Below are 47,330 nucleotides of genomic sequence, written 5' to 3' on the forward strand. Positions count from 1 at the left end.
CTCGCCCCGCAGCTCAATTCGGGCAGCTGGCTCGCCGCACACCGGGCTTAAGCACCGGCAAATAATCCATGTTGCCATTTTGTTCCGGGACGCTATCATGCGTCCCGGTTTCGTTTTGCGCCGACTAAGCTGTGGACGGGTGCCGGGCCGGCACGAGTTCCGGGGGCAGAGGTGGTAGAAGCGGGCCATTGGTGTTCAGCCACGGGAACAAATGCGCATGCTCAACGCGCTGTCAGTCCGAAATATCGTCCTTATCGATCAACTTGACCTGGCGCTCGACGCGGGGATGACGGTGCTCACCGGTGAAACAGGCGCCGGCAAGTCAATCCTGCTCGACGCCTTGACCCTGGCCCTGGGCGGTCGGGGCGACGCCTCGCTGGTGCGGCAGGGGCAGGAGAGCGGGCAGGTGGTGGCGGTGCTGGAACTGTCGGCCGACCATCCGGCGCGGGCGCTGCTGCGCGAGAACGCCATTCCGGACGATGAAGACGTGATCCTGCGCCGGGTGCAGTTCGCCGACGGGCGCACACGGGCCTTCATCAATGATCAGCCGGTCTCTGCCTCACTGCTCCAGAAAGTGGGCAGCCAGGTGGTGGAGATCCACGGGCAGCATGACGACCGCGCTCTGGTGGACGTGGCGACGCACCGGGCGGCGCTCGACGCCTTTGGCGAGCTTGGGGGCGAGGCCAGTGCGGTGCGCGACTGCTGGGCGGCGCTGGTAGAGGCGCAGCAGGCGGTGGAGGAGCAGCGGGCGCTGGTCGCCGAAGCGCTGGCGGCGGAGGACTATGCCCGCCATACGGTGGAGGAACTGAGCAAGCTCAAGCCCGTTTCCGGTGAGGAAGCGGAGCTGGCCGAGCGGCGCCAGCAATTGCAGCAGGCTGAAAAGGCCGCCGCTGATGTGGTCGAGATCGACGAGCTTCTCAACGGGCCGAACGCGCCGACCCCCGCGTTGGCCTCGCTGATGCGCCGGCTGATGCGCAAGATCGACGGCGGGGCGGAGCTGTTCCAGCCCATTGTTGACGCGCTGGACGGTTCATTGGCTGCGCTCGACCGCACCACCGATGCGCTTGACGAGCTGAAGCGCGAAATGGCCTTCGATCCGGGCGAGTTGGAAGCGGTGGAGGAGCGACTGTTCGCCTTGCGGGCCGCAGCGCGCAAGCACCAGACCGATTGTGACGGGTTGATCGCCATACTCGCCAAATATGAAGGTGATCTGGATACGCTGCAGAGCGGGGAGAGCCGGCTCAAGGCATTGGAGGCCGAAGAGGCAACGGCTCGCGCCCGTTACAGGGAGGCTGCTGACATTCTCAGTGCGGGACGCAAGCAGGCCGCCAAGGCGCTGAGCGCTGCGGTGGAGGCAGAACTGCCGGACCTCAAGCTTGGGGCGGCCCGGTTTATCGTCGATCACCAGGTCGATGCCGATCGCGTTTCGGCCACCGGTTATGATCAGATCGCCTTCCACGTGCAGACCAATCCGGGGACGGCGGCCGGCCCGCTGCTCAAGGTGGCCTCGGGCGGCGAATTGAGCCGGTTCCTGCTGGCGCTCAAGGTGGTGCTGGCCGATCGCGGATCGGCGCCGGTGCTGATCTTCGACGAAATCGACACCGGCGTGGGTGGGGCGGTGGCCGATGCCATTGGGCGCCGGCTGGCGCGGCTGGCCAGCAATGTGCAGGTGCTCACCGTTACCCATGCGCCGCAGGTGGCTGCGGGCGCCAATCGGCACCTGCTGATCGAAAAGCAGATGGTGGAGGAGGGCGCCTTCATGCGCACTCATGTTCGGCCATTGGACAAGGCGGCGCGGCAGGAGGAAGTGGCGCGCATGCTGGCCGGGGCCGAAATCACCAAGGAAGCGCGCGCTGCTGCCAAGAAATTGCTTGGGGCGGTGGGATAAGACCGGCCCGGCCGAAGCCAAATTGACCTCATCCCGCGCTTGTCGAAGGGCGCAGTCGCGGCCACAGTGTTGCTGCCTCGTGGTTGGACAGACACACCATGAGGTTCACGATGATATTCGAGTATCCCCATGTCCGAATTGCCCCAAAAAGACGTTGTCGACCTTTCCGAAGACGAGGCCCGCGCCGAACTGGAGCGGCTGGCTGCGGCGATTGCGGCGGCGGATGTTGCCTATCATCAGCAGGACAGGCCAGAAATTTCGGATGCGGCGTATGACGCCCTGAAGCGGCGGAATGATGCAATCGAACAGGCCTTTCCCGAACTGGTGCGCATCGACAGCCCATCGGGCCGGGTCGGTGCTGCGCCGGCAGAGGGCTTTGCCAAGGTGCGCCATGGCGTGCCCATGCTCAGCCTCGCCAATGCCTTTGAAGATGACGACGTCACCGATTTTGTGGCGCGGGCGCGAAAGTTCTTCATGCAGGATATTCTGCGCGATCCCGATTTCGCGCTGGCCTTCACCGCCGAACCCAAGATCGACGGCCTGTCGGCCTCGTTGCGCTACGAGGATGGTGTCTTTGTGCGCGGAGCGACACGCGGCGATGGCACCGAAGGCGAGGATATTACCGAGAACCTCAAGACCATTGGCGACATTCCGCACCGGCTCAAGGGCTCGGGTTGGCCGGCGGTGATCGAGATCCGCGGCGAGGTCTATATGACTCATGCCGAATTCAGGCGATTGAAGGAGCATTCGGCCAAGTACGGCGGGCAGGATTATGTCAATCCGCGCAACACTGCCGCCGGTTCGCTGCGCCAGAAGGACCCGAGGATCACGGCCAGCCGCAATCTCAATTTCTTCGCCTATGCCTGGGGCATAGCCGAGGATGCGGACGGCAATTCGACCCCGCCGGCGGAGACGCAGACCGAGGTGGTTCAGAAGTTCAAGGAATGGGGCTTTGTCACCAATCCGCTGATGATCAAGACGCAGTCGGCAGAGGAATTGCTGGCGCACTACCGCCAGATCGAGGCGCAGCGCGCGACGCTGGGCTATGACATCGACGGCGTTGTCTACAAGCTCGACCGGCTGGACCTGCAGCAACGTTGGGGCTTTGTGGCGCGGGCGCCGCGCTGGGCCATTGCGCACAAGTTCCCGGCCGAACAGGCGACGACAATCCTGACCGGCATCGACATTCAGGTGGGCCGCACGGGTGCCCTGACGCCAGTGGCGCGCCTGCAGCCGGTGACGGTGGGTGGCGTGGTGGTCGAGAACGCGACGCTGCACAATGAGGATTACATCAAGGGCATCGGCAATAATGGCGAGCCGATCCGCAATGGTGTCGACCTGCGGGTGGGCGACACGGTGATCGTGCAGCGCGCCGGAGACGTCATCCCGCAGATCGTGGATGTGGTGCTCGACAAGCGGCCCGAGGATGCACAGCCCTTTGTTTTTCCGCATATCTGCCCGGCGTGTGGCTCGGAGGCGGTGCGCGAGCTCAACGAAAAAACCGGCAAGCTCGACAGCGTGCGGCGCTGCACCGGGGAAATGATCTGTCCGGCGCAGGCCGTGGAGAACCTCAAGCATTTCGTGGCGCGCGATGCGCTCGATATCGACGGGCTCGGCGACAAGCAGGTTGCCCAGTTCTATGCCGAAGGGCGCATTGCCCGTCCCGCCGATATCTTCACCCTCAAGGCGCGCGACGAGCGGGCCATCAAGAAATTGAAGGATGCCGATGGCTTCGGGCCGGTGTCGGTCAAGAAGCTGTTCGATGCCATCGATGCGCGGCGCGAGCCGGAACTGGATCGGTTCATCTACGCCCTGGGCATCCGCCATGTGGGCGAGACCACGGCGGCCGTGCTGGCCAAGGAGTTCGGCACCATCGAAAACTTCCGGGACACGGCCATTGCTGCGGCGCATCACGAGGATGGGCATTCGGTGTTTCCCGAAATCGGTGGCATCGGCGAGACGGTGCGCTCCTCTGTCATGGCGTTTTTTGCCAATGAGCGTAACGTGCAGGCGCTGGACGACCTGCTGGCCGAGGTGAAACCGCAGCCCTATGTCGTGACGATCTCCGCGGACAGCGTGGTTGCCGGCAAGACTGTGGTGTTTACCGGTAGCCTGGAACGCATGACCCGGACGGAGGCCAAGGCCATGGCCGAGCGGCTGGGGGCGAAGGTCGCCGGTTCTGTGTCGGGCGCGACCGACATATTGGTGGCTGGACCGGGCGCGGGTTCGAAGCTGAAGAAGGCTGAGGAACTGGGCGTCGAAGTGATCAGCGAGGACGAATGGTTCGAGCGAGTCAGCAAGTAAATTGAGGCGAGAGGGTGCGATGCGCAGATTGATCGGTGCGGCTCTGGCCGTGATGATGGTGCCGGGGGCCGCATTGGCCAGTCCGGCTGGCGAGCAATTGGCGCAGCACCTTTATGCGGGCACTGCCGATCATGGCTATTACGAGGAAGAGTGCGCCAAGTTCCACATGGATGCTTGCTTCGGTCAAGGGCTCATCGATCTGATCGGTGCGGTCGAAGGACTGTCGCAAGCGCTCTACCGCCACGGCGCGGTGACGCCGCGCATGCCGGCCGCTGCCATCCTCTTGGGGATCGACTCGGATCTGCCGGCGGGTCCTGCTAATCCTGACCCGGAAGCGCTCGACTACGACCAGTTGCGGAGCATCCTGAACGATTTTGTTGTCCGACTGGACGCTGCCAAATGGGCCTTCGAGACGGCTGGATCAGGTGGTGATTTCACTGTCTCCATCGATCCGCTGCGCGTACGCCTCGACATCGATGGCGATGGCACGGTGGGCGAGGGCGAGACCCTAGGCAGTCTGCTCGGCGACGTGATGGCACCGCCACAAACCAAGACCAAAGGCGACAAGAGCCTTGTGCCCGACATGACGATCGGGTTCGACCAGGCCGACGCCTTCTGGTTCGCAGGGTATACGCAGGTAGCGGCGGCGCCGTTCGATTTCATGCTGGCGCATGACTTTTCCGAGCTGTTCCAAGCCATCGGGCATCGGCTGTTCCCCAAGGCGGGATTGCCCATGCAGGACTATTCCCGCGGCGGCACGCTGATGATGGACCCGGAAACCGATACCTTCATTGCCGATCTGATCGCGGCCCTGCACACCAGCCGCTTTCCCGTTACTGACCGCGAGCGTTTCGCCGGGGTGCTGGCGCGCCTGCAGTCGGTGACTGCATTCTCCCGCCAGAACTGGGAGGCCATTCTGGCCGAAACAGACGACAATCGCGAGCTGGTGCCTTCGCCGCGCCAGACGTCACTTGTGCCGGACCAACCGGTGACGCAAGAGATAGTCGATGCCTGGATGGCCACGCTGGACACGGTAGACGAGATTCTCACCGGCGAATTGCTGATCCCGCATTGGCGGTTCCGGCAGGGGTTTGATCTCAAGCTCTTTTTCGAGACAGCTGAGGAAACCGACTTTGTCATGCTGCTGGCAGGGCAGGGGGCGCTGCCGTTCCTGAGCCGGGGCCCAGTTGCCGATGCCGACAGCTTCGCCGCCGGCAATCGGGTGTTCGGGGACAATTGGCCCAATTTCGCGCTATGGTTCAATTGAGCCGATAGCTCAGATCGGAGCGGTCGCGTCCTTGAGCCAGCTCTTGGCCGCGCCACCCACCAGGGGACCGATCTCGGACCAGACGCGGGCGTGATAGGAGTTCAGCCAGTCGCGTTCGGCGGGCGTCATGAGAGACATGTCGATCAGGCGGGTATCGATGGGTGCCAGGGTCAGGGTTTCAAACTCGAGAAAACCCGGATGGTCGCTGGCGTCGCGCACCGTGATCAGGTTTTCGATGCGGATGCCGTATTCGCCGGCCTTGTAGTAGCCGGGTTCATTGGAGAGGATATTGCCCGCCTCAAGCGGCGTGGTATAGCGCGAGGAAATGCCCACCGGCCCTTCATGGACACCGAGAAAGGCGCCGACGCCGTGGCCCGTGCCATGATTGTAGGTGACCCCGGCCTGCCAGAGGAACTGGCGGGCCAGAACGTCGATCTGGGCGCCACTGGTGCCCGCGGGAAAGCGTGCCAATGAAATGGCGATCATGCCCTTGAGCACCCGGGTGTAGCGGTCTTTCTGCTCGGCGGTGGCGGGGCCGGTCGACAGGGTACGGGTGATGTCGGTGGTACCCGAGAGATATTGCGCGCCGCTGTCGACCAGCATGAGCTCGCCGGCGCGCAGGCGGCGATCGGTTTTCTTCGTCACGCGATAGTGGACAATGGCACCGTTCGGACCAGCGCCCGAGATGGTGTCGAAGCTGGCATCGACACAGCTGTCTTCCTCCCGGCGGAAGCTTTCCAGTGCGGTGACAATGCCGATTTCGGTCAGTTCGCCCTTGGGGGCCTCGGCATCGAACCAGGCGAGGAATTTCGCCAGCGCGACACCGTCGAGCTTATGGGCTTCGCGCATGCCGGCCAGCTCGGCCTCGTTCTTGCGCGATTTGGGGCCCAGCACCGGGTCGCGCTTTTCGATCACCTTCGCGCCGCTGCCGCGCAAGGTTTCAGCCACGGCAGCTGGGGCGGTCTGCGGATCGACGATGACGGATTTGCCGGCGCTGCCCAGCTTCTCCAGGGCCTTGGCGAAGGTGCTTGCCTTGGCAATTCGCGCCACGCCTTCCAGCGACTTGCTGAGGTCCGGCGTGATCTTGGCGGCATCGAGATAGAGCGTGGGCAGGCCGGCCTTGGGCACAATGGCGAAGCCGAGCACGAAGGGCGTGTTAGGCACGTCGCGGCCACGCATATTGAGCAGCCAGCAGATGGATTCGGGCAGGGTCAGCGCCACAGCGTCGGCCTTTTCGGCGGCGAGCACCTGCCGCAGATAGGCGATCTTGTCGCTCGCCGTCTTGCCGGCGCGGTTGTGGCCGAGAAACTCGATGGGGCTGACGGGTGGTGCCGGGCGGTCGATCCAGATGGCATCGACCAGATTGGCATGCGGAACAACCTCGGCGTGACCGGCCAGCTTCTCGCTGATGTCGCGCACTTCGCCGGGGGTATGCAGCCAAGGGTCATAGGCCAGCCGGCCGCCCTTGGGCACATAGGACTTGATCTCGGGGCTGACACCGCCCTGGGTCACCTCATGCACCGTCACCTTGCTGGTGTCGGTCTGGGCGGGCGCCTGCAGCGTATAACGGCTGTCGACAAAAAGAGCGGCTTTCTTCGGGCCGATGACGGCCATGCCAGCGGAGCCGGTGAAGCCGGTAACATAGGCCAGGCGTGCCTCGCTGGCTGGAACCGACTCGCCCCGATGGGCGTCGGCGCGGGGAATGAGCACGACGTCGATGCCCGCTTTTTGCATGGCTGCTCTCAGCGCAGCGATGCGGGGAGCCACCTGAGAAGGGTCGGATTTTTCTTCAAAGCTTTGAAATACAGCGGGTTCGAATGATTGATTGGTCATTATTGGTCCTAGTGACGGCCCAAGGAGGAATGCATCCTTGGCATGGCTGTCCTGATGTCTTGTCTCTGGTTTTGCGGTGGGCAAAGCCTATCTTGTGGGCAAGAGAACAGGAGCCCATGAAATGAGCAAGCAGAACAATCTCTTCCAGCGTGCCGTCAACGCCATCGTCGAAGGCCGTACCCGCCAGGCCGAGCGTTTCATCGCCCGTTTCGAGCGTGAGCACGACCTGGGCCGCAAGGTAAACGGCCGTTAAGCCTGCCTTGCGAATTCGGCATGGCTGACTTGCCGGCAGAGCCCTTATCAGGGCGGTGCGAACAGCCTATCTGGACGATGTCGGGCGGCAACAGATCGCCCGTCGCATGGAGTGACGAAATGACTGAGAGCAAGAACGGTTTCCGCAACGCATTGGGTGGTCTTATCGACGCTCGTGGTCGCGAAGCCTCCCGCCAGGTCAGCTATCGCATGCAGCACCAGTTGATCGGCGCGGTAACCAAGCGCCCGTAAGGCTGCTGATTCCAAATAGCTGACGATCAATGCCGAGTCCCCGGAGCCTGCTTCGGGGATTTTTGTTTTTGGGGCACGCTCGACGTTGCCGCGATTTCTCCCCCCAATGGGGAGAAGGATCAGTTCTTCTCCAGCACCAGCGTGGTCCAGTCCTTGCGCTTCAAATGATCCTTGAGTGCAAAGTCGGCCGCTTTGTAGGCGGCGATGACGCCATCGGCCTGGGTGTTGAGAATGCCTGAGAGGATGGCCGTGCCGCCCGGCTGGGTGATCTGGCCGACGCCCGGCGCCAGCTCGACCAGCGGACCGGCGAGGATATTGGCCACCACCAGATCATAGGGCGCGCGGGCAGTGATCTCCTCGTGGTCGAGGCCGGTGGCTTCGATGGCGTTGATCTGGTCGCCAACACCATTCTCGACAGCGTTGTCGACAGTGGTGCTGACCGCAATCGGGTCGATATCGGTGGCCAGGATCACCGCTTCGAGGCGCTTGGCCAGCGCGATGGCGAGAACGCCCGTGCCGGTGCCGATGTCGATCATGCGGGTGGGCGTGCGGTCTACCAGCAGGGCTTCGATGGCTTCCAGACACCCCGTGGTGGTTTCGTGGTGGCCCGTGCCGAAGGCCTGGGCGGCGTCGATCTTCATCGGCGTCAGGCCATCGGGGATGGGGCCGGTCTCGTGACTGCCATAGACGTAGAAGCCGCCGGCGATGACCGGGGCCAGGCCTTCGAGCGACTTGGCGACCCAATTGACCTCCGGATCGATCGGCTCGACCGAGAAGATGACATCGCCGCCCAGTATCTCACGTGCGAGCGCGGAGAAGGCGGCAATGTCCGGCGGGCTGTCGCAGGTGGCTTCAAAGATCCACTCACCAGTGTTCTCGTTCTCGTGCGCCGAGGCGGTCAGGGCCAGGTCGTCGCGCTCGGAGACGGCATCGACCAAAGCATAGGCCTGCTCCTTGGTCAGGGAGACGGAAAGCTGATCGACGGACATGGAAAAAGCCTTGCGCTGATAGGGTGGCTTTCCTTGCGTCAGGGGCAGGGCTGAAGTCAAGGATGGGGCTTGACGGGTTTGCCTATGACGTTCATCATTTGTTCCGAACTGAGGGGCGCAGAATGTATGGACTGATCGGGCGGATGTTGGCCGTGGAGGGGCGGCGCGAGGAATTACTGGCGGTGTTGCTGGAGGGGAACGCGGCCATGCCGGGTTGCCGCTCCTATGTGATCGCGTGCGATCCGGGCAGCGGCGATGGCATCTGGATCAGCGAAGTCTGGGATAGCCGGGAGCAGCACCAGGCCTCGCTGCACCTGCCGCATGTGCAGGCGACGATTGCCAAGGCAAAGCCGATGATCGCGGGTTTTGCGGAGCGCTTTGAAACCGAGCCAAAGGGTGGGATCGGAGTTTAGGCGTTCGGGGCAAATGGCTCCCCGGGGCATAAAGCCGTCCCCGAACTTGATCCGAGGACCGGTCGCAACGCGGGCCGGGCCGACAATGGCCCTCGGGTCAGGCCCGAGGGTGGGGCGGTTTTCTGGTCAGGCTTCTAGAGCTTCACCGCAGTGCCCGAAACCGAGACCATCAGCATCGAGCCACCCTGACCGACCACTTCATAGTCGATATCGACGCCGACCACGGCATCGGCGCCCATGCGGCGGGCCTCTTCTTCCAGTTCGCGGAAGGCCTCGTGGCGGGCGTCGCGCAGGGCACCCTCATAGGCGCCGGCGCGACCGCCGACGATGTCGCGGATGCCGGCGAACAGGTCCTTAAAGATATTGGCGCCCACGATCACCTCGCCGGTGGCAATGCCGAGATAGTCCCGGATGGGGCGGCCTTCGAGATTGGGGGTGGTGGAGATGATCATGGGTTTGGCTCCTATGCGAAGAACACAAATAGGCCGGTTCAGCTGACTGTGAAAGGGCAGGCGTTCGACGAAGCAGCCAATGTCTCACGCCATCGTTCGCGAGAAGCAAGCGTTATGCTTGCGCTGCAGACGCCTCGAAACCCAAGTCCTGCGCCAAGACTTGGAATTTGGCATACCCCCCTGCAACCTCGGGGAAAGCCACGGCAGAAGGGTCATCCTCAAATGTCAGCGCGGGAACGCGTGCCTCAGTCCGGGTGCCCCTACCACATGCCACCACGTGCATAAACGGACTGACGCCCGGCACCGGATTTTCCTTGACTTGATCGCTCAATGACTGGGCAAGAACTGACGCTATTGATCCTCCCCAATTGGAGAAATTAACAATAAAATTTGGAGTGTTGAAGTATTGCTCCGCCCAGCTTCGATAGATTTCATGTTGTTGGCCACTTCCAATCTGCATCGAACCGAACCGAGGCAGAATGCGCGGTTTGAATGTCGGCGAGCTCATTCTGATTAGGGTCGTGAACGGAAATGGGCCGTTGTTTCGGGGAGCCACGGCGGCGATTAGGATCGAACAGCGAGCAGCGCGTTCTCTCTCATCAAAACCAGAAAAAATCTGTGCAGCGTCGCGTGACCAGCGCTTGGCCACTGCTTCGGGTTTCCAGATGACTTCGGGCTGGTTGTCCGACCGAAGTTTCATCGCCAAATCTGTCAAAAGATGAAACCCAATTCGCACAGATCCGGAAAAGCCGGCGACCATGTCCCGTCCAACCCAGTGCACTTTGCGAACCAAATCGGCCTCGCGCTTATCGCCGAATGTCACTCGTGTATCGCCAATGATGAACGCTTGGCCGACCGGAGTGACCCCTCCGACTATCCAGGTCATCTCACCCCTTCTTGATAAAGCTTTCCAGCACCTTCTTGGTCCCGGCCTTTTCGAAGTCGATGGTCAGCTTGTTGCCTTCGATCTGGATGACTTCGCCATAGCCGAATTTGAGGTGGAACACGCGTTCCCCCAGAGCATAGCCGCTCGACTGGCCGCCGAGGTCGACGGAGCGGGCGACGAGGTCGCCCTCGATGGTCAGTGGACCACCGCCCTTGCGGCTGGCCTGGTTGGCGCGGGCGCGCTGCCAGCCGGGGGTTTCATAGACGCTTTCGAAGGGGTCGGCCTTGTTGAAGCGGCTGGAGGCACCGCCGCCATAGCCATAGCCGCCATAGGCCGAGCCACGATCGGTGACTTCCACCGCGTCGGGCGGTAGTTCGTCGATAAAGCGGGAGGGAATGGCCGATTGCCAGAGCCCGTGGATGCGCCGGTTCTGCGCGGCCGAGATGCGCACGCGCTTGCGGCCGCGGGTAATGCCGACATAGCCCAGGCGCCGCTCTTCCTCGAGCCCCGCGCGGCCAGACTCGTCCATCGAGCGCTGGCTGGGGAAGGTGCCGTCTTCCCAGCCGGGCAGGAAGACGGTGTCGAATTCGAGCCCCTTGGCAGAGTGCAGGGTCATGATGGTGACGGCATCGCTGGAATCGGCGCTGTCGCGATCCATGACCAGCGAGATGTGTTCGAGGAAACCGCCCAGGGACTCGAATTCCTCCATGGAGCGGCTGAGTTCCTTGAGGTTTTCCTTGCGGCCCTGGCTCTCGACCGACTTGTCGGCGCTCAGCATGTCCATATAGCCGCTTTCCTCGAGGATCTGCTCGACGAGCTGATAGGGCGGCAGGGTCTCGGCGCGATAGGCCCAGTCATCGAACTGGCCGACAAGAGAGCGCAGCGTCGTGCGCTGCTTGGGCTTCAAATCCTCGGTCTCCACCATCATGCGCACGGCCTGAAGCAGCGGCACCTGCATGTGCCGCGCGGTCTCCATCAGCATCTTGACGGTGGTGTCGCCCAGTCCGCGCTTGGGGACGTTGACGATGCGCTCGAAGGCGAGATCGTCCGCCGGCTGAGCGACCAGGCGCAGATAGGCCAGCGCGTCGCGGATTTCCTTGCGTTCGTAAAAGCGCGGGCCGCCGACGACGCGATAATTGAGCCCGAGCGTGATGAAGCGTTCTTCGAATTCGCGCATCTGGAAGGAAGCGCGCACAAGGATGGCCATGGAATTGAGCGCCTCGCCCTGGCGCTGATATTGCTCGATTTCCTCGCCGATGGTGCGGGCCTCTTCCTCGCTGTCGTAGACCTGCGTGAACGAGATCGGCTCGCCACCCTCGGCAATGTCGGTGAAGAGCGTCTTGCCCAGGCGCCCTTCATTATAGGCGATCAGGGTCGAGGCGGCCTTGAGGATATTGGCGGTGGAGCGGTAATTGCGCTCGAGCTTGATGACCTTGGCCCCGGGAAAATCGGTCTCGAAGCGCAGGATATTGTCCACCTCGGCGCCGCGCCAGCCATAGATGGATTGATCGTCGTCGCCCACCACGCAGATATTGGCTTCCGAGGCGGGCTTGCCTTGGGCCAGCAGACGCAGCCAGAGATATTGGGCGGTGTTGCTGTCCTGATATTCGTCGACGAGGATGTATTTGAAGCGGCGATGATATTCCGCCAGCACTTCCGGGTTCTCTCGGAACAGGCGAATGCATTCGAGCAGCAGGTCGCCGAAATCGGCGGCGTTGAGAGTCTTCAGGCGCGCCTGATAATCGTAATAGAGCTTGCCACCCTTGCCGTTGGCGAAATAGCCGCTGTCCGACGCGGGCACGTCCTTGGGCAGCAGGCCGCGGTTCTTCCAGGCGTCGAGCATGCCGGCGAACTGGCGGGCGGGCCAGCGCTTCTCATCGATGTCTTCAGCCGCCAGCAATTGCTTGATCAGGCGGATCTGGTCGTCGGTATCGAGAATGGTGAATTGTGGCTTGAGGTCCACCAGTTCGGCATGGCGCCGCAGGATGCGCGCCGAGATAGAGTGAAAGGTGCCGAGCCAAGGCATGCCCTCAAGCGCGTTGCCGACGAGATAGGCAATGCGGTCCTTCATCTCGCGGGCGGCCTTGTTGGTGAAGGTCACCGACAGAATTTCTGACGGCCAGGCCTTCTTCTCGCGCAGGATATGCGCGATGCGCGTGGTCAGCACCCGTGTCTTGCCGGTGCCAGCACCCGCTAGAACCAGCAATGGTCCTTCGGTTGAAAGCACGGCGTCGCGCTGCTCCGGATTAAGCCCGGACAGATAGTCCGGCCCTGCATTCTGCCGGAGCTGACTGGTGATCGGGCCGCCCTGGGGGCGGGGCAGGGGTGCGGTGTCGGGCATGCGCGCTTCTTTTTCCGAGGTCCGCGCTTTCCGGGGCAGATGCGCAGCCAGCCTTGACGAATCTCATTTTGTTCTTGCCCGCCAATATAGGGAGGACGGCCGGGTCTGTATAGAAGTCCGGCCTGTCACGGCATCGTCATGCTAGCGTCATCGGTCTGTTTTCCACCGCGCCTAAGCGGGGTCCGCATCATTCTGGGGGACCCGCATCATGATTGCCCAAAAGCGTCTCGCTGCCCTGAGCGCAGCCCTGCTTCTTTCCACGGCCGGCGTGCAGGCCGCCGATTATTTCAACCGCATTGCCAGCTTTCCGGTGGCGCTCAACACGCCCGAAGCCGACGAAACCTCGTCGGAAATCATCACCGTCTCTGAAGACGGCATGACCCTTATCTATTCCGACAGCCCGGCAGGTGGCGTCGGCTTCATCGACATCACCGACCCGAAAATGCCGAAGGCCGCCGGTTTCGTGGCGCTGGATGGCGAGCCGACCACTGTGGTGGTCGATGGTGGCAAGGTGTTTGTCGGCGTCAACACCTCCGAGAGCTATACCGAACCCTCGGGCAATCTCTCGACCATTGATCTCGCCACTCAGGCCGTTGAAGCCTCGTGCGATCTGGGCGGCCAGCCCGACTCCGTGGCCCGCAATGGAGACGGTTCGCTGATCGCCGTTGCCATCGAGAATGAGCGCGACGAAGATTTCAATGACGGCGAAATCCCGCAGATGCCGGCCGGTGCGCTGGCGCTGGTCAATGTCGTGGATGGCGCTGTTGCCTGCGACACGCTCAAGATTGTCGACCTGACCGGCCTGGCAGACGTGGCCGGAGATGATCCGGAACCGGAATATGTGTCGATCAACGGCCTCAATGAGGTTGTCGTTTCCCTCCAGGAAAACAACCACTTCGTGATCGTTGATGGCAATTCGGGTGAAGTGACCGCCAATTTCTCGGCTGGTTCGGTGAACCTCGAAAACATCGACGCCCAAGACAATGGCTCGCTCGACTTCACGGACATGCAGGCCGAACGCCTGCGCGAGCCCGATGCGGTCAAGTGGATCGACGATGAGCGCTTCGTGGTCGCCAATGAAGGCGACTATAATGGTGGCTCGCGCAGCTTCTCGATCTTCAACAAGGCCGGCGACATGCTGTTCGACAGCGGCGCCTCGCTCGACCACCTGGCGGCCCAGCTTGGGCACTATCCGGACAAGCGTTCCGACGCCAAGGGCGTGGAGCCGGAAGGCGTGGATGTCGCCAAGTTCGGTGACGACACCTATCTGCTGATCGGCCTCGAACGCGCTTCGCTGGTCGCCATCTACAAGGACACCGGCGCCGAGCCGGAATTCGTCCAGGCCATTCCGTCGGGCGTTGGCCCGGAAGGCGCCGTGGCGATCCCGGAACGCAACCTGCTGATCACGGCCAATGAGACCGATCTGGGTGCTGATGGCCTGGCCCGCAGCCATGTGATGATCTTCGAACTGGCCGAGGGCGAAGCGCCCGTTTATCCGCATATCATTTCGGATCTCGATGCCAATGGCCGTCCGCTGGGCTGGGTTGCCCTGTCGGGCCTGGTCGCTGACGCGGACGTGCCGGGCATGCTTTATGGTGTGTCCGACAGCTTCCTGGGCAATCAGCCCTCGATCTACACCATCGATGCCACTGCCCATCCCGCCCGCATCACCGCCAAGACCGTGGTGACCCGCAATGGCCACCCAGCCCAGAAGCTGGACCTGGAAGGCATTGCGCTGGACGGTGAAGGCGGCTTCTGGCTAGCTTCGGAAGGCCGCACCGACCGGCTGATCCCGCATGCACTTTACCGCGTTGATGCGGACGGCGAGATTGCCAAAGAAGTGCCATTCCCGGCCGAACTGCTGGCCGAGGAAATCCGCTTTGGTTCGGAAGGCATCACCATGATCGGTGAAGGTGACGACGCCACGCTCTGGATCGCCATCCAGCGCGAATGGAAGAACGACGCCAAGGGCACCGTGAAGCTGGTCTCCTACAATATCGCCAGCGGCGAATGGGGTGCGGTCAACTATCCGCTCGAAGCCCCGGCCGAAGGTGCCTGGGTCGGCCTTTCCGAAATCACCGCCCATGGCGACCTCGTCTATGTCGTGGAACGTGATAACCAGATTGGCGAGAAGGCCCAGCTCAAGGCGCTCTACAGCGTGCCGGTCAGCGAACTGGTGCCGGGCGAACTGGGCGGCGAATTGCCGACCGTGACCAAGACTTTGGTGCGCGATTTCATCCCCGACCTGACGTCGACCGGCGGCTATGTGCTGGACAAGGTCGAAGGCTTTGCCATCGACGCCAGCGGTGAGGGCTTTGTGGTGACCGATAATGACGGGGTCGACGACAGTTCGGGTGAAACCATGTTCTGGTCCATCGGTTCTCTTTAAGGTCTAGCCACTCGAGCATAGCTCTCATGGCCTTCTCACTAAATTCGCTCCGCCGGAGCGAATTTGCCGATGGCACGCTTTGAAGTCCCTTGACCTTGCGGACGGCCGGGCAAATGCCCGGCCGTTTTCGTATGCTCAAAAAGGGGTCAGGCGACTTGCTTGTGCGCGGCAAGTGCCTACACTCACGCCTGTTTCAGCCGGGGCAGAACAGGCACAGTGCTCAATCGCATCTATATCGTGGTCGGCATCTTCGCCATCGTGGTGCTGGCCGGCGCCTTCATTCTGCCGCGCTTCATCCAGTGGGGCGATTATCGCGACCGCATGGAGGTGCTGGCGAGCGGCGTGCTGGGGGCCGACGTATCGATCCGCGGCGATATTGCCTTTTCGCTCTTACCCAGCCCGCGCCTGGCCTTTTCCGATGTCGTGGTGGGCGATTCCGAAGCACCCGCAGCCACGGTTGGCGCGGTCGAGGCCGAATTCGTCCTGATGGATTTTCTCAGGGACATCTACAATGTCACCGCGCTCACCCTGGAAGCGCCTGTCGTCTACCTGACGGTGGATGAGAACGGCCTGTTCGGCAGCGGCGTCGAACTGAGCGGCGCCGGCAATGGTGTGGCGCTGGGGCATGCGCGCATCACCAATGGCAGCATCCGTCTGGAAGACTTGCGCTCGGCCGAAACATTTGTGGCCGAGCGGATCGATGGGGATCTGCGGCTTTCGAGCTTTGCCGGCCCGTTCCAGTTTCAGGGCCGGGCAGACTACGGCGATACCCGGTACGATGTGCGGTTCAATTCAGGCACGGCGGATACAGATGGAAATGCCCGGGTGTCGAGTTTCGTCGGCGAAACGCTGGGGGACTTTTCGGTAGCTCTCGATGGTGTTCTCACGACCGGCATGGCGCCGCGCTTTGAGGGAACGATGGCCTATCGGCAGGCGCCACCTGAGGCCGAGCGGGCCGACGATATTCGCGGCGACCTGCTGCTGGAAAGCGCGGTGACGGCGTCCACCGACCGCGTGGTGCTCTCCGGTTATACCCTGCATCCGGATGAAAACCGGGCCGGCATGCGCCTGACCGGAGCGGCCAGTATTCAACTGGGCGATCGGCGCAGCTTTGATGCCGTGGTTTCAGGTGGCGTGTTTTCGCTGCCACCGCGCGACGCCACCGAGGTGGCGAACGAATTGCCATATGAGTTCGTGCGGCTCCTGTCCGAGCTGCCGGCGCCGCCCATCCCACCCATGCCTGGGCGGCTGGGCGTGGATCTGGCGGAAGTGGGCCTGAGGGGTTTCGCCTTGCGCGAATTGCGGGTGGACGCGACCAGTGATGGGGCGAACTGGACGATCGAGCAGGCCGTCGGGCGCCTGCCCGGGGAAACCGAAATGCGGCTTTCAGGCGTCGCAACCAATGATGATGGCGTATTGGGCTTTCAGGGGGATGTCAGCGTCCAGGCCGCACGCCTGGAAGCGCTGTCGCAGCTGTGGAAGCGACCCAGCGAAGACAGTCCATTGTTCAACACGCCGGGAGGCATCGAGGGGCGCCTGATGCTGGCCGGTGACGCCTTCGGTTTGAGCCATGGGCGACTGGCGTTGGACGGCGAAGCACATGGGCTCGAGATCCGCCTGGGGTTCGGCGCTGAGCCGCGACTTGATGCCGTGCTGGAGCTGGGTGATCTGGATGCCGGTGAGACTGCGGCTTTGCTGGCATTGCTGCCTGACGTGACGGGCGAGCCCAGTTTCGGCATCAGTTTTCCCGATGGCAGCCTTTCGGTCTCGGCCGACAGCGTGGATGTACTCGGACTGGCGGCCGATGCGTTGGTTGCTGAAGCGCAATGGACGCCTGAAACGGTGCAGTTCTCACGCCTTTCCACAGGTGATTGGGACGGGGTGTCCCTGAGCGCCGCGTTGCAGTTTTCCGGCAATCTCAGCGATCCGCAGGTGACCGGTTCGGGGCAATTGGGCATTGGCGCTACGGATTCAGCGGGGCTGGCCGCCCTTTACGACATGGCGGGGGTTCCGTTCGGCTGGCAGGAAGCGCTCGCCGATACCTGGCCAGCCGATCTGCAATTCTTGCTTGTGGATGCGGAGCAGGGGCCCGGACAGGTCTTGACCCTGGGCGGACAGCTGGCAGGCGCGGCGTTGGATTTGCGAGCGGAGATGGCCGGTGGACTGCCGGCATTGTCGCGGGAGGAGCTGCGCCTGGTGGCGTCGCTTGAAGCAGAGGATGGCGACGCGACCCTGGCGCGGTTCGGTCTGATCGAGACGCCGATCTTTGCTGCCAATGACAGCCTGCTTGCCAGTCTGTTCTTCGAAGGCAGTGGGCCCGACGGTTTTGATGGTCGAATGGGGTTGAGCCAGGGTGGTCAGTCCATGAGCTATTCCGGCCGGATCAAGGTGGCGCAAAGCGGCGAAGTGAGCGGGTCGGGTACATTGGAGGTAATCCTCGACGACGCCAGTGGCCTGGCGGCCTTGATCGGAGCCCGCGGGGCCAGCCTGCCGGGGATCGAGGCGACCGGAGCACTCACTTTCGAGGGGGTCAGAAACCTCACTCTGGAAAACGTGGCTGGCACTGTGGGGGCGGATGGCTTTGACGGTTACCTTCAGATGCAAAGGCTCGGGCAATTGCCCAGTTTCAGTGGACAGCTGTCGACGGACACAATGGAGCTTCGCGGTCTGGCTGCTGCGCTGCTCGGCACCGATGCGCTTATTGGAAGTGGTGCGGGCGTGTGGCCTGAAGGGCCGCTGGCAGCCAATGATCAGCCCAGGCCGTCGCGTGGCGAGATTGCCGTTTCGTCTGGCAGCCTGGCCCATGAAGGCCGGACGCTCCTGGGCGAGACCAGGTTCAGTTACAGCTGGAGCCCGGAATCGGTCGCCATCGCCCGGATGATTGGCGAAGTTGGTGGCGGCACGTTGCGGCTCTCGCTAGAACAGTGCTGTGCCGGATCGCTCGCAGCGCGGACTCTGTCAGGTCAGGTCACCATTGATGGTGTCGAGCTGGAAAGCATTGCGCCCGATGAAGTCTCCCGGAGACTATCCGGCGTCTTGTTCGCTGGCCTCCAGTTCGAGGGTACTGGGTCAAGCCTGGGCGAAACCGTGCGCAGCATGACCGGCGAAGGCAATTTCGCGGTGACCGACTTTGTCGCGCAAGGACTTTGGCCGGGGGTCTTTCCGGCTATCGCCGGCTTCGAAGATGTGCTGAACACCGAGGCCGACGCCCTCGAAACACTGATCGGCCTGGCGCTCTCGCAAGGGGACTTCACGGCTGACGAGGCGCGTGGCGCGTTCACCATAGCAGGGGGAACGGTACGCCTTGCCAATCTGATCATCAAGGGCGTTGGCGGGCGCCTGGCGGGAAGCCTCAATCTGGTACTCAATACGCTGGGGCTGGACGGCACTTTCGTACTGACACCGCTGGACTATGTTGATCCGGGCGGGTTGGTCGAAGCGGACACCGCACGCATCATCGCGCGGATTGCCGGCACGCTGTTGTCGCCCCAAATCACGATCGATCTCAGCGAAATGGTCGCGGCCATTCAGGTACGCGCCAATGAGCTGGAAGTGGAGCGGCTGGAAACTCTCCGGCTAGAGGATGAAGCTCGCCAGCGCGCCGCCGCAGAGGAGCGCAACCGGTTGATCGAGGCTCAGCGCCAGCGCGCGGCCGAGGAGGCGGCCCGGCTGGCGGCGGAGGAAGAGGCGCGGCGCCTGGAGGAAGAGCAGTTGCTCGACGAACAGGACGATGTGATCGATCCGGAGGCTGATGCCGATTTGCCAGCGAGCGGTCCGCTCAATCTTGGCTTCCAGCCGGGGGTCAATCAGCCGATCGGCAACAGTCTCAACGCGCCCATTCAGCTCATTCCTGGCCAGTAGCGGGTCGATCCCGGTACCAGGCCAGCACAGCGAGCCGGACCGCAGATGACAGATTTGTCGTCTTACGGCCCTCGTCTATTTCCCGGACCAGTCCTGCCAAGCTGAGCTGACGAGATGTGGCAATGGCCTCAAGCCCCTGCCAGAATTCCGGCTCGAGCGCGATCGAGGTGCGGTGGCCGGCAATGGAGAAGGACCGCTTTTCCACGCCATGCCTGTCGATCAGGGTTTCTTGCGGAAGGCGTCGAGGCTGACCACCTTTTCGCCGCTGGCCTCACCACCAGAGCCCTCGGAAGCAGCCTCAGTCGCGGCGTCGGCGTCATCTTCTTCGGCTTCGCGTTCGTCCGGTGCAGCGGCAGGATCGAATTGCAGGGCAAACTGCACGGAGGGATCAAAGAAGCTTTTGATGGCCGTGAAAGGGATATGGAGCATTTCGGGCTGGCCGTTGAAGCTGAGCCCGACTTCAAAGGCGGCTTCGGTGACCTTAAGATCCCAATATTGGTTCTGCAGCACGATGGTCATTTCCTTGTCGTACTGCTTGAGCAGTTCTTCGCTGATGCGAGTGCCCGGGGCGCGGGTGGCAAAGGAAATGAAGAAATGGTGGTCGCCGGGCAGGCCGGTCCGCGACACTTCGGCCAAAACCTTGCGCACGACGCCGCGCAGGGCTTCCTGGGCGAGAATGTCGTATCGCATGTGGTCTTCGGCCATGGTGCCCCTGTCTCCTCGTGATGTCGGATCGATTCCCGAACGGCCCATATCAGCCCTACGTTCCGAACAAATTCAAGAACAAAGGGGGCTGGAACTGCAGGCAAGCGAGAATTGAGTGCAGGCTTCTGTTGCCAGGTGCCTGCGAACCCCGCCTGCCGCCCGGCTAGGAGCGGAGGACTTCAATTCCCAGTGCTAGCACCGCTTACGCGGCGAGAGCGACCGGAGCCTTATGGTTGTCATTGGCAACTATAAGTTTTAGCCCGATAACGGCGGTACAATGCCGAGCGAAAGCACACTCTTTACGCCCTCGTCGATCCTGTTTCGTCCCCATTGGCTCCCCCGGAAGGGGAGATGGTGGAGACGCCGGGTACTGCCCCCGGGTCCGATGGGTTTATTACAATGACTGTTTATCGCCATAGCCCTTGCGGGCAACCCCAATATAGGGGAGCGCATTTGCAGATGCAAACCCGCACCGGTCGATTCAGCGCCGGTTAACAAGTCGTGATCATGTTGGTGGCCCGATCGGGGGACCAGCATGAATTTTGGCAGGTATAGCGGCTATGGCCGCAATGGCCGCTTCGGCTTACGTGTGCGGCTGTTTGACCTCGCCCTGCTTCTGCCGGTGGCTCTCGTTGTCGTCGCCTTAGGCGGCGGCATCGGCGCAATCCCCGATGTGCGCGGCCTGACGTCATGGCTGCTTGGGGCGCGGTCGGACGGACCGGCAATCGCGACTGCGACCTATTCCAGAAACTTTGGTGGCTGTGCGCATGGCGTGCGCATCACCTGCGTGGTGGACGGGGATACGTTCTGGCTGGATGGGATCAAGTATCGCATCGCCGACATCAATACGCCGGAGATCGGTTCGCCGCAGTGCCTGGAAGAAGCGCGGATGGGGCGCCTCGCCAGCCAGAGGCTGCAAGAGCTTCTGAGCGCTGCGCCGTTCACCCTTGTCAATGCTGGTCGCGATGAGGACAGGTATGGGCGCAAGTTGCGCGTGGTCGAGCGCGACGGCCATTCCATCGGCGCGCAATTGGTGGCGGAGGGCCTCGCCGAGGAATGGCGCGGTACTCGCGGAAGTTGGTGCTGATCGCGTGCCCGCGTCGCTGGACAAGCGCGCGGTGATCGGTTCTGCTGACCCGGACGAGGAGTGGTCCATGGCGCTGGTGCCGATCAAGGGCAGAGACTGTGCGGGCTGCACTGCGTGCTGCACCTTTCCACCCATTCATACCGAGAAGCTGCAGAAACCGGCCAATACGCTTTGCCCGCATTGTGCGGAAGGGCAGGGATGCACGGTCTATTCCGCCCGCCCCGGAGTGTGCCGTGGATTTTTCTGCGGCTGGTTCTTCCTGGCCGAGTTGGGGCCCGAATGGCACCCAAACCATAGCGGTGTTGTCATCCGCTCTGAGACCATCGAGGACGACACGATCACCCTGCTCGTCATGCACCTGTCGCCGTTCCTGGTATCAGAGCAGTTTGCCGGCATGGTCGGCGCCTGGATAGAGCAGGGCGTGGGCGTGGAGTTCGAACGCCTCGGTCCCCCGGGTCACCTGCCGGCCAAGATGCGCATCAATGAATTGCTGGAGGAAGCGGTCGCGGCGCGGGACCTGCGCGAGATGCAGAAGATGTTCGCCTGGGCGCTGGCGCATATTGACCGGAACCACACCTGGGAACCGGACCCGACGCCTGTGCGCAGCGCACTGAGGTGACCTCGCTCCGCCGTTCCGAATCGCGCTAGATGTGCGCCATGCAGCCCTATTTGACGCTTCTCTCAGACATTCTCGAAAGCGGCACCGACAAGTCGGACCGCACCGGCACCGGCACGCGTTCGATCTTCGGCTATCAGATGCGCTTCGACCTCTCGAAGGGGTTTCCGCTGGTCACCACCAAGAAGCTGCACCTGAAGTCGATCATCTATGAACTCTTGTGGTTCATCCGCGGCGAGACCAATGTGCGATGGCTGCAGGAGCGGGGCGTCACCATCTGGGATGAGTGGGCCGATGAGAACGGCGATCTGGGGCCGGTCTACGGGTCGCAGTGGCGCAGCTGGCCCGCACCCGACGGGCGCAAAATTGACCAGCTCGCCAATGTGATCGAGAGCATTCGCAACAAGCCCGATTCACGCCGGCATATCGTCTCCGCCTGGAACCCGGCCGAGGTGGACAACATGGCCTTGCCCCCTTGCCATGCTCTGTTCCAGTTTTACGTCGCCAATGGCAGGCTGAGCTGCCAGCTCTACCAGCGCTCCGCCGACACCTTCCTCGGCGTGCCATTCAACATCGCCTCATACGCCTTGCTGACTCATATGGTGGCGCAGGTGTGTGACCTCGACGTCGGCGACTTCGTTCATACGCTGGGCGATGCGCATCTTTACAGCAACCACTTCGAGCAGGCTCAAGAGCAACTGACGCGCGAACCGAGGCCCTTGCCCAAGCTGATCATGAATCCTGAGCGCAAGCGGCTTGAGGATTTTGTGTTCGAGGACTTCGCATTCGAGGGCTACGACCCGCATCCGCGCATTGCGGCGCCCATCGCGGTATGAGCCGGTCGCTGCCTGAGCTCACCGAGCTTGTTGGCCAGGTTGGCGACATCTATGCCTCACGCAATGCTATTGTGCCCAGCGGCGACTGGTACCTGCTGAAGCTGCAGGAAGAACTGGGCGAGCTGGTCGCTGAATATCTCAAGACCACCGCGCGGGCGCGCCAGAAGGGCGCCGACGCGGCCGGCCTTCTGGCGCGCCCTGGAAGACGAGAGTGCCGATGTGTTGGGCATACTGCTGCTCTTTGCCCGTGCCAATCAGATCGATCTCGATGCTGCCCTCGAGCGCAAATGGTTTCAATATCTGGGTCGCTCACCCACAGTTTGACCGTTTCCGGGGCGTGCCGGCGTGCTAGACAAATCTGGCAGATGGCCGGGAGGGTGAGATGAGGGCTTTTGTTGCAACTTTTCTGGCGTTGGCCGCCGCGCCGGCCTTGGCCAACGACACCGCTGCGGTGCTGACCACGGGCGGACTGGAATTCGTGTCGCATGGCGAGATCGCCATGGAGCGTGAGGAGTTGTTCATCTCAAAGGATGAAATCCGGGTGACCTACACGTTCCGGAACGACAGCGACCAGGATCACCATTTGCTGGTGGCCTTTCCCATGCCCGATATCGTGCCCAATCACTGGTCGCCCGTTGCTTTTCCCGAGGGGCCGGCGGACAATCTCTTCGCATTCGAAACCACCTTCAACGGCGAGCCCCTGCAGTCCACGCTGCATGAATATGCCTTTGCGGCTGGGGTGGACCGCACCAAGGTGCTGCAGAAGCTGGGCATTCCCATCGTCCCCATCCGCCAGGAGTCCATCGACGCGGTCGACGCACTGGATGAAGAGACAACGGCGGACCTCCTGCACCTGGGCATGGTCGTGCCGGATGAGTTTGACGCCGGCGAGGGTTGGGAAACGCATCACTGGCCGTTCTGGACCTATCGCGCCACCTATACCTGGGAAGCGACTTTTCCGGCGCGCGAAAAGGTGGTGGTCGAACATCGCTACAAGCCCAGCGTTGGCGGAACCACGGGCGTTGTCTTTCTGTCCGAGCCCTATGAAGGATACGATTCGGCCGCCGAATACCGGCAGAAATACTGCACCGATGACAGCTTCATTGCCGCGGTCCGCAAGACCCTCAGCAATCCGGACGAGCCCTGGAGCGCGCCTTTTTTTGAAAGCTGGATTTCCTACATCCTGACCACGGGCGGCAATTGGGCCGGCGGCGGTATCGAGACATTCCGCCTGGTGGTGGACAAGGGTGATCCAGACAATCTGGTTTCTTTCTGCGGCGAAGGGGTGAAGAAAATCGGCCCGACCACCTTCGAGATGGTCAAGGAGAACTACTGGCCGCAGGAGGAGCTGGACATCCTGATCCTGGAGCGACAGAACTGGATGTGAGGGCGGTCTTGCTTTTTCTGCCTGTCCGCGCTCGGGCTTGACCCGAGAGCCACTGTCAGCGAGTGGGATGGTGTTGTTGTCGCGGTGCCTGCCGCGGCCACCACCAGACGAAGGAAAGCCCGTGACGCAACCCCTCACCATCCGCCCCGCCATACCCGCCGATGCGTCGCTCATCGTCGCGTTCATCCGCAAGCTGGCGGTTTATGAGAAGCTGGAGCATGAAGCGAAGGCGAGTGCGGGCGACATTGCGCGCGACCTGTTCGGCCACGAACCGAAAGTCTTCTGCGAAATTGCCGAATGGGAAGGAGTGCCAGTGGGTTTCGCGCTCTGGTTCTATACCTATTCAACTTTTCAGGGGCGGCACGGCATCTGGCTGGAAGATCTCTATGTCGACCCGGAAATGCGCGGCAACGGGATCGGCAAGGCGCTGCTGGTCCATCTGGCGCGCCGCTGCGTAGAGGAGGGGCTGGGGCGGTTCGAGTGGTGGGTGCTCGACTGGAACGAACCCAGCATCGAGTTTTACAAGAGCCAGGGAGGCGTGATGCAGGACGAGTGGACCAAGGTGCGGGTCGATGGGGAGGCGTTGGTCGCGCTGGGCAGTCAATGACGGCTGTCATCTCGCTGATTGCCGCTGTCGCCCGCAACAATGTGATTGGTGCCAAACAGTCCATTCCCTGGCGCATTCCGTCCGATTTCGCCTGGTTCAAGCAGACCACAATGGGCAAGCCGATGGTCATGGGCCGCAAGCAGTTCGAGACCTTTGCCAAACCACTGCCGGGGCGGCCGCATATCGTGGTGACGCGGCAGCATGATTATGCGCCTGAGGGCGTCTTGGTGCGTCACAGCCTGCCCGAGGCCCTGGCGGCGGCGCGGCGGCTCACTGAAGCCAGCGAACTCAATGAAATCATGGTCATCGGCGGCGGCGACATTTACGCGCAGGCCATGCCGCTGGCCGACCGTCTCTATATCAGCCATGTCGAGCTGGAGCCGGACGGCGACGTTCGCTTTCCGCCCATCGATCCGGCAGAATGGCGGGTGATCGGGAAACCGGACGTACCCCGGTCCGACAAGGACGGGGCCCGCTACAGCGTCAAGATCTACGAACGCATTCACGGGACCGCGCATTGATCGTCCGCGCCCCTTGCCTATATATGGCAGCAAAGATTTCTCTTAGACACCGAAAGGATTGCGATGCCTTGGGAGAATAATGGTGGCGGAGGCGGCCGCAACAATGGCGGTCCCTGGGGCCAGGCGCCGGGTGGAGGCGGCGGCGGTCCACGCCGTCCGGGCGGGAACACGCCAAATCTCGAGGATATCCTCAATCGTGGGCGGGCGCAGTTTGGCGGCGGTCTGCCGGGTGGGCGCTGGCTGCTGATTGGCGGCGTGCTGGTGCTGGGTGCCTTCTGGCTGCTCAACTCGGTCTATACCGTTGAGGAAGCCGAAGTGGGGGTCGAGTTCCGTCTGGGTGCACCCAAGCAGGAGCTGTCCACCGCGGGCCTGCATTTCCATCTGTGGCCAGTTGAAACGGTCGAGAAGGTCAACACCTCGCAGAACCAGACAACGATCGGTACGGCATCGGGCTCCGGCTCGCGCGCCAATGCTGATGACGGGCTGATGCTGTCGGGTGACCAGAACATCGTGGATGTGCGCTTTGCCGTCCTCTGGTCGGTCAGCAATCCGATCAACTATCTCATCAATGTGCGCGATCCCGAAGAGATGGTGCGCAATGCGGCGGAAAGCGCCATGCGCGAAATCGTCGGGCGCCGTCCTGCCCAGGATATTTTCCGCGATGACCGCGCCGGTATCGCCATCGAGGTGCAGCAGATCACCCAGTCCATCCTGGATAGCTATGGTATGGGCGTGACCGTCAGCCAGATCTCGATCGAGAATGCCGCGCCGCCGGCCGAAGTGGCTGACGCCTTCAACGAGGTGCAGCGCGCCGAGCAGGACGAGGATCGTCTTCAGGAAGAGGCGCGTTCCTACGCCAACACCCTTTTGGGTGACGCCCGCGGTCAGGCCGCGGCGCTGCGCGAAGAGGCAGCGGCCTATTCCAACCGCGTGGTGCAGGAAGCAACCGGTGAGGCCGAGCGCTTCAATGCGGTCTATGCCGAATATGTCAACGCGCCTGAGGTCACCCGCAAGCGCCTGTTCTTGGAAACCATGGAAGAGGTTCTGGCGGCGTCCGAAAAGGTGCTCGTCGAGAACGGCGCCGGCGGTTCGGGTGTCGTGCCCTACCTGCCGCTGCCGGAACTGCGTTCCCGCACCAATGTAACGACCGGGTCGGGAGAATAAGCCATGAGCAATCGCCTCTTTATCATCGGCGCGGTCATTGTTGCCGCCCTCTATGTGCTGTTCTCCTCGATCTATGTGGTCAATGAACGCGAGCAGGCCATCGTGCTGCGCTTCGGGCAGATCACGGATGTCCGCACGGAGCCGGGTCTCTACTTCAAGATCCCCACCGATATCGTGGATAGCGTTCAGATCATCGAAGATCGTCTGCTGCGCCAGGATATTGCCGATATGACCGTGCAGGTTTCGGGCGGTGCCTTCTACGAGGTGGACGCGTTCCTGACCTACAAGATCGTTGACCCCGTGCTGTTCCGTCAGCGCGCCCTGGGCCAGCTTTCGGTTGCGCAGGACCGTATCGCGACCCGTTTCGACGCTGCCCTGCGTCAGGTCTATGGTCTGCGGGAGTTCAACGCGGCTCTTTCCGAGCAACGCCCGCAGATGATGACTGAAGCCCGCGACCTGATCCGTCCGGAAATGGCCCAGCTCGGCATCGAGATCGTCGATGTGCGCATTCTGCGTACGGATCTGGCCAGCGAAGTCTCCGAGCGGACCTATGAGCGCATGCGCGCCGAACGTTTGGCCGAAGCGGCCCTGCTGCGTGCACGTGGTCAGGAACAGGCGCAGAGCCTGCGCGCCATTGCGGAACGTCAGGCGGTGGAAATCGTGGCTGCGGCCACGCGTGATGCGGAAATCATCCGTGGTACGGGTGACGCTGAGCGCAACCGCATCTATGCGGCGGCCTATGGCCAGGACGCGGAATTCTTCGAGTTCTATCGCTCGATGGAGTCCTACCGGACGGCCCTGACCAATAGCGGCACCACCATGGTGCTTTCGCCCGACAGCGCCTTCTTCCGCTATTTTGGTTCGGACGGCGACATCCCGGCGGCCAGCGCCAATCTTGCGACGCCGATCACTCCGGCCGCAGCGCCGGAAGTCAGCACAGGCTCTGACGAACCGGCCTTGGACGGCCTTGGCATCGAAGATGCCGTGGCACCGACCATGACGCTGGAGGATGGCTCGGAACTGCAGCCAACGGTGGGCACCGAGACGCCCGCACCGGCTGAGGAAACGGCGCCCTCTACCGCGCAATAGTTGGGGGCGGCAAACTATGAAGGCCGGCACGGGGAACCGTGCCGGCCTTTGCTATTTGGGGGAAGCTAGCGGACGAAGTCGTCCTCGGCGTAGCCCTGAAGATAAAGCAGGGCTGTCAGGTCGCCATGATCGATGCGAATGCCGGCGGCTTCCGCTACCGCGGGCTTGGCATGGAGCGCCACGCCAAAGCCGGCAACACCGATCATGTCGAGATCGTTGGCGCCGTCACCCACGGCCAAGGTGCGATCAAGGTCAAGGCCGTGTTCGGTGGCCAGCGCCAGCAGGCGCTCACGCTTGGTATTCTTGTCGACGATTGGTTTCGTCACGGTGCCGGTAAGAGTGTCGCCTTCGAATTCGAGCACATTGGCGATGGCCTCATCAAAGCCGATGCGCTTGGCAAAATAGTCGGCGAAAAAGGTGAAGCCACCGGAGACCAGCGAGGTATAGGCCCCATAGGCCTTCATGGTTTGGACGAGCGCGCGGCCGCCCGGGGCCAGGGTAATGGCTTCGCGTCGGACCTCCTCGATCGCTTTGCGTTCGAGCCCCTTGAGCAATGCCACACGCGTGTCCAAAGCCTGCGCGAAGTCCAACTCGCCACGCATGGCTCGCTCTGTGATTTCCGCCACTTGCGGCTTCAACCCGAGGGCGGCGGCCAGTTCATCAATGCATTCCTGCTCGATCATGGTGGAATCCATGTCGGCGACCAGCAGCAGCTTGCGGCGACCTTCTGTCGGTACCAGATTGGCATCAACCGCCTTGCTGCCGATGATATCACGCGCCAATTCAAGGGCTTGCGGTGCGCTGGGCTCAAGGATATCGCAGGCTACGCCGTGGCTGAGCCAATTCAGCTCGCCGCCGGTCTGGGCGAGGACGGCCTGGGCCAGCGCCGCATCCAGTTCGGGATCGGCGGGATTGGCGATAAGCGAGAGAACCGGCATGGTGGTGGCAACTTTCGGGAGCAACAGGTGACGAACCAGAGGCGCGCTGTGCTGATAGCGGGTCCGACTGCCAGCGGCAAGTCGGCCCTGGCGCTCGAGCGTGCACGGGCCACCGGCGGAATCATCATCAATGCCGACGCCATGCAGGTCTATGACACGCTGCGGATCGTCACAGCCCGCCCAAGTGCCGAGGATGAAGCGCTGGCAGAGCATCGCCTCTATGGGACAGTGCCAGCCTCGGAGCGCTTTTCGACGGGTCAGTGGGTGCGGGCAGTTCAGGGGTTGCTGGAGGAGTTTGATCCGGATCGGGAGCTGATTTTTGTCGGCGGTACGGGGCTTTACTTCGACGCGCTGACAAATGGATTCGCGGATGTGCCGGAAATTTCTCCCGAGCTGACGCTTCAAGTTCAGCAAGAGATTCAAGCGCTTGAAGAGCCGCAACGGATGGCTCTGCTTGAGGCGGAAGATCCGATAACTGCCCAGGGGCTCAAAGTGGCTGATCCGCAGCGGGTAACGCGGGCCATTGCAGTGAAACGCGCGACGGGGCGGGCACTGTCGAGCTTCCAGGACGATCAGCAGCCGGGGGTCCTGGAGGGTTGGTCTGTGGAGCGGATGGTGTTGTCGCCTGACCGCGCTGTGCTGCGCGAACGGATCGCTCGTCGGTTCGAGGTCATGTTTGCCACTGGCGCCGTGGCGGAGGTTGAGGCTTTGCGGGCGCTCGATCTCGATCCATCGCTGCCAGTGATGAAGGCGATCGGTGTGCGAGAGATTTCAGATTGGCTGGACGGAGTTTGCAGCCGCGAAGAGGCGATTGCCCTGGCGACCATTGCCACGCAACAATATGCCAAGCGCCAACGGACGTGGTTCCGCAATCGTATGGCAGACTGGCCGCGCCTGGGGCTTGGAGGCGCTTCGACCTAGGCCGTCAGTCGCAGCAGGCCAAGCCGCTCGCGCAGGGCGAAGCGGCCGACCAGAAGCACGGCGACGAAGGCAAGGCCGGCAGCGAGCCCGAACCAGATGCCGACGCCGCGGAGGTCCAGCACAAAGCCGAACAGCCACGCGACGGGCAGGCCAACGAACCAGTAGCCGAAGATCGCCATGACCATTGGCACCTTGGTGTCGCTCAATCCGCGCAGAGCATGAGCGGCTACCACCTGGGCGCCGTCGACGAGCTGAAACAAGCCCGCGATGGCGAGATAGGTAGCCGCAAGAGCAAGGGCGGCCTGGTTCTCTGGGAGTTTGGGATCGAGAAACAGGGTAACTATAGCAGGCCCGAAAAAGACAAAGGTCAGAGCCGAAATAGCCATGAAGCCGGTGCCGAGCAGAAAGCTGGCCCAGCCGGCCTTGCGGATGCCCTCGGCGTCCCGGCGACCATAGGCAACTCCGACGCGCACGGTTGAGGCTATGCCCAGCCCAAGGGGTACCATGAAGGCCAGCGAGGCACATTGCAGGGCGACGGCATGTGCTGCCAGCTCATCCGTGCCCAGGCGTCCGATGAGAATGGCGGCGGCGGCGAAGAGACCCACTTCGGCCAAGACAGTCAGGCCGATGGGCGTACCGATGCGGAATATCTCGCGGAACCGGGGCCAATCCGGTTTCCAGAATCGAATGAGGATGTTGAAGCGCTTGAAACGCCGATGCCGCAAGACATAGCCGAGCATGACTGCGAGCATGAAAAGGTTCGTCATTACCGTAGCGATGGCAGCGCCACGCAATTCGAGCCGGGGCAGGCCGAAATTGCCGAACATAAGCAGATAATTGGTGACGGCGTTGACGATGACGCCTCCGATGGTGATCACCAGGATTACCCGTGTGGCGTCGAAGGTCGACAATAGCGACCGCAACACGATCACCCCCATGGCAGGTGCGAGCATCAGCACGGCTATCTGGATATATTCTTCGGCGCGGGAGGCCAGCGCAGGGTCCTGGCCGAGCCAGCCATAGACAGTTCGAATCTGCAGCATCAGCGGGGCGAGCACAAGCGCAAGGAGGATGGCCGCCCAGAAACCCTGACGCACAACGCGGCGGATGGCCTTGATGTCACGGCGGCCACGGGCCTGTGCAGTCAGTGGCGCGACGGCGCCAACCACGCCCACGCCAAACAGGAAGAGTGGCATTAGGAAGCTGTTGGCCAAAGTACCGGCGGCCAAGGCTTCCGGGCCAAGCCAGCCCATCATGACGACGTCGGTGGCCTGAAGGGCATTTTGTGCAATCTGGGCAATGACCAGAGGCCAAGCCAGGGCAAAGGTGGCACGGAATTCCGCACCCCAGCCGCTGACCAAACGGGGGCCTGACGGCACAGTCGGCGCCGCCGCGACGTTGTCGCTCATTGTTTTTTCTCTCACTCGCACATCATGCTGTAGTCCAATCCGACCCGGCGCGGAAGCCGCGTCCTTGTCTGGAGAGCCAATGATGCAGTGGATGCCGCGCCTGTTGATGATGACTGCTGGTTTGATGGGCGCCGCTGGGGTAGCCGCTGCAGCGGCTGCGTCGCATGGCGAAAGCCGCAATATGTCCGCGATTGCGACAATCTTTCTGGCCCACGCGCCGGTTCTGCTTGCCCTGGGGCTGGCAGGTCGCACGCGTCCAATGTTGGCAATGGGCTTGGTGATGATTGCCGGTACGCTGATCTTTGGCGTTGATCTGGCCCTGCGGGAGGTCGTGGGCCAGGCGCTGTTCCCCGGCGCTGCGCCGCTTGGGGGCGGCCTGATGATCCTGGCGTGGCTGGGTGTGACGGCGGCCGGCTTTGGCTGGAAGGCCAACGGTTGAATTAATAAAGTTTAAAACTGCCGCGGAACCATTCACGGACCCGTGCATTCCTTCGTGCGAGCTTTTCGTTGGAGGAATTCATGCACAAGATCCTGATCATCATCGCTACTGCGCTATCCCTTGCGGCCTGCACCACTACCCAACAAGGCGCGACCGTAGGTGCGATTGGCGGCGGTATTGTCGGCGCGACCGCGACGGGCGGAAATGTCGTTGGTACGGCCGTGGGTGCGGGTATCGGCGCAGTGGCCGGCGCTGCGGCCGGTGAACTCCTTGGCTACTACGGGACCAGCCGCGATCGCTGCGTGTATGAGCGCCCGGATGGTACCCGCTACATCGATACCTGCCCGCGCGGATAAGCGCTGCAGAGCCAAGCCGCAGCGCCCCCTGCGGCCACGCGCCCCCAGGCGCCAGACACCCGGTTGGCCCCCTGACCGGGTGTTCTTTTGTGTCCGGCGCATGTATCGCACGGTGTTGCGACAACAGTCTTGAAAAAGTCGCAGCAGGCAGAGATAATTAGCCCATACGTGCCACTTGTCTTGCGCTATCTGAACGACCGGCCCTGCCGGAAACTTGGCTACCTCCTGATCTCGTGAACCGTAAGTCCGGGAATAGCACGTCCTGGATAAACCCTTCCGCCGCATCAGCGGCTTAACAGACCAAGAGGACCATACAGATGGCCGCAATCACCGGTACCGTGAAGTTTTTCAACACCACCAAGGGCTATGGCTTCATTTCGCCTGACAATGGCGAAAAGGACGCGTTCGTCCATATCTCCGCTGTCCAGCGTTCGGGCCTGCAGGGCCTTTACGAAGGCGACAAGGTCAGCTTCGAGCTGCAGACCGGTCGTGACGGCAAGGTCTCGGCGACCGAGCTGACCCTGCTGAGCTAAGCGCTAACGCAGATTAGCCGGAGGAATTTGCCGTTCCGCGATGGAAACGGTGAAAAACCCGGAGTGAGAGGGCCCTGCGGGGCCCTTTTGCTTGCAATCTCCGGGCCGATCTGTGCGGCTAGGTGAACAATCCGACTCGAGTATGATTTACGACGGTATGCGCGACTTTCTCAAACACTGGAACCCGCGGGTTGAAACCGCATCAACCCTGCAGCAATCGGGCGCCTTGCCCTATTCGATTGTCGAAGGGCGGATGGCTTTCCTCCTGATCACGTCGCGCCGCAGCGGAAAGTGGATCTTTCCGAAAGGGGCGATTGAGCCGGATATGACCCCGTGGGAAAGCGCGGCACAGGAAGCCCGAGATGAGGCCGGGGTTCTCGGAGAAATCTCTCCAGATCCGATCGGCTCGTATCGGACAGGCGCCGGCGGCGACAATGTCGGCCTTGTGGATGTGGATCTCTACCCGCTGCGCGTGACGCAGCAGCTGGAGGACTACAAGGAAAAGAACCAGCGGATGCGGCACTGGGCCACGTTGTCAGAGGCCCGCAGGTTACTGGCTGACCCGACGCTTGGTCGCCTAGCCCTCACCCTTCATAATCGGCTGATTTCCGGTTAGTTGATCAACACATTCAGGCCTAGATAGAGGATCGCCGAGACCAGGGCCGAGGCCGGCACGGTGATAACCCATGCGGCAGCGATGGAATAGACATGCTGGCGGCGGACCAGCATTCGCGTCTCCACGCGCCGGGCATTGGCCAGGGCTTCCTCTGGCGTCGCGTTGAGCTGGCTGGGGTCCACGAAGCGGGCGTTGATCGGCACCACGGCACCTTCCATCTCGCGCCGAGAAATGTATTCGCGCAGGAAGCCTACGCCGAACACAGCCCCCACGGCGATATGGGTGGACGAAACCGGCATGCCCAGGGCCGAGGCAATGAGGACAGTTACCGCGGCTGACAATGCGGCGCAAAACGCGCGGATTTCATTGAGCTTGGTGATCTGCTCGCCCACGGTGCGGATCAGGCGCGGTCCGAACAGCGCCAGGCCCAGCGAGATGCCGATGGCGCCGATGGCCAGTACCCAGAAGGGCAGGGCTATGCCAGCAACCTCACCTTCGCCCGTTTGAATGGCAGTGACGATGGCAGCAAATGGACCGATGGCGTTGGCAACGTCATTGGCGCCGTGGGCGAAGGACAGCAGCGCTGCCGAGACGATCAGTGGCAGTCGGAAGAGGTTGGCCACATGCTTCTTGCGGTTTTCCATGTGCCTGGACTGATGGCGTACCCAGGGCATGGCGGCGACCCAGCCCAGAAGGCCAAAGATCAGCCCGAGCAGGAAGGTGATCCCCCAGCCCGGCTTCCATATCCGGCTGAGGCCCTTGGTTGACAGATACATGGCGAAGATACCCGTCATGACTGCCACGAAGATCGGTACCCAAACCCGGGCCGAGGTAATCTTGTCGAGCCGCGTGGTGATCGTCATGCGAATGATGACCAGGAACAGGGCGGCGATGATGCCGCCCATGACCGGGGAGATCACCCAGCTGGCGGCAACCGCCCCGATGGTTGGCCAGTTCACGACGGCCAGGCCGGCAGAGGCAATGCCGGAGCCCACCACGCCGCCAACGACGGCATGGGTGGTGGAGACGGGGGCCCCAACATAGGTGGCAAGATTGACCCAGAGGGCGGAGGCGAGCAAAGCCGCCATCATCACCACAATGAAGGTGTGGTTGTCCATCTGGGGAGAAATCAGCAGGTCGCGCGCGACCGTATTGACCACATCGCCGCCCGCCAGCAGGGCGCCTGCCGCCTCGAAGATGGCTGCGATGACCAGCGCCCCCACCATGGTGAGGGCCCGCGAGCCCACGGCGGGGCCCATATTGTTGGCAACGTCGTTGGCGCCGACATTGAGCGCCATGTAGCCGGCAATAAGGGCCGCGAGAACGACGACGTAGGTTCCTGGGCCCTGACCCATGACAAAGGCTGCCCAAACGCCCGCGACCAGCAGGAACACCAGGGCGATACCAGGTGCCGCGAGCGAGCGGCTGAGATCATGGGTGGCGGTTTCGAGGCCCGAGACCCGCTGCAAATCCTTGTCGAGCGCGCTTTTGCTCATGTCACCAAACTGTCATATTCGAAGTGGGTTCCGACTTAACATCTCGATCAGTCCCTGCCAGCCCCAATTTGATCGGGAATCGTGCCTGTGCACGAGAATTCGTGCCGCAGCTGCGCGGTGGGGACATGGCGGCTTGACTTTGGCGCGACACTGCTTTTATCAATGCGCCGTCTAGAATTTTTGGAGCGGTCCCGTGCGGGCACTCATTCTCGTAGTAGGCTGGCGCATCGGCAACGTGGGGTAGAACCCTGCGCGAATGCTGGTGCGCCGAAAACAGGTCCCAAACGGGGCCTTTTTTATTGCCTTTTTTCCGCCGGGCGGGAGAGGCGGAATGAAGAACAGGCCTCAAAGGGCCATGAGGATTAGGAAGGGCTGACAAATGGCCGAGAAAATGACCGGCGCAGAGATGGTGATCCAGGCGCTGACCGACCAGGGCGTCGAGCACATCTTTGGGTATCCCGGCGGAGCAGCGCTGCCGATCTATGACGCGATGTTCCAGCAGGATTTCGTCAAGCACATTCTGGTGCGGCACGAGCAGGGCGCCACGCATATGGCCGAAGGCTATGCGCGCTCGACCGGCAAGCCTGGCGTGGTGCTGGTGACCTCTGGTCCCGGTGCCACCAACGCAGTCACTGGCCTGACCGACGCGCTGATGGATTCGATCCCGCTGGTCTGCATCACCGCCCAGGTGCCGACCACGCTGATCGGCACGGACGGTTTCCAGGAATGCGATACGGTCGGAATTACCCGCTCGTGCACCAAGCACAATTATCTGGTCAAGAACGTCGCTGACCTGCCGCGTATTCTCCATGAGGCCTTCCATATCGCGACGACCGGCCGTCCCGGTCCCGTGGTGATCGATATTCCCAAGGATGTCCAATTCGCCGTTGGGGAGTATTTCAAACCCGAGATCGAGACCCTGCGGCACAAGTCCTATCGCCCGCAGATGGATGGTGATGTTGCAGCGATTGAGGCGGCCGTTGACCTGATGCTCAAGGCGGAGCGGCCGATCTTCTACACCGGCGGTGGTGTCATCAATGCCGGTCCCCAGGCCTCCGACAGCCTGCGCGAACTGGCCGAACTCACCGGCTTTCCGGTGACGTCCACCCTGATGGGCCTGGGTGCATTCCCGGCCTCAAACCCGCAGTGGATGGGCATGCTGGGCATGCATGGCAGCTACGAAGCCAATATGGCGATGCATGACTGCGACGTGATGATCAATATCGGCGCACGGTTCGATGACCGCATCACCGGGCGTATCGATGCGTTCTCGCCCAACAGCCGGAAGATCCACGTCGACATCGACCCATCTTCGATCAACAAGATCATCCGGGTGGATGTGCCGATCGTGGGCGACTGTCATCGCGTGCTCGAGGAGATGATCCGCGTGTGGCGCAGCCGGACCAACGAACCGCGGACCGAGGCGATTTCCACCTGGTGGAAGCAGATCGAGAAGTGGCGCGCCGTCGGCTCGTTCAACTTCAAGAATTCGGACACCACCATCAAGCCGCAATGGGCCATCCAGCGGCTCTATGAGGCGACGAAGAACCAGTCCAAGGAGGTGTTCATCACCACCGAGGTCGGCCAGCACCAGATGTGGGCGGCCCAGCATTTTCATTTCGACAAGCCCAACCACTGGATGACCTCCGGGGGGCTCGGCACCATGGGCTATGGCCTGCCAGCGGCGGTCGGCGTGCAGGTGGCGCACCCGGATGCACTGGTGATCGACATTGCCGGTGAGGCCTCGGTGCAGATGACAATGCAGGAACTGTCGACGGCGGTGCAGTATCGCCTGCCGGTCAAGATCTTCATTCTCAACAACGAGCGTATGGGCATGGTCCGACAGTGGCAGGACCTGCTGCATGGATCGCGCTACGCCCATTCCTATTCGGAATCGCTGCCCGACTTCGTCAAGCTGGCCGAGGCTTACGGGGCCAAGGGCGTCAAGTGCGACACGCCGGCCGAACTCGATGCGGCGATCGCCGAGATGATCAACTACGACGGACCGGTGCTATTCGACGTGCTGGTGGAGAAAGACGAAAACTGCCTGCCCATGATCCCCTCGGGCAAGCCGCATAACGAAATCATCCTGCCCGATACGGCCAATATCGGTGACATCATCGACGAGAAGGGACGCGCGCTCGTCTAGGGCGCCGGAGGACACGAAAAATGAACGCACATTTGCAGCCTACCGGCTCGGCCTATTTCCTGACGCAGGAAACCCAGCTGAACGAGCGACACACTCTCTCCGTCCTGGTTGATAACGAACCTGGCATTCTGGCCCGTGTCGTTGGCCTGTTTTCGGCTCGCGGCTACAATATCGAGAGCCTGACTGTCAGCGAGACCGAACACGACAAGCGACTTAGTCGCATCACGGTTGTTGTCATCGCCACTCCCAAGGTGCTGGTGCAGATCAAGACGCAATTGGAGCGGCTGGTGCCGGTTCATCGCGTGCACGACCTGACCGCCGAAGGCGCTTATCTTGAGCGCGAGCTGGCGTTGATCAAGGTCAATGGAACCGGCGACCACCGTGCTGAGACGCTGCGTCTGGCCGACGCCTTCCGAGCGCAAATCGTGGACGCAACCGTCGAGAGCTTCGTTTTTGAGGTCACCGGAAAACCGTCCAAGATCGACAGCTTTATTGCCCTGATGCAGCCGCTCGGGCTGGTCGAGGTGGTCCGCACGGGCCTGGCTGCGATCAATCGCGGCCCGGAGGGGATGTAGTCGGCAAGGCGCTGATCGCTCTTATCAAAAGGTTCGATTGGGCGAGCCGCCCAGTCTGGTGTATGGCAGGGGCCTGTTGATCCGGGTTCCTGCCATGACTTTGCTTTCCGTCAATCTCAATGCCGTCGCGCAATTGCGCAATCGTCGCGATCTGCCCTGGCCGAGCGTGACGGGAATTGCGAGGGTGGTGCTCGACGCGGGGGCGAGCGGGATCACCGTGCACCCGCGCCCTGATGAGCGGCATATCCGGCGCACGGACGTGTTTGAATTGGTGGCGCTTCTGCGTGTCGAGTATCCGGAAGCGGAATTCAATATCGAGGGTTATCCCAGCGAGGATTTCCTTGAGCTTATTGAAGAGGCTAATCCGCACCAGGTGACGCTCGTCCCGGATGATCCGGCGCAGGCAACGTCCGATCATGGCTGGGACTTCGTGGGCAAGGGCAATTTCCTGACCTCGGTTGTTCAGCGTCTCAAGCGGCCCGATCGACGGATTTCGCTCTTCTGCGATCCCGACGCCGGTGAAACGGGCATTGCCGCCGCAAAGGCGACCGGCGCGGATCGGGTAGAATTGTTCACCGGACCCTATGGTGCGTGCCATGACGATCCAGAAGCGGCCGAGCGGCAATTGGCAATCCTGTCAGTGACCTGCAAAGCGGCCCTGGCCGCGGGGCTCGGTGTTAATGCGGGGCACGACCTCACCTTAGAGAATTTGCCAGCCTTTCAGGCGGCCGTGCCGGGCGTGGCCGAGGTCTCGATAGGACATGGAATTACCGCAGATGCCTTGCTGATGGGATTTGCCGAGGCTGTTCGTGCCTATAATAACGTCCTCGACTGATCGCATTGTTCAGCGTGCTGGAACGCTGCGTCCGCGGTCCGGCTTCATTGCAGGCCCGATCTCGCGACGATTCTGCCGTAACGACTGAAAATGCTGCCTTCTCCGACACTTACATTTGTGTGCCCGGGGCACGTAATTGTCTCCGGCTGACAACAAGGTGCCTTCTTGAGGCTTTTCGTAACAGGCACATATATCGCCTCAGTTACGATTTGTTACCAAGGAGGGCATCACATGTCCAAGCTCAAGATCGGCGTCGTCATCTCGTCCACCCGTCCCAGCCGTTTCGGCGAAGTGCCGGCGCGTTGGATCCTCGAGAAGGCAAATGAACGGCCCGAGATCGAGGCGGATCTGGTCGACCTGCGCGATTTCGACCTGCCGTTTTTTGATGAAATGGCGTCCAATCTCTGGATGCCGTCCAGCAATGAAAAGGCCGTCGCCTGGCAGTCGAAGGTTGGCCAGTATGATGGCTTTATATTTGTCGTGGCCGAATACAACCGCTCGATCACCGGCGCTCTGAAGAACGCGCTCGATCAGGCCTATAACGAATGGAACAAGAAGCCCTTCGGCATTGTGGGCTATGGCACGGTGGGCGCTGCCCGCGCTGCAGAGCACCTGCGCGGCATTGGTGTCGAACTGCAGATGGTCTCGACCCGTGCGGCGGTTCACATCGGTGGCGCCGACTTCTTCGCCGTTCACCCGCTTGGCCAGCAGAACAAGCCGATCAACGAAATCGAAGGTTCGATCGGGGCCTCCGCCAAGGACATGCTGGACCAGCTGATCTGGTGGGGCGAAGCCACCAAGGCGGCGCGCGAGGATGAGAATGCTGTGGCTGAAGCTGCCGAATAAGGGCGATCAGCAACAGCGATGAGCTGAAAAGAGGGGTCATCCTTGCTGGGTGGCCCCTTTCGCATGCGAACTATTCGGTGCTGCGGGTGTTGTTTGTGAACGGGTACGGGTGTATAGCGGCGCCCGCCTTGAAACAGCGAGAGCCCCAAAGCTCATGACGCATACGGAAACTGCCGGCGCCAAGGCCGGTGACGTAGCGACCGAACAGGCCGGCCACGCAAAGACTGCCCTGCCGATCCTTGTGCTCGGTGCTCTGGGCGTCGTTTTCGGCGATATCGGGACCAGTCCGCTCTACGCGTTTCGCGAGGCATTGCATGCCACAACGCATGGCGGTCAGGGCGTTGCCGGCTATGACGAAGTGCTTGGTCTGCTCTCGCTGATCGTCTGGGCTCTCACTTTAATTGTCACAGTCAAATATGTCGGCTTCGTGCTGCGGGCAGACAATAATGGCGAAGGTGGCACACTCTCGCTGATGTCGCTGGCCCGCAAGGCGGTCAAATCCAACAAAGGCGTGGTGCTGGCGCTGGGCCTGGTGGGCGCGGCGCTGTTCTTTGGGGACGCCATTATCACCCCGGCCATTTCCGTACTTTCGGCCGTGGAAGGCCTGCAAGTGGTTGAGCCGCGGTTGGCGCGCTGGGTGGTGCCGGTCACCCTTATCATCATCATTGCGCTGTTCATGGTGCAACGTTTCGGCACCGGCAAGGTGGCCGCCGTATTCGGTCCAATCACGGCGATCTGGTTTCTGTCGCTCGGCGTGTCAGGCGCCGTTCATATTAGCGAAGCACCGCAGGTGTTGTTTGCAATCAACCCGTTCTACGGCCTCACCTTCGTCATAAACCATACCGGTATTGCGCTGGTTGTCCTGGGCGCGGTGTTTCTGGCCGTAACCGGCGCCGAAGCGCTCTACGTGGATCTCGGCCACTTTGGCCGAAAACCTATCGTCCTGGGCTGGCTGCTCATCGTCTTCCCTTGCCTGTTGCTGAACTATTTCGGGCAGGGTGCCTTTGTGCTGGCACATCCTGCCGCAGCGGAAAATCCGTTCTTTCTGATGCAACCAGAATGGGCGCGTATCCCGATGGTAATCCTGGCGACCATGGCGACGGTCATTGCTAGCCAGGCGGTGATCTCCGGGGCCTACTCGCTGGCGCGCCAGGCAACCAACCTCAACCTCCTGCCGCGCCTCAACGTTCTGCACACCTCGGAAACGCAGAGCGGGCAAATCTACATGCCGCAGGTCAACACGATGCTGTTCATTGCGGTGATGGTGCTGGTTATCGGCTTCCAGAGTTCCAGCGCCCTGTCGGCGGCCTACGGTATCGCGGTGACTGGCGAGATGCTGGTGACAGCCGTGCTGCTCTTCGTGGTCATGCGCGGCATCTGGGGCTGGAAGGTCCATACGGCACTAGCGGTTGTTATCCCTCTTGGTCTGATCGATCTCGGGTTCTTTGTCGCTAATCTTGCCAAATTCACCCAGGGCGGCTGGGTGCCTGCCGTGGTGGCCGGCTTTCTCGTGATCATTATGGTGAGCTGGATGGCCGGACGACGGCGGCTGGCGGAGAAACCCCGCCGAGACGAAGTTCCGCTCGAATTCCTGGTCGAGAACCTGTCCAAGAAGAAGCCGACTGTCGTTCCGGGTACGGCCATTTTCCTGACCAGCGATGTCGAAGGCGCCCCAACCGCCCTCCTTCACAGCCTCAAGCACTACAAGGTGCTGCACGAACAGAACGTGATCCTGACAGTCCGGACTTCAACCTCGCCGCGCGTGCCGGACGATGAAAAGGTGACTATCGACGCCTATAATGAGTTGTTCTTTCGCGTCGTCGTGACATTCGGCTTCATGGAGACGCCGAACATTCCAAAAGCGCTGGCGCTGGCCCGCAAGCTGGGATGGAAGTTCGACATCATGTCGACCTCGTTCTTCCTGTCGCGCCGTTCTCTGAAACTGGGCCAGAAATCAGGCCCGTTGCGGTTCTGGCAGGATCGCCTGTTCATCCGGCTGGCACGCAATGCCAGCGACGCCACGGAGTATTTCCACATTCCCACCGGCCGTGTGGTGGAGATCGGAACGCAGCTCATCATCTGAACAAAGGGTGGAAATGGGGCCCGTCTGGGCTCATTTTTCCATATCGGGGCAGACATAGGGCACATCTGCCGGGGTGAAGCGCTGTTCTTCTACTCCGCCCATAAGTTTGAGGCTCAGCACCAGTTCGTCGCTGGTCAGAGAGGCGATGTCGGCACTGATGGTCATGCCGTCTTCTTCCCAAGAAATCTCGGTCTCAGACAATTGCTGCCAGTTTGAGAGCCGATAGGTTTCCCAGCAACTGTCGGAGACCATGGTGCCGTCGGACAGGAAAATATGCATGACGCCGGGAAGCCCCTGCGCTTCCCCCTGCCTGACCCAAACCCGATTGAGCAACGGGTTCTCCCGAACCGAGTCGTCTTCTCCGGCGACCGGTTCGGCCTCCTGAGCAATCGCCGGAACGGCGAGACAGGTGCCAACGCCCCATACGGTCATGAGTGCGAAGATCGCGGCCTTGGTGTCCATTTCAGTCTCCCGTGCGTCCAAACCACGTGGTCATTGGCGACGCGCGCTGCAAGAGTGAGCGGGACAACAGGGCAAAATTTGGTTCGCCCTGTGTCGTTATGTGGATATCGCTGGCGGCCGCCTAGGCGCGTAGGCCCAGGACTTGGTCGCGCCCGGCCACGCGGCGGGCCTGTACCGGCCACAGGTCATAATCGCCGTCGAGCACACGGGCGGCATGCACGGCCCAATTCGGGTCGTCCAGGGCACCACGGGCCAGGGCGATGAAGTCTGCCTCACCGTTTTGAAGGATAGCTTCGGCGGCTTCGATATCGCCGAGCAAGCCTACAGCCATGGTCGGAATGTCTGCGCCTTCGCGGACGGCACGGGCGAACGGTACCTGGTAGGCAGCGGTTGAGGCAATGCGGCCCTGAGCCAAGCCGCCACTCGAGCAGTCGATCGCGTCCACGCCACGCGCCTTGAGTTCGCGGGCCAGCGCCACGCTATCCTCGGGTGTCCAACCTCCGGGAGCATTGTCGCTCACCGACAGGCGTGCCAGGAGCGGCTTGTCTTCTGGCCAGACGGCACGGACTGCCTCCGCGACCTCGAGCACCAGCCGCATGCGATTCTCGCGGCTGCCGCCATACTGGTCGGTGCGATGATTGGACAGGGGCGAAAGGAACTGATTGAGCAGATAGCCGTGAGCGGCGTGGATTTCGACGACATCGAAGCCGGCCCTTTCGGCGCGAATGGCGGCGGCGACAAATCCATCGATGACGCGTTTGATGCCGGCTTCATCCAAAGCTATGGGCACCTGAAAATCGGGATTATCCGGATCGTGTGATTCCGCGCTGGGTGCGACGGGCTGCCAGTGCTCGTAACCCACAGCCGCTCGGCCCGCCTCAGTCTCGAGGTCGGCCGAGGTGTGCCAGGAAACGGGGGTCGAGGCCTTGCGACCAGCATGGGCGAGTTGCATGCCCGCAGCCGCGCCCTGGTCGTGCAGGAAGTCCACGATGCGCGCCAGAGGTGCAATCTGCTCGTCCTTCCATAGGCCCAAATCGCCATAAGAAATGCGCCCCTCCGGGACCACGCCGGTCGCTTCCACGACCACCAGTCCAAATCCGCCAAGGGCAAAGCGGCCAAGATGCACAAAGTGCCAATCATTGGCGAAGCCATCGATGGCGGAATACTGGCACATGGGTGCGACCACCGTGCGATTGCGTAGGGTGAGGTCTCTTAAGGTGATGGGGGAGAAAAGCTTGGACATAATGAATGCCTTGACCGAGGAAAGATCGGAAAGAGACCTCCTACATGGCCCTTTCTTCTTTCATCGGCAAGTGCCGATGAATAAAAAGCTGAGTTGCGCCAAAGGCACTTCCCATGGATAGGTCTTGGTGTCACCAGCTGCCTTGGAGCTTCCCTTGTCGATCACAGCAACCCGATTTGGCGAACTCCTCGGCTTCGAGGACCGCGGCGTTACCCGGCTGGACAAGACGATCGAGCCAATGGACGATTATGTCGTTGAGCATTTGCGCCTGCGCATCGGGGACGAGGAGGTCAGGGGAATCCTGACACGACCCGGCGCGGCCTCGGGTCCCCTACCTGCAATTCTTTACGGGCACTCCCATGGCGGCGGGTATGCCATCGGCGCGCGTGAATTGCTGGATGGCCGGGAGTACCTTGTCGGGCCGTTGGGACCGGTATTTGCGCGCGCCGGATATGTAACGCTATGCATCGACATGCCCATTTTCGGCGAACGCGCCACGGTGAGCGAAAGCGCAGCGTCCAAGGCTCTGCTTTGGTATGGTAAGTCCCTCTTTGGGCAGATGCTGTCCGACCATGCGGCAGCCTTGACCTATCTGGCTGGACGCGATGATGTGGACGCGGCGCGGATAGGGGCCTTCGGGCTGTCGATGGGATGCGTTCTCAGCTATTGGCTGGCAGCCCTGGACAAGCGAATTGCGGCTGTGGCGCATTTGTGCTGTTTCGCCGATTTCCGCACGATGATCGAGCTTGGTGCGCATGATGGTCATGGGATTTATCTGACAGTCCCTGGCCTGCTCAAGGAGGCCGATGGCGGGTCAATTGCGTCGCTGATTGCACCACGTCCGCAGTTGATCTGCGTAGGCGAGGCTGACCACCTGAGCCCGCCCGAAGCGGTGGCACGTGCCCTGGAGGAACTGCGCCCCGCCTACGCGGATGCGCCGCATATGCTTGAGTTCATCAGCGAACCGGGTGTGGGACATCAGGAAACGCCCACCATGCGGGCTGCGGTGCTGGCGTTTTTCGCCCGGCATCTGGGATAGGCTAGTCGAGCCGGCTCAGGCACCGACCAGTAACAAGGCTTGGTCTAGCAGTTCCGGATTGGTCCAGACCAAATAGCCGCCAAAGGCCAGGGCAGCGATGAGCGCCAGACCGAACAGCTTTCGGAGCACGGAGAAAACCAACCAGATCAGCAGGGCCGCCCCGACGCCCAGAATGAGAAGTGTATTTGTATCCACCGCTATGCTTGGTCCCTTGTGATGCGCCTTGTCTGTGCGGGTCAAGGGCGACAGCATTGTGGCAACAGTGTCCGCGCGGGCTATTGGCACAAGCTCGCAAAGGTCACAGGCAGGAAGATGAGGACAGCGGCCAGGAGCGCAGCCCGGTTGGTCCAAACCGCGGCCATATTCAGCGCGTGCTGGTGATCGTGGCGGGGGCCGAGCAGGGCGAGCCAGGCCATGGGAACGAGGGCGAGCAGGAAAAGCAGCCAAAGGATCGGCCGGTGCCAGTCGCCCCAGCCATAGGCACAGCCGAGCGCCTGAGCGGCATAGAGCACGACGAAGGCCACCGACCAGACGACAAAGCCGGCAATCAGCCGCACCAGCGGGTGGGAGAGTATGGCAGTCATGGCAGTCATGGCATTGCACCGCCCATCGCGAGAATGCCGGTGAGGCCAAATGCCAGAATGACGGCGCCTGCGGCGTAGCCGTTCCAGAGCGCGGCCAGTACCATTTCCGTCTGGCGGCGCGCGGATATGTAGCCCCGAGTGAGACGCCAAAACGCGTGGGCCGACATGACGGCACCCAGTCCACAATGCAGCCCCGCATAGCCCAGCACCACGAAGGGTACGGCCTCGCGGGCATGGCCCGTGGGATCGTCCAGCCAGAGCACGGCGGCAATGGTCGTAGCCATTGCCGCCAGCTGGGCCAGAACGGCCAGGATCAGGTCGAGATGCGTGGTGCCCCCGCGCGCATTGCCCTGTCTGGCGCGCGCCGCGAGCGCAGCACCAGACATGGCGGCGAGGATGGCCAGGGCGGCCGCCCACAAAGGAACCTGCGCCGCGCCTGTGTCCTGCCAATTGGGCGCAACCACCAGCAGGAACAGCCCGCCAAAGAGCAGCGAGGCGAACAGCGTTGCGTTCATCGCCAGCGCGGTGCGGTTGGCAAGGACAGTGACATTGTCGGCTGCCTCCGCATCGGGCGGAACGGAAACGCCCCGGCCAATATCGATGGGTCCCTTGTCCCGCTTTTCGCCCAGGCTCACCGGCCAGACCAGGAAAAGACCAAGCGTGACCAGCGCGCCAATGGGCGCCAACCAATAGAGCCTGAACAGCAGCGCGAGGAAAAAGCTCGCCGTCGCCAGGGCCGTCGAAAGGGGCAGGTAGGAGCGGCGCGGCAAGGTGATCAGATGTTCGACCGCGCCTGTGACCATGTTGACGCCAAGCGTCTCCTGTTCGCCTGCACGGGCAAAGCCGAGATAGCCTTGCCCGCCCGCCAGAGTGGGGCCGATGAGCGCCGGCTGCAATTGGTCGGCGCGGGCCTCGATATGCGGAATGGATGCGAGATTATAGCTCGGTGGCGGGGTCGCCGTGGCCCATTCCAATGTTCCGGCTCGCCACGGATCGCGCCGGAAGCGGGCCCCGAAACGGAATTGCAGCACCATGTCGGCGAGCACCAACGCAAAGCCCATGGTGAGGACAAAACCACCGACCGAGGAGAGGAGATTGAGCCAGTCCCAGCCCCAATTGGAGGGGTAGGTGGAAATACGGCGTGGCATGCCCATCAGCCCGGTCAGGTGCATGAGGAAAAAGGTGAGGTTGAAGCCGATCAGGATCAGCCAGAAGGCCGGGATCGAGAGCCGGTAGAGACTTTGGCGCCCCGAGATATGGGGCAGCCAATAATAGATCGCTGCCAGCATGGGGAAGACGAAACCGCCCACCAGCACATAGTGCAGATGCGCGACCACGAAATAGCTGTCATGGGCCTGGGTATTGAACGGCACCATGGCCAGCATCACCCCGGTCAGCCCGCCGATGACGAAGACGATGAAAAAGCCGGCGACATAGAGCATGGGAATGTCCCAGCGCGGCTTGCCGGACGCCAGCGTGCCGATCCAGGCAAAGATCTGCACCGCCGTGGGGATGGCCACCAGGGCGCTGGCGGCGGAAAAGAACGCCAGCGCCAGATGCGGAATGCCCACGGTGAACATGTGGTGCACCCAGAGCCCGAAGCTGAGGAACGCCATGGCGACGATGGCGGCGATGATGGCGCGATAGCCCAGGATCGGCCGTTGCGCGAAGACCGGAATGATGGTGGAGAGCGCCCCGGCGGCAGGCAGGAAGATGATATAGACTTCCGGATGCCCGAACAGCCAGAACAGGTGCTGCCAGAGTAGCGGATCGCCACCCCGCGTCGGATCGAAAAAGGGTAGATCGAAGGCGCGTTCCAGTTCCAGCAGGATCGACCCCAGGATCAATGGCGGAAAGCCGATGATCATCATCCCCGCAGTCACCAGCATGTACCAGGCAAACAGCGGCATGCGGCTCAGCGCCATGCCCGGCGCCCGCATCTTGAGAATGGTGACGAACAGCTCGACCGCCGCCGTCACCGCCGAGATTTCGACAAAGGTGATGCCCAGGAGCCAGACATCGGCATTGATGCCGGGGGTGTAAGGTTTGGAAGAGAGCGGCGTGTACATGAACCAGCCGCCATTGGGGGCGACGCCCGCCAGCATGGCCACGATCAGGATCGACCCGCCGAAGAGATAACACCAGAAGCCATAGGCAGTGAGCCGGGGAAAGGCGAGGTCGCGCGCACCCAGCATCTTGGGCAGCATGTAGATGGCAAAGCCCTCGAACATGGGAATGGCGAACAGGAACATCATCACCGTGCCATGCATGGTGAAAACCTGGTTGTAGATGTCCGGGCCGAGAAAGGCGCTGTCGGGCGTGGCCATTTGCGCCCGGATCAGCATGGACAGCAGGCCGCCAATACCAAAGAAGCAGAGAGCCAGCGCCATGAAGCGCTTGCCCAATATGGTGTGGTTGACGCTGGACAGGCGGGCGAGGCCCGGCGGCGTGCTCCAGATGGCTTCGAGCTGCTTGTGCAGGGCGATGGGAGACGGGCGTTCGCTCATCGCCGCCCCTCCATCAACGCTGTGAAGTCCTCAGCCGCATGCGCCTGGACCCGAAACCACATGCCATCATGCCCCGGCCCGCAATATTCGGCGCATTGCCCCCAATAGGTGCCGGGCTCGTCGGCTTCGAGCCGGATGAGGTTTTCATGCCCCGGAATGGCGTCGATCTTGCCGCCCAGCCGAGGGACCCAGAAGGAATGGATCACATCCTCGGAGGTGACGGCGATATCGACTGCTTGCCCGGCGGGAATATGCAGTGTTTCGTCGCTCATCTCGCGTCCGTCCGGATAGATGAAGGTCCACTGCCAGCGTTCGGCATGGGCTTTGAAGCGCAGCGGCGCATCGCCTTTGGGCAGCAATTGCTCGCCCAGCACCAGCGCCGTTCCCGTCAGGAGCACCAGGATCGGAATGGGCAACACCAGCCCGCCGCCCACGATCCACTGTGAAGGGGTGATGCGGGTCACCCATGCTGGGCGCAGATAGGCCAGCCCGAACAGCACCATCACCAGCGCAAACAGCAGGACCGATCCGTACAGCATCACCCACCAGAGCGTTGCCAGATTGGCGGCGCGCGGGCCGGCCGGATCGAGCGTGGACAGCGCGCCCGTGCAACCGGCCAGCAGCAGCGGCGTTGCACCAAGGGCAACGGGCCTGAACAGGGGGCGAACCAGATGACTGATATTCCGCGCGAGGACGAGGAAACCGAAATCCGCGACGAGGAGTCGCCGCCCGAGGCTTCTTCCGATCATCCCAATCCGGCTATCCGTGCCGTGGCGGAAAAGGATATCGGCTCGGCCATCGCCGTGGCCGGCCATCCCATCCATGCCATGCTGGTGCATTTCCCCATCGCTTTCGTCGTCGCTACGCTGGGCGTCGACATCTTTTATTGGTGGAACGCTGACCCGTTCTGGCTCGAGGTCGGTAAATGGGCTGCGGGCGCTGCTTTCGGCTTCGGGGTGTTGGCCGCCTTGGTGGGGACGCTCGAGCTGCTGGCGGTCCCGGGCATCCGCATCCGCGTGGCCAGCTGGAACCACGCCGTGGCGGCCATGGTGATGCTTGCCATTGTCGGCGCCAATGCGGGCCTGCGCATCTATTGGCCGGGAATGGTGCTCCCGAGCGGGCTGATGCTCTCGGTATTGGCGACCATGGCGGCGGGTTTC

Annotated in this window: 45 protein-coding genes and 1 other RNA gene; 28 read left to right on the forward strand and 18 right to left on the reverse strand. The window is 62.1% G+C overall.

Annotated features, from left to right (window positions below; genetic code table 11):
* Positions 1 to 217 precede the first annotated feature (217 nt).
* The 3 genes from recN to QZ564_RS10210 all read left to right on the forward strand — a co-directional run bounded on the left by recN (position 218) and on the right by QZ564_RS10210 (position 5,459).
* Complete coding sequence (recN, locus tag QZ564_RS10200) at positions 218 to 1,888, forward strand: DNA repair protein RecN (RefSeq protein WP_297108843.1); 1,671 nt, start codon at positions 218 to 220, stop codon at positions 1,886 to 1,888.
* Between the two features lie 138 nt (positions 1,889 to 2,026).
* Positions 2,027 to 4,192, forward strand: coding sequence for an NAD-dependent DNA ligase LigA (gene ligA, locus QZ564_RS10205; protein ID WP_297108963.1), 2,166 nt, complete (start codon positions 2,027 to 2,029; stop codon positions 4,190 to 4,192).
* Between the two features lie 19 nt (positions 4,193 to 4,211).
* Positions 4,212 to 5,459, forward strand: coding sequence for a hypothetical protein (locus QZ564_RS10210; RefSeq protein WP_297108846.1), 1,248 nt, complete (start codon positions 4,212 to 4,214; stop codon positions 5,457 to 5,459).
* 9 nt (positions 5,460 to 5,468) lie between these two features.
* On the opposite strand, the gene QZ564_RS10215 is transcribed toward QZ564_RS10210, so the two are convergent.
* Positions 5,469 to 7,292: an aminopeptidase P family protein gene (locus tag QZ564_RS10215; protein ID WP_297108849.1), complete on the reverse strand. Its 1,824-nt coding sequence runs from the start codon at positions 7,290 to 7,292 to the stop codon at positions 5,469 to 5,471.
* A 121-nt stretch (positions 7,293 to 7,413) separates the two neighbouring features.
* On the opposite strand from QZ564_RS10215, the gene QZ564_RS10220 reads away from it, so the two are divergent.
* Together QZ564_RS10220 and QZ564_RS10225 are read left to right on the forward strand one after the other, a co-directional pair.
* A complete protein-coding gene (locus tag QZ564_RS10220) occupies positions 7,414 to 7,545 on the forward strand; it encodes a hypothetical protein (RefSeq protein WP_297108852.1) in 132 nt (43 codons plus the stop codon).
* Positions 7,546 to 7,664: 119 nt separating this feature from the next.
* Positions 7,665 to 7,796, forward strand: coding sequence for a hypothetical protein (locus QZ564_RS10225; protein ID WP_280114011.1), 132 nt, complete (start codon positions 7,665 to 7,667; stop codon positions 7,794 to 7,796).
* Between the two features lie 119 nt (positions 7,797 to 7,915).
* Here QZ564_RS10225 and QZ564_RS10230 read toward each other — a convergent pair whose 3' ends face one another.
* The gene (locus QZ564_RS10230; RefSeq protein ID WP_297108855.1) at positions 7,916 to 8,785 is read right to left on the reverse strand and encodes a 50S ribosomal protein L11 methyltransferase; all 870 of its coding nucleotides are present in this window, start codon (positions 8,783 to 8,785) and stop codon (positions 7,916 to 7,918) included.
* Between the two features lie 122 nt (positions 8,786 to 8,907).
* On the opposite strand from QZ564_RS10230, the gene QZ564_RS10235 reads away from it, so the two are divergent.
* The gene (locus QZ564_RS10235) at positions 8,908 to 9,198 is read left to right on the forward strand and encodes a putative quinol monooxygenase (RefSeq protein ID WP_297108858.1); all 291 of its coding nucleotides are present in this window, start codon (positions 8,908 to 8,910) and stop codon (positions 9,196 to 9,198) included.
* 134 nt (positions 9,199 to 9,332) lie between these two features.
* On the opposite strand, the gene QZ564_RS10240 is transcribed toward QZ564_RS10235, so the two are convergent.
* From QZ564_RS10240 to QZ564_RS10250, 3 genes are all read right to left on the reverse strand, one after another.
* A complete protein-coding gene (locus QZ564_RS10240; RefSeq protein WP_297108861.1) occupies positions 9,333 to 9,650 on the reverse strand; it encodes a heavy metal-binding domain-containing protein in 318 nt (105 codons plus the stop codon).
* A gap of 112 nt (positions 9,651 to 9,762) precedes the next feature.
* Positions 9,763 to 10,536, reverse strand: coding sequence for a hypothetical protein (locus QZ564_RS10245; protein WP_297108864.1), 774 nt, complete (start codon positions 10,534 to 10,536; stop codon positions 9,763 to 9,765).
* Between the two features lies 1 nt (position 10,537).
* A complete protein-coding gene (locus QZ564_RS10250) occupies positions 10,538 to 12,877 on the reverse strand; it encodes a UvrD-helicase domain-containing protein (protein WP_297108867.1) in 2,340 nt (779 codons plus the stop codon).
* A gap of 208 nt (positions 12,878 to 13,085) precedes the next feature.
* On the opposite strand from QZ564_RS10250, the gene QZ564_RS10255 reads away from it, so the two are divergent.
* The gene (locus QZ564_RS10255; RefSeq protein WP_297108869.1) at positions 13,086 to 15,266 is read left to right on the forward strand and encodes an esterase-like activity of phytase family protein; all 2,181 of its coding nucleotides are present in this window, start codon (positions 13,086 to 13,088) and stop codon (positions 15,264 to 15,266) included.
* A 216-nt stretch (positions 15,267 to 15,482) separates the two neighbouring features.
* Positions 15,483 to 19,127: an AsmA family protein gene (locus QZ564_RS10260; protein WP_297108872.1), complete on the forward strand. Its 3,645-nt coding sequence runs from the start codon at positions 15,483 to 15,485 to the stop codon at positions 19,125 to 19,127.
* On the opposite strand, the gene QZ564_RS10265 is transcribed toward QZ564_RS10260, so the two are convergent.
* The 3 genes from QZ564_RS10265 to ssrA form a co-directional block, all read right to left on the reverse strand.
* Positions 19,111 to 19,332 carry a ribbon-helix-helix domain-containing protein gene (locus QZ564_RS10265; RefSeq protein WP_297108874.1) on the reverse strand — a complete coding sequence of 74 codons (222 nt, stop codon included), beginning with the start codon at positions 19,330 to 19,332 and terminating at the stop codon, positions 19,111 to 19,113. The two genes, QZ564_RS10260 and QZ564_RS10265, sit on opposite strands and share 17 nt — an antisense overlap.
* 14 nt (positions 19,333 to 19,346) lie before the next feature.
* Entirely contained in the window at positions 19,347 to 19,832 is a 486-nt protein-coding gene (locus tag QZ564_RS10270; protein ID WP_297108876.1) for an SspB family protein, read from the reverse strand.
* A gap of 114 nt (positions 19,833 to 19,946) precedes the next feature.
* Positions 19,947 to 20,301: a transfer-messenger RNA gene (ssrA, locus tag QZ564_RS10275) on the reverse strand.
* 66 nt (positions 20,302 to 20,367) lie between these two features.
* Between ssrA and QZ564_RS10280 the strand changes: the two genes are divergently transcribed.
* Genes QZ564_RS10280 through QZ564_RS10290 form a run of 3 tightly spaced genes read left to right on the forward strand, consistent with a single transcriptional unit; the run spans position 20,368 to position 22,371 of the window.
* The gene (locus QZ564_RS10280) at positions 20,368 to 20,919 is read left to right on the forward strand and encodes a thermonuclease family protein (RefSeq protein WP_297108879.1); all 552 of its coding nucleotides are present in this window, start codon (positions 20,368 to 20,370) and stop codon (positions 20,917 to 20,919) included.
* Between the two features lie 4 nt (positions 20,920 to 20,923).
* Positions 20,924 to 21,538: a hypothetical protein gene (locus QZ564_RS10285; RefSeq protein ID WP_297108882.1), complete on the forward strand. Its 615-nt coding sequence runs from the start codon at positions 20,924 to 20,926 to the stop codon at positions 21,536 to 21,538.
* 38 nt (positions 21,539 to 21,576) lie between these two features.
* Positions 21,577 to 22,371: a thymidylate synthase gene (locus QZ564_RS10290; RefSeq protein ID WP_297108886.1), complete on the forward strand. Its 795-nt coding sequence runs from the start codon at positions 21,577 to 21,579 to the stop codon at positions 22,369 to 22,371.
* Between the two features lie 56 nt (positions 22,372 to 22,427).
* Here the strand turns inward: QZ564_RS10290 and QZ564_RS10295 are convergent, their stop codons facing one another.
* Positions 22,428 to 22,601 carry a hypothetical protein gene (locus QZ564_RS10295; RefSeq protein ID WP_297108891.1) on the reverse strand — a complete coding sequence of 58 codons (174 nt, stop codon included), beginning with the start codon at positions 22,599 to 22,601 and terminating at the stop codon, positions 22,428 to 22,430.
* 152 nt (positions 22,602 to 22,753) lie between these two features.
* On the opposite strand from QZ564_RS10295, the gene QZ564_RS10300 reads away from it, so the two are divergent.
* The 5 genes from QZ564_RS10300 to QZ564_RS10320 all read left to right on the forward strand — a co-directional run bounded on the left by QZ564_RS10300 (position 22,754) and on the right by QZ564_RS10320 (position 27,139).
* On the forward strand, positions 22,754 to 23,758 hold the full coding sequence (locus tag QZ564_RS10300) for a DUF4424 domain-containing protein (RefSeq protein ID WP_297108893.1): 1,005 nt from the start codon (positions 22,754 to 22,756) through the stop codon (positions 23,756 to 23,758).
* 121 nt (positions 23,759 to 23,879) lie between these two features.
* Positions 23,880 to 24,365: a GNAT family N-acetyltransferase gene (locus QZ564_RS10305; protein ID WP_297108896.1), complete on the forward strand. Its 486-nt coding sequence runs from the start codon at positions 23,880 to 23,882 to the stop codon at positions 24,363 to 24,365.
* The gene (locus QZ564_RS10310) at positions 24,362 to 24,886 is read left to right on the forward strand and encodes a dihydrofolate reductase (protein ID WP_297108899.1); all 525 of its coding nucleotides are present in this window, start codon (positions 24,362 to 24,364) and stop codon (positions 24,884 to 24,886) included. Before QZ564_RS10305 ends, QZ564_RS10310 begins: the two co-directional genes overlap by 4 nt.
* Positions 24,887 to 24,949: 63 nt before the next feature.
* A complete protein-coding gene (gene hflK, locus QZ564_RS10315; protein ID WP_297108902.1) occupies positions 24,950 to 26,050 on the forward strand; it encodes an FtsH protease activity modulator HflK in 1,101 nt (366 codons plus the stop codon).
* Between the two features lie 3 nt (positions 26,051 to 26,053).
* On the forward strand, positions 26,054 to 27,139 hold the full coding sequence (locus tag QZ564_RS10320; RefSeq protein ID WP_297108905.1) for a protease modulator HflC: 1,086 nt from the start codon (positions 26,054 to 26,056) through the stop codon (positions 27,137 to 27,139).
* 65 nt (positions 27,140 to 27,204) lie between these two features.
* Here QZ564_RS10320 and serB read toward each other — a convergent pair whose 3' ends face one another.
* Positions 27,205 to 28,077 carry a phosphoserine phosphatase SerB gene (gene serB, locus QZ564_RS10325; protein WP_297108967.1) on the reverse strand — a complete coding sequence of 291 codons (873 nt, stop codon included), beginning with the start codon at positions 28,075 to 28,077 and terminating at the stop codon, positions 27,205 to 27,207.
* 27 nt (positions 28,078 to 28,104) lie between these two features.
* Between serB and miaA the strand changes: the two genes are divergently transcribed.
* Positions 28,105 to 28,998, forward strand: coding sequence for a tRNA (adenosine(37)-N6)-dimethylallyltransferase MiaA (gene miaA, locus QZ564_RS10330; protein ID WP_297108908.1), 894 nt, complete (start codon positions 28,105 to 28,107; stop codon positions 28,996 to 28,998).
* Here miaA and QZ564_RS10335 read toward each other — a convergent pair.
* Complete coding sequence (locus QZ564_RS10335; RefSeq protein WP_297108911.1) at positions 28,995 to 30,407, reverse strand: MATE family efflux transporter; 1,413 nt, start codon at positions 30,405 to 30,407, stop codon at positions 28,995 to 28,997. The genes miaA and QZ564_RS10335 overlap by 4 nt on opposite strands.
* Before the next feature lie 79 nt (positions 30,408 to 30,486).
* Here QZ564_RS10335 and QZ564_RS10340 point away from each other — a divergent pair, with 79 nt between their 5' ends.
* The 4 genes from QZ564_RS10340 to QZ564_RS10355 all read left to right on the forward strand — a co-directional run bounded on the left by QZ564_RS10340 (position 30,487) and on the right by QZ564_RS10355 (position 32,351).
* On the forward strand, positions 30,487 to 30,846 hold the full coding sequence (locus tag QZ564_RS10340) for a DUF423 domain-containing protein (RefSeq protein WP_297108915.1): 360 nt from the start codon (positions 30,487 to 30,489) through the stop codon (positions 30,844 to 30,846).
* A gap of 80 nt (positions 30,847 to 30,926) precedes the next feature.
* Positions 30,927 to 31,202, forward strand: coding sequence for a hypothetical protein (locus QZ564_RS10345; protein WP_297108918.1), 276 nt, complete (start codon positions 30,927 to 30,929; stop codon positions 31,200 to 31,202).
* 317 nt (positions 31,203 to 31,519) lie between these two features.
* Positions 31,520 to 31,735 carry a cold-shock protein gene (locus QZ564_RS10350; protein ID WP_035087182.1) on the forward strand — a complete coding sequence of 72 codons (216 nt, stop codon included), beginning with the start codon at positions 31,520 to 31,522 and terminating at the stop codon, positions 31,733 to 31,735.
* 142 nt (positions 31,736 to 31,877) lie between these two features.
* Complete coding sequence (locus QZ564_RS10355; RefSeq protein WP_297108921.1) at positions 31,878 to 32,351, forward strand: NUDIX hydrolase; 474 nt, start codon at positions 31,878 to 31,880, stop codon at positions 32,349 to 32,351.
* Here QZ564_RS10355 and QZ564_RS10360 read toward each other — a convergent pair.
* On the reverse strand, positions 32,348 to 33,847 hold the full coding sequence (locus QZ564_RS10360) for an inorganic phosphate transporter (RefSeq protein WP_297108924.1): 1,500 nt from the start codon (positions 33,845 to 33,847) through the stop codon (positions 32,348 to 32,350). The genes QZ564_RS10355 and QZ564_RS10360 overlap by 4 nt on opposite strands.
* A 379-nt stretch (positions 33,848 to 34,226) precedes the next feature.
* Here QZ564_RS10360 and QZ564_RS10365 point away from each other — a divergent pair, with 379 nt between their 5' ends.
* From QZ564_RS10365 to QZ564_RS10385, 5 genes are all read left to right on the forward strand, one after another.
* Positions 34,227 to 35,996 carry an acetolactate synthase 3 large subunit gene (locus QZ564_RS10365; protein ID WP_297108927.1) on the forward strand — a complete coding sequence of 590 codons (1,770 nt, stop codon included), beginning with the start codon at positions 34,227 to 34,229 and terminating at the stop codon, positions 35,994 to 35,996.
* A gap of 20 nt (positions 35,997 to 36,016) precedes the next feature.
* Positions 36,017 to 36,571, forward strand: a complete 555-nt coding sequence (ilvN, locus tag QZ564_RS10370; RefSeq protein WP_297108929.1) for an acetolactate synthase small subunit — start codon at positions 36,017 to 36,019, stop codon at positions 36,569 to 36,571.
* Positions 36,572 to 36,665: 94 nt separating this feature from the next.
* The gene (locus QZ564_RS10375) at positions 36,666 to 37,406 is read left to right on the forward strand and encodes a pyridoxine 5'-phosphate synthase (protein ID WP_297108932.1); all 741 of its coding nucleotides are present in this window, start codon (positions 36,666 to 36,668) and stop codon (positions 37,404 to 37,406) included.
* A gap of 231 nt (positions 37,407 to 37,637) precedes the next feature.
* Positions 37,638 to 38,252 carry an NAD(P)H-dependent oxidoreductase gene (locus QZ564_RS10380; protein WP_297108935.1) on the forward strand — a complete coding sequence of 205 codons (615 nt, stop codon included), beginning with the start codon at positions 37,638 to 37,640 and terminating at the stop codon, positions 38,250 to 38,252.
* Between the two features lie 154 nt (positions 38,253 to 38,406).
* Positions 38,407 to 40,335, forward strand: a complete 1,929-nt coding sequence (locus tag QZ564_RS10385; protein ID WP_297108938.1) for a potassium transporter Kup — start codon at positions 38,407 to 38,409, stop codon at positions 40,333 to 40,335.
* Positions 40,336 to 40,365: 30 nt separating this feature from the next.
* Here the strand turns inward: QZ564_RS10385 and QZ564_RS10390 are convergent, their stop codons facing one another.
* Both QZ564_RS10390 and QZ564_RS10395 read right to left on the reverse strand, forming a co-directional pair.
* Entirely contained in the window at positions 40,366 to 40,797 is a 432-nt protein-coding gene (locus QZ564_RS10390; protein ID WP_297108941.1) for a hypothetical protein, read from the reverse strand.
* A gap of 121 nt (positions 40,798 to 40,918) precedes the next feature.
* The gene (locus tag QZ564_RS10395) at positions 40,919 to 42,040 is read right to left on the reverse strand and encodes an NADH:flavin oxidoreductase/NADH oxidase (RefSeq protein ID WP_297108944.1); all 1,122 of its coding nucleotides are present in this window, start codon (positions 42,038 to 42,040) and stop codon (positions 40,919 to 40,921) included.
* A gap of 154 nt (positions 42,041 to 42,194) precedes the next feature.
* Here QZ564_RS10395 and QZ564_RS10400 point away from each other — a divergent pair, with 154 nt between their 5' ends.
* Positions 42,195 to 43,079 (forward strand): prolyl oligopeptidase family serine peptidase, encoded by an 885-nt coding sequence (locus QZ564_RS10400; protein WP_297108947.1) that lies wholly within the window; start codon positions 42,195 to 42,197, stop codon positions 43,077 to 43,079.
* A 15-nt stretch (positions 43,080 to 43,094) separates the two neighbouring features.
* Here the strand turns inward: QZ564_RS10400 and QZ564_RS10405 are convergent, their stop codons facing one another.
* From QZ564_RS10405 to coxB, 4 genes are all read right to left on the reverse strand, one after another.
* A complete protein-coding gene (locus tag QZ564_RS10405; protein ID WP_297108950.1) occupies positions 43,095 to 43,274 on the reverse strand; it encodes a hypothetical protein in 180 nt (59 codons plus the stop codon).
* Between the two features lie 80 nt (positions 43,275 to 43,354).
* Positions 43,355 to 43,672: a hypothetical protein gene (locus tag QZ564_RS10410; protein ID WP_297108952.1), complete on the reverse strand. Its 318-nt coding sequence runs from the start codon at positions 43,670 to 43,672 to the stop codon at positions 43,355 to 43,357.
* Positions 43,669 to 46,170, reverse strand: a complete 2,502-nt coding sequence (gene ctaD, locus QZ564_RS10415) for a cytochrome c oxidase subunit I (protein WP_297108955.1) — start codon at positions 46,168 to 46,170, stop codon at positions 43,669 to 43,671. The genes QZ564_RS10410 and ctaD overlap by 4 nt, the downstream gene beginning before the upstream one ends.
* The gene (gene coxB, locus QZ564_RS10420) at positions 46,167 to 46,919 is read right to left on the reverse strand and encodes a cytochrome c oxidase subunit II (protein WP_297108957.1); all 753 of its coding nucleotides are present in this window, start codon (positions 46,917 to 46,919) and stop codon (positions 46,167 to 46,169) included. The genes ctaD and coxB overlap by 4 nt, the downstream gene beginning before the upstream one ends.
* Here coxB and QZ564_RS10425 point away from each other — a divergent pair.
* Positions 46,842 to 47,330 (forward strand): DUF2231 domain-containing protein (locus tag QZ564_RS10425; protein WP_297108960.1); only part of this gene is annotated, 489 nt, incomplete at its 3' end. The two genes, coxB and QZ564_RS10425, sit on opposite strands and share 78 nt — an antisense overlap.

The sequence above is a fragment of the uncultured Devosia sp. genome (assembly GCF_913055165.1).
Taxonomy (GTDB): domain Bacteria; phylum Pseudomonadota; class Alphaproteobacteria; order Rhizobiales; family Devosiaceae; genus Devosia.

Bases quoted from the DNA above. Each gene is read 5' to 3' on its own strand.
- QZ564_RS10335 (WP_297108911.1), bottom strand. From the start codon at position 30,407: ATGAGCGACAACGTCGCGGCGGCGCCGACTGTGCCGTCAGGCCCCCGT.
- QZ564_RS10395 (WP_297108944.1), bottom strand. From the start codon at position 42,040: ATGTCCAAGCTTTTCTCCCCCATCACCTTAAGAGACCTCACCCTACGC.
- QZ564_RS10310 (WP_297108899.1), top strand. From the start codon at position 24,362: ATGACGGCTGTCATCTCGCTGATTGCCGCTGTCGCCCGCAACAATGTG.
- QZ564_RS10270 (WP_297108876.1), bottom strand. From the start codon at position 19,832: ATGGCCGAAGACCACATGCGATACGACATTCTCGCCCAGGAAGCCCTG.
- ilvN (WP_297108929.1), top strand. From the start codon at position 36,017: ATGAACGCACATTTGCAGCCTACCGGCTCGGCCTATTTCCTGACGCAG.
- QZ564_RS10350 (WP_035087182.1), top strand. From the start codon at position 31,520: ATGGCCGCAATCACCGGTACCGTGAAGTTTTTCAACACCACCAAGGGC.
- QZ564_RS10345 (WP_297108918.1), top strand. From the start codon at position 30,927: ATGCACAAGATCCTGATCATCATCGCTACTGCGCTATCCCTTGCGGCC.
- coxB (WP_297108957.1), bottom strand. From the start codon at position 46,919: ATGATCGGAAGAAGCCTCGGGCGGCGACTCCTCGTCGCGGATTTCGGT.
- ctaD (WP_297108955.1), bottom strand. From the start codon at position 46,170: ATGAGCGAACGCCCGTCTCCCATCGCCCTGCACAAGCAGCTCGAAGCC.
- serB (WP_297108967.1), bottom strand. From the start codon at position 28,077: ATGCCGGTTCTCTCGCTTATCGCCAATCCCGCCGATCCCGAACTGGAT.
- QZ564_RS10340 (WP_297108915.1), top strand. From the start codon at position 30,487: ATGATGCAGTGGATGCCGCGCCTGTTGATGATGACTGCTGGTTTGATG.
- QZ564_RS10375 (WP_297108932.1), top strand. From the start codon at position 36,666: ATGACTTTGCTTTCCGTCAATCTCAATGCCGTCGCGCAATTGCGCAAT.
- QZ564_RS10385 (WP_297108938.1), top strand. From the start codon at position 38,407: ATGACGCATACGGAAACTGCCGGCGCCAAGGCCGGTGACGTAGCGACC.
- QZ564_RS10295 (WP_297108891.1), bottom strand. From the start codon at position 22,601: ATGCCCAACACATCGGCACTCTCGTCTTCCAGGGCGCGCCAGAAGGCC.
- QZ564_RS10250 (WP_297108867.1), bottom strand. From the start codon at position 12,877: ATGCCCGACACCGCACCCCTGCCCCGCCCCCAGGGCGGCCCGATCACC.
- QZ564_RS10230 (WP_297108855.1), bottom strand. From the start codon at position 8,785: ATGTCCGTCGATCAGCTTTCCGTCTCCCTGACCAAGGAGCAGGCCTAT.
- QZ564_RS10390 (WP_297108941.1), bottom strand. From the start codon at position 40,797: ATGGACACCAAGGCCGCGATCTTCGCACTCATGACCGTATGGGGCGTT.
- QZ564_RS10280 (WP_297108879.1), top strand. From the start codon at position 20,368: ATGAATTTTGGCAGGTATAGCGGCTATGGCCGCAATGGCCGCTTCGGC.
- QZ564_RS10380 (WP_297108935.1), top strand. From the start codon at position 37,638: ATGTCCAAGCTCAAGATCGGCGTCGTCATCTCGTCCACCCGTCCCAGC.
- hflK (WP_297108902.1), top strand. From the start codon at position 24,950: ATGCCTTGGGAGAATAATGGTGGCGGAGGCGGCCGCAACAATGGCGGT.
- QZ564_RS10245 (WP_297108864.1), bottom strand. From the start codon at position 10,536: ATGACCTGGATAGTCGGAGGGGTCACTCCGGTCGGCCAAGCGTTCATC.
- QZ564_RS10235 (WP_297108858.1), top strand. From the start codon at position 8,908: ATGTATGGACTGATCGGGCGGATGTTGGCCGTGGAGGGGCGGCGCGAG.
- QZ564_RS10360 (WP_297108924.1), bottom strand. From the start codon at position 33,847: ATGAGCAAAAGCGCGCTCGACAAGGATTTGCAGCGGGTCTCGGGCCTC.
- recN (WP_297108843.1), top strand. From the start codon at position 218: ATGCTCAACGCGCTGTCAGTCCGAAATATCGTCCTTATCGATCAACTT.
- QZ564_RS10410 (WP_297108952.1), bottom strand. From the start codon at position 43,672: ATGACTGCCATGACTGCCATACTCTCCCACCCGCTGGTGCGGCTGATT.
- QZ564_RS10220 (WP_297108852.1), top strand. From the start codon at position 7,414: ATGAGCAAGCAGAACAATCTCTTCCAGCGTGCCGTCAACGCCATCGTC.
- QZ564_RS10255 (WP_297108869.1), top strand. From the start codon at position 13,086: ATGATTGCCCAAAAGCGTCTCGCTGCCCTGAGCGCAGCCCTGCTTCTT.
- QZ564_RS10215 (WP_297108849.1), bottom strand. From the start codon at position 7,292: ATGACCAATCAATCATTCGAACCCGCTGTATTTCAAAGCTTTGAAGAA.
- QZ564_RS10365 (WP_297108927.1), top strand. From the start codon at position 34,227: ATGGCCGAGAAAATGACCGGCGCAGAGATGGTGATCCAGGCGCTGACC.
- QZ564_RS10355 (WP_297108921.1), top strand. From the start codon at position 31,878: ATGATTTACGACGGTATGCGCGACTTTCTCAAACACTGGAACCCGCGG.
- QZ564_RS10300 (WP_297108893.1), top strand. From the start codon at position 22,754: ATGAGGGCTTTTGTTGCAACTTTTCTGGCGTTGGCCGCCGCGCCGGCC.
- QZ564_RS10320 (WP_297108905.1), top strand. From the start codon at position 26,054: ATGAGCAATCGCCTCTTTATCATCGGCGCGGTCATTGTTGCCGCCCTC.
- QZ564_RS10210 (WP_297108846.1), top strand. From the start codon at position 4,212: ATGCGCAGATTGATCGGTGCGGCTCTGGCCGTGATGATGGTGCCGGGG.
- QZ564_RS10240 (WP_297108861.1), bottom strand. From the start codon at position 9,650: ATGATCATCTCCACCACCCCCAATCTCGAAGGCCGCCCCATCCGGGAC.
- QZ564_RS10290 (WP_297108886.1), top strand. From the start codon at position 21,577: ATGCAGCCCTATTTGACGCTTCTCTCAGACATTCTCGAAAGCGGCACC.
- QZ564_RS10225 (WP_280114011.1), top strand. From the start codon at position 7,665: ATGACTGAGAGCAAGAACGGTTTCCGCAACGCATTGGGTGGTCTTATC.